The sequence below is a fragment of the Pseudomonas sp. AN-1 genome (assembly GCF_034057115.1).
Classification (GTDB): domain Bacteria; phylum Pseudomonadota; class Gammaproteobacteria; order Pseudomonadales; family Pseudomonadaceae; genus Geopseudomonas.
In genome coordinates this window covers 1305868-1359914 of the sequence record NZ_CP139195.1, presented here as the reverse complement: position 1 = coordinate 1359914, position 54047 = coordinate 1305868, and the positions used below count along the sequence as shown (strand labels likewise).

General features: G+C 67.9%; 56 protein-coding genes, 1 pseudogene and 2 CRISPR repeat arrays (1 of these 59 running past the window's edge). Of the genes and pseudogenes, 11 read left to right on the top strand and 46 right to left on the bottom strand.

From position 1 onward, the window contains the following. Window positions 1–86: 86 nt before the first annotated feature. From SK095_RS06110 to SK095_RS06100, 3 genes are read right to left on the bottom strand one after another with little or no spacing between them, the layout of a single operon-like run. Entirely contained in the window at window positions 87–1088 is a 1002-nt protein-coding gene (locus tag SK095_RS06110; RefSeq protein ID WP_320548258.1) for a tripartite tricarboxylate transporter substrate binding protein, read from the bottom strand. Window positions 1089–1119: 31 nt separating this feature from the next. Further along, a complete protein-coding gene (locus tag SK095_RS06105; RefSeq protein WP_320548257.1) occupies window positions 1120–2634 on the bottom strand; it encodes a tripartite tricarboxylate transporter permease in 1515 nt (504 codons plus the stop codon). A 10-nt stretch (window positions 2635–2644) separates the two neighbouring features. Then, window positions 2645–3118: a tripartite tricarboxylate transporter TctB family protein gene (locus tag SK095_RS06100; RefSeq protein ID WP_320548256.1), complete on the bottom strand. Its 474-nt coding sequence runs from the start codon at window positions 3116–3118 to the stop codon at window positions 2645–2647. A 490-nt stretch (window positions 3119–3608) separates the two neighbouring features. Here SK095_RS06100 and SK095_RS06095 point away from each other — a divergent pair, with 490 nt between their 5' ends. Beyond that, entirely contained in the window at window positions 3609–4385 is a 777-nt protein-coding gene (locus SK095_RS06095) for an IclR family transcriptional regulator (RefSeq protein ID WP_320548255.1), read from the top strand. Window positions 4386–4554: 169 nt separating this feature from the next. Here SK095_RS06095 and SK095_RS06090 read toward each other — a convergent pair whose 3' ends face one another. From SK095_RS06090 to galB, 3 genes are read right to left on the bottom strand one after another with little or no spacing between them, the layout of a single operon-like run. Continuing rightward, window positions 4555–5637: a 4-oxalomesaconate tautomerase gene (locus SK095_RS06090; RefSeq protein WP_320548254.1), complete on the bottom strand. Its 1083-nt coding sequence runs from the start codon at window positions 5635–5637 to the stop codon at window positions 4555–4557. A 2-nt stretch (window positions 5638–5639) separates the two neighbouring features. Further along, window positions 5640–6356 carry a 4-carboxy-4-hydroxy-2-oxoadipate aldolase/oxaloacetate decarboxylase gene (locus SK095_RS06085; RefSeq protein ID WP_320548253.1) on the bottom strand — a complete coding sequence of 239 codons (717 nt, stop codon included), beginning with the start codon at window positions 6354–6356 and terminating at the stop codon, window positions 5640–5642. After that, window positions 6353–7090, bottom strand: coding sequence for a 4-oxalmesaconate hydratase (galB, locus tag SK095_RS06080; protein WP_320548252.1), 738 nt, complete (start codon window positions 7088–7090; stop codon window positions 6353–6355). Before galB ends, SK095_RS06085 begins: the two co-directional genes overlap by 4 nt. Window positions 7091–7253: 163 nt before the next feature. Here galB and SK095_RS06075 point away from each other — a divergent pair, with 163 nt between their 5' ends. Beyond that, the gene (locus tag SK095_RS06075) at window positions 7254–8447 is read left to right on the top strand and encodes a LysR family transcriptional regulator (RefSeq protein WP_320548251.1); all 1194 of its coding nucleotides are present in this window, start codon (window positions 7254–7256) and stop codon (window positions 8445–8447) included. A 43-nt stretch (window positions 8448–8490) separates the two neighbouring features. On the opposite strand, the gene SK095_RS06070 is transcribed toward SK095_RS06075, so the two are convergent. The 5 genes from SK095_RS06070 to SK095_RS06050 all read right to left on the bottom strand — a co-directional run bounded on the left by SK095_RS06070 (window position 8491) and on the right by SK095_RS06050 (window position 14352). Next, a complete protein-coding gene (locus tag SK095_RS06070; protein ID WP_136490557.1) occupies window positions 8491–9813 on the bottom strand; it encodes a TRAP transporter large permease in 1323 nt (440 codons plus the stop codon). Next, on the bottom strand, window positions 9810–10337 hold the full coding sequence (locus SK095_RS06065; protein WP_136490558.1) for a TRAP transporter small permease: 528 nt from the start codon (window positions 10335–10337) through the stop codon (window positions 9810–9812). The genes SK095_RS06070 and SK095_RS06065 overlap by 4 nt, the downstream gene beginning before the upstream one ends. A gap of 48 nt (window positions 10338–10385) precedes the next feature. Continuing rightward, entirely contained in the window at window positions 10386–11441 is a 1056-nt protein-coding gene (locus tag SK095_RS06060; protein ID WP_136490559.1) for a TRAP transporter substrate-binding protein, read from the bottom strand. A 237-nt stretch (window positions 11442–11678) separates the two neighbouring features. Next, the gene (locus tag SK095_RS06055) at window positions 11679–12947 is read right to left on the bottom strand and encodes an OprD family porin (RefSeq protein WP_320548250.1); all 1269 of its coding nucleotides are present in this window, start codon (window positions 12945–12947) and stop codon (window positions 11679–11681) included. A 127-nt stretch (window positions 12948–13074) separates the two neighbouring features. Next, entirely contained in the window at window positions 13075–14352 is a 1278-nt protein-coding gene (locus tag SK095_RS06050; protein ID WP_320548249.1) for a gallate dioxygenase, read from the bottom strand. Window positions 14353–14776: 424 nt separating this feature from the next. Here SK095_RS06050 and SK095_RS21725 point away from each other — a divergent pair. From SK095_RS21725 to SK095_RS06040, 3 genes and pseudogenes are all read left to right on the top strand, one after another. Then, window positions 14777–15130, top strand: a pseudogene (locus SK095_RS21725) (Gfo/Idh/MocA family protein); the annotation flags it as partial. 30 nt (window positions 15131–15160) lie between these two features. Further along, window positions 15161–15835: a Gfo/Idh/MocA family protein gene (locus SK095_RS21720; protein WP_414153884.1), complete on the top strand. Its 675-nt coding sequence runs from the start codon at window positions 15161–15163 to the stop codon at window positions 15833–15835. Between the two features lie 13 nt (window positions 15836–15848). Next, window positions 15849–16664 (top strand): sugar phosphate isomerase/epimerase, encoded by an 816-nt coding sequence (locus tag SK095_RS06040; RefSeq protein ID WP_320548247.1) that lies wholly within the window; start codon window positions 15849–15851, stop codon window positions 16662–16664. Window positions 16665–16727: 63 nt separating this feature from the next. On the opposite strand, the gene SK095_RS06035 is transcribed toward SK095_RS06040, so the two are convergent. The 5 genes from SK095_RS06035 to aroQ form a co-directional block, all read right to left on the bottom strand. Further along, window positions 16728–17747 (bottom strand): TRAP transporter substrate-binding protein, encoded by a 1020-nt coding sequence (locus SK095_RS06035; RefSeq protein WP_320548246.1) that lies wholly within the window; start codon window positions 17745–17747, stop codon window positions 16728–16730. 50 nt (window positions 17748–17797) lie between these two features. Next, window positions 17798–19078 carry a TRAP transporter large permease subunit gene (locus SK095_RS06030; protein ID WP_320548245.1) on the bottom strand — a complete coding sequence of 427 codons (1281 nt, stop codon included), beginning with the start codon at window positions 19076–19078 and terminating at the stop codon, window positions 17798–17800. Beyond that, the gene (locus SK095_RS06025; protein ID WP_320548244.1) at window positions 19078–19638 is read right to left on the bottom strand and encodes a TRAP transporter small permease; all 561 of its coding nucleotides are present in this window, start codon (window positions 19636–19638) and stop codon (window positions 19078–19080) included. The genes SK095_RS06030 and SK095_RS06025 overlap by 1 nt, the downstream gene beginning before the upstream one ends. Before the next feature lie 109 nt (window positions 19639–19747). After that, window positions 19748–20599 carry a shikimate dehydrogenase gene (locus SK095_RS06020; RefSeq protein WP_320548243.1) on the bottom strand — a complete coding sequence of 284 codons (852 nt, stop codon included), beginning with the start codon at window positions 20597–20599 and terminating at the stop codon, window positions 19748–19750. A gap of 7 nt (window positions 20600–20606) precedes the next feature. Then, window positions 20607–21047 carry a type II 3-dehydroquinate dehydratase gene (gene aroQ / locus SK095_RS06015; RefSeq protein ID WP_136490568.1) on the bottom strand — a complete coding sequence of 147 codons (441 nt, stop codon included), beginning with the start codon at window positions 21045–21047 and terminating at the stop codon, window positions 20607–20609. Window positions 21048–21695: 648 nt separating this feature from the next. On the opposite strand from aroQ, the gene SK095_RS06010 reads away from it, so the two are divergent. The 4 genes from SK095_RS06010 (at window position 21696) to SK095_RS05995 (ending at window position 24113) form a co-directional block, all read left to right on the top strand. After that, window positions 21696–22046: a hypothetical protein gene (locus tag SK095_RS06010; RefSeq protein WP_320548242.1), complete on the top strand. Its 351-nt coding sequence runs from the start codon at window positions 21696–21698 to the stop codon at window positions 22044–22046. Further along, on the top strand, window positions 22039–22254 hold the full coding sequence (locus SK095_RS06005) for a hypothetical protein (RefSeq protein WP_320548241.1): 216 nt from the start codon (window positions 22039–22041) through the stop codon (window positions 22252–22254). Before SK095_RS06010 ends, SK095_RS06005 begins: the two co-directional genes overlap by 8 nt. Window positions 22255–22491: 237 nt before the next feature. Further along, on the top strand, window positions 22492–23304 hold the full coding sequence (locus tag SK095_RS06000; protein WP_320548240.1) for an aldehyde dehydrogenase family protein: 813 nt from the start codon (window positions 22492–22494) through the stop codon (window positions 23302–23304). Between the two features lie 161 nt (window positions 23305–23465). Continuing rightward, complete coding sequence (locus tag SK095_RS05995; protein ID WP_320548239.1) at window positions 23466–24113, top strand: AAA family ATPase; 648 nt, start codon at window positions 23466–23468, stop codon at window positions 24111–24113. Window positions 24114–24560: 447 nt separating this feature from the next. On the opposite strand, the gene SK095_RS05990 is transcribed toward SK095_RS05995, so the two are convergent. From SK095_RS05990 to SK095_RS05845, 30 genes are all read right to left on the bottom strand, one after another. Then, entirely contained in the window at window positions 24561–25277 is a 717-nt protein-coding gene (locus SK095_RS05990; RefSeq protein WP_320548238.1) for a GTPase family protein, read from the bottom strand. After that, a complete protein-coding gene (locus SK095_RS05985; protein ID WP_320548237.1) occupies window positions 25277–26155 on the bottom strand; it encodes a GTPase family protein in 879 nt (292 codons plus the stop codon). The genes SK095_RS05990 and SK095_RS05985 overlap by 1 nt, the downstream gene beginning before the upstream one ends. Before the next feature lie 85 nt (window positions 26156–26240). Then, on the bottom strand, window positions 26241–26759 hold the full coding sequence (locus tag SK095_RS05980) for a GreA/GreB family elongation factor (protein WP_320548236.1): 519 nt from the start codon (window positions 26757–26759) through the stop codon (window positions 26241–26243). A gap of 30 nt (window positions 26760–26789) precedes the next feature. After that, the gene (locus SK095_RS05975) at window positions 26790–27521 is read right to left on the bottom strand and encodes a hypothetical protein (RefSeq protein ID WP_320548235.1); all 732 of its coding nucleotides are present in this window, start codon (window positions 27519–27521) and stop codon (window positions 26790–26792) included. A 119-nt stretch (window positions 27522–27640) separates the two neighbouring features. Then, entirely contained in the window at window positions 27641–28894 is a 1254-nt protein-coding gene (csm6, locus tag SK095_RS05970) for a CRISPR-associated ring nuclease Csm6 (protein ID WP_320548234.1), read from the bottom strand. 77 nt (window positions 28895–28971) lie between these two features. Further along, window positions 28972–29604 (bottom strand): DUF4870 domain-containing protein, encoded by a 633-nt coding sequence (locus SK095_RS05965; RefSeq protein ID WP_320548233.1) that lies wholly within the window; start codon window positions 29602–29604, stop codon window positions 28972–28974. A 30-nt stretch (window positions 29605–29634) separates the two neighbouring features. Then, complete coding sequence (locus SK095_RS05960) at window positions 29635–29928, bottom strand: hypothetical protein (RefSeq protein WP_320548232.1); 294 nt, start codon at window positions 29926–29928, stop codon at window positions 29635–29637. Window positions 29929–29944: 16 nt separating this feature from the next. Beyond that, window positions 29945–30283: a DUF805 domain-containing protein gene (locus SK095_RS05955; RefSeq protein WP_320548231.1), complete on the bottom strand. Its 339-nt coding sequence runs from the start codon at window positions 30281–30283 to the stop codon at window positions 29945–29947. A gap of 43 nt (window positions 30284–30326) precedes the next feature. Continuing rightward, a complete protein-coding gene (locus SK095_RS05950; protein WP_320548230.1) occupies window positions 30327–30965 on the bottom strand; it encodes a hypothetical protein in 639 nt (212 codons plus the stop codon). A 100-nt stretch (window positions 30966–31065) separates the two neighbouring features. Continuing rightward, on the bottom strand, window positions 31066–31635 hold the full coding sequence (locus SK095_RS05945) for a lecithin retinol acyltransferase family protein (RefSeq protein ID WP_320548229.1): 570 nt from the start codon (window positions 31633–31635) through the stop codon (window positions 31066–31068). A 56-nt stretch (window positions 31636–31691) separates the two neighbouring features. Beyond that, window positions 31692–31814 carry a hypothetical protein gene (locus SK095_RS05940; protein ID WP_320548228.1) on the bottom strand — a complete coding sequence of 41 codons (123 nt, stop codon included), beginning with the start codon at window positions 31812–31814 and terminating at the stop codon, window positions 31692–31694. A 91-nt stretch (window positions 31815–31905) separates the two neighbouring features. After that, window positions 31906–32130, bottom strand: coding sequence for a hypothetical protein (locus SK095_RS05935; RefSeq protein WP_320548227.1), 225 nt, complete (start codon window positions 32128–32130; stop codon window positions 31906–31908). 169 nt (window positions 32131–32299) lie between these two features. Then, window positions 32300–32965: direct repeats of the CRISPR family, unit length 37 nt; unit sequence GTCTTAATCCCCTACGAAGCGGGGTAGTCCGTCGGAC. Between the two features lie 94 nt (window positions 32966–33059). After that, complete coding sequence (locus SK095_RS05930) at window positions 33060–34349, bottom strand: hypothetical protein (protein WP_320548226.1); 1290 nt, start codon at window positions 34347–34349, stop codon at window positions 33060–33062. A gap of 14 nt (window positions 34350–34363) precedes the next feature. Beyond that, window positions 34364–37075, bottom strand: a complete 2712-nt coding sequence (locus tag SK095_RS05925; protein ID WP_320548225.1) for a hypothetical protein — start codon at window positions 37073–37075, stop codon at window positions 34364–34366. A 697-nt stretch (window positions 37076–37772) separates the two neighbouring features. After that, complete coding sequence (locus SK095_RS05920; RefSeq protein WP_320548224.1) at window positions 37773–38816, bottom strand: PP2C family serine/threonine-protein phosphatase; 1044 nt, start codon at window positions 38814–38816, stop codon at window positions 37773–37775. 35 nt (window positions 38817–38851) lie between these two features. Beyond that, entirely contained in the window at window positions 38852–39841 is a 990-nt protein-coding gene (locus SK095_RS05915; RefSeq protein ID WP_320548223.1) for a hypothetical protein, read from the bottom strand. 56 nt (window positions 39842–39897) lie between these two features. Continuing rightward, window positions 39898–40563, bottom strand: a complete 666-nt coding sequence (locus tag SK095_RS05910) for a vWA domain-containing protein (protein ID WP_320548222.1) — start codon at window positions 40561–40563, stop codon at window positions 39898–39900. Between the two features lie 135 nt (window positions 40564–40698). Continuing rightward, window positions 40699–41856, bottom strand: coding sequence for a TIGR02221 family CRISPR-associated protein (gene csx2, locus SK095_RS05905; protein WP_320548221.1), 1158 nt, complete (start codon window positions 41854–41856; stop codon window positions 40699–40701). A gap of 56 nt (window positions 41857–41912) precedes the next feature. Next, on the bottom strand, window positions 41913–43073 hold the full coding sequence (cmr6, locus tag SK095_RS05900; protein WP_320548220.1) for a type III-B CRISPR module RAMP protein Cmr6: 1161 nt from the start codon (window positions 43071–43073) through the stop codon (window positions 41913–41915). A 2-nt stretch (window positions 43074–43075) separates the two neighbouring features. Then, window positions 43076–43480 carry a type III-B CRISPR module-associated protein Cmr5 gene (cmr5, locus tag SK095_RS05895; RefSeq protein ID WP_320548219.1) on the bottom strand — a complete coding sequence of 135 codons (405 nt, stop codon included), beginning with the start codon at window positions 43478–43480 and terminating at the stop codon, window positions 43076–43078. Window positions 43481–43490: 10 nt separating this feature from the next. Further along, entirely contained in the window at window positions 43491–44378 is an 888-nt protein-coding gene (gene cmr4 / locus SK095_RS05890) for a type III-B CRISPR module RAMP protein Cmr4 (RefSeq protein WP_320548218.1), read from the bottom strand. 3 nt (window positions 44379–44381) lie between these two features. Beyond that, complete coding sequence (locus SK095_RS05885; RefSeq protein WP_320548217.1) at window positions 44382–45560, bottom strand: type III-B CRISPR module-associated Cmr3 family protein; 1179 nt, start codon at window positions 45558–45560, stop codon at window positions 44382–44384. Beyond that, window positions 45557–47497 (bottom strand): type III-B CRISPR-associated protein Cas10/Cmr2, encoded by a 1941-nt coding sequence (cas10, locus tag SK095_RS05880; protein ID WP_320548216.1) that lies wholly within the window; start codon window positions 47495–47497, stop codon window positions 45557–45559. Before cas10 ends, SK095_RS05885 begins: the two co-directional genes overlap by 4 nt. Beyond that, complete coding sequence (gene cmr1 / locus SK095_RS05875) at window positions 47487–48668, bottom strand: type III-B CRISPR module RAMP protein Cmr1 (protein WP_320548215.1); 1182 nt, start codon at window positions 48666–48668, stop codon at window positions 47487–47489. The genes cas10 and cmr1 overlap by 11 nt, the downstream gene beginning before the upstream one ends. After that, window positions 48665–49573, bottom strand: a complete 909-nt coding sequence (gene cas6 / locus SK095_RS05870) for a CRISPR system precrRNA processing endoribonuclease RAMP protein Cas6 (protein ID WP_320548214.1) — start codon at window positions 49571–49573, stop codon at window positions 48665–48667. The genes cmr1 and cas6 overlap by 4 nt, the downstream gene beginning before the upstream one ends. A 127-nt stretch (window positions 49574–49700) precedes the next feature. Next, entirely contained in the window at window positions 49701–50084 is a 384-nt protein-coding gene (locus tag SK095_RS05865) for a hypothetical protein (RefSeq protein WP_320548213.1), read from the bottom strand. Between the two features lie 207 nt (window positions 50085–50291). After that, a CRISPR array of direct repeats spans window positions 50292–50610; the repeat unit is 37 nt; unit sequence GTCTTAATCCCCTACGAGGCGGGGTAGTCCGTCGGAC. Between the two features lie 90 nt (window positions 50611–50700). Further along, on the bottom strand, window positions 50701–51033 hold the full coding sequence (locus SK095_RS05860) for a CRISPR-associated endonuclease Cas2 (RefSeq protein WP_320548212.1): 333 nt from the start codon (window positions 51031–51033) through the stop codon (window positions 50701–50703). 5 nt (window positions 51034–51038) lie between these two features. Continuing rightward, window positions 51039–51980 (bottom strand): CRISPR-associated endonuclease Cas1, encoded by a 942-nt coding sequence (gene cas1 / locus SK095_RS05855; protein ID WP_320548211.1) that lies wholly within the window; start codon window positions 51978–51980, stop codon window positions 51039–51041. Between the two features lie 15 nt (window positions 51981–51995). Further along, window positions 51996–52268 (bottom strand): CRISPR-associated endonuclease Cas2, encoded by a 273-nt coding sequence (locus SK095_RS05850; RefSeq protein ID WP_320548210.1) that lies wholly within the window; start codon window positions 52266–52268, stop codon window positions 51996–51998. An 11-nt stretch (window positions 52269–52279) separates the two neighbouring features. Then, window positions 52280–53404 carry a hypothetical protein gene (locus tag SK095_RS05845; protein ID WP_320548209.1) on the bottom strand — a complete coding sequence of 375 codons (1125 nt, stop codon included), beginning with the start codon at window positions 53402–53404 and terminating at the stop codon, window positions 52280–52282. 147 nt (window positions 53405–53551) lie between these two features. On the opposite strand from SK095_RS05845, the gene SK095_RS05840 reads away from it, so the two are divergent. Further along, the gene (locus SK095_RS05840) at window positions 53552–53800 is read left to right on the top strand and encodes a hypothetical protein (RefSeq protein ID WP_320548208.1); all 249 of its coding nucleotides are present in this window, start codon (window positions 53552–53554) and stop codon (window positions 53798–53800) included. Between the two features lie 65 nt (window positions 53801–53865). Further along, window positions 53866–54047 carry the 5' portion of a CRISPR-associated protein Csx16 gene (gene csx16, locus SK095_RS05835; protein ID WP_320548207.1) on the top strand. Its footprint extends 130 nt past the window's final position, so 182 of the gene's 312 nt are visible here — the first part of the coding sequence; its start codon is at window positions 53866–53868; its stop codon lies beyond the right edge, outside the window.

Genomic DNA, 54047 nt, shown 5'->3' with positions numbered 1-54047 from the left:
AAGAGGCAGAAGCCGCTGGCGACGAAGTGCAGGCCGTGAAAACGACAGGCCCGGCGCAGAGCTGGGCCTGTACGGGAGGGGCGGGATCAGGGCTTGGCGATGCCCAGGCTGTCCGGGGCGACCGCCACCGCCTTGGCCTTGTACATCGACCAGGCGGTGACCGACTGCCAGCGGTTGAGGTATTCGCTGGCCTCCGCGCCGCTGAGGTTCAGCGACTTGGCGCCGTAGTCCTTGAGGAAGGCCTGGAACTCGGGGCTGGCCACCGCCTTGCTGTAGGCGGCAGTCAGCTTCTGCTTGATGTCGTCGGGGGTGTCCTTGTGCACCCAGACACCCCAGAACGGCCCCCACGGCAGGTAGTCGGCGATCCCCGGCAGGGTCTTGCTGATCGGCTCGACGCCCGGCAGCTCCGGGTGCGCCTCGGTGCTGACCACGGCGAGGGCCTTGAGCTTGCCGGTGCGGATCAGCTCCTTGGCGGCGGCCAGGCTCAGCGGCATGAAGTCGATGTGCTTGCCCATCAGCGCGGTGATGCCGGGGCCGTCGCCGCCGAAGGTCACCTCGCGCACCTCGAGCTGGTCCACCGCGCTGATCATCGAGTGCACGGTGTTGGGCAGGGCGCCGGCCCCGGCGCCGCCCATGCGCAGGGTGCCGGGGTTGGCTTTGGCCGCGGCCATCAGGTCGGCCATGTTGTTCCACGGGCTGTCGGCATGGGTGGCGATCACCGCGACGTTCTGGCCGATCAGGTTGATCGGGTAGAGCGCGCTGTAGTCGAACTTGGCCAGGCCCAGCACCGGATACAGCTGCGGGTTCTCCGCGCCGAGCAGCACGGTGTAGCCGTTGGGCTGCTGGCCGAGCACGTAGGTGGTGCCGATCACCGCGGTGCCGCCCGGGCGGTTGTTGAGGATCAGCTTGCCGCCGAGTTCCTTCTCGACGTAGGGCGACAGGCTGCGCATCACGTTGTCGGTGGCGCCACCGGCGCCCCAGGGGATCACCGCCTGGATCGGCCGCTCGGGGTAGTCGGCATGGGCGGCGAGGGCGAAACCGGCGGCGCAGGCGGCGAGGGTCATTCCGGCGAGCATTTTCTTCAGCATGGGAGGTACTCCGCTTGTTGTTGTTTTCGGATCAGGGGGTGACAGGGTTTGAGGTGCACTTCTTCTTCAGCCAGCCCGCAGCCGGGGTCTTGCCGAGGAGGATCAGGGTGATGCCGAGGCTGAGGATCAGCGACACCGGGTTGCTGACCAGTTCGCCGAGCAGCGCGGACGGGTCGTCGCCGACCGAGGCCATCGCCTGGCGATACGAGTTGTCCATCATCGGGCCGAGGATCACGCCGAGGATCACCGGGCCCATCTGGAAGCCGAAGGCCTTGAGGAAGTAGCCGAGCAGGCCGAAGCCGAGCATCCAGTACACCTCGGTCATGCTGCTGTTGATCGAGTAGGTGCCGACCACGCAGAGCACCAGGATCAGCGGGATCAGCAGGGCCTTGGGCAGTTCGACCAGCTTGGCGAACAGCTTGATGCCCATCAGGCCGAACACCAGCAGGAACAGGTTGGCCAGCGCCAGGTTGCCCACGGTGAACCAGAAGATGTGCGGGCTTTCCACCATCAGCATCGGGCCGGGGTTGAGGCCGTGGATCACCAGCGCGCCGATGATCACCGCGGTCACCGCATCGCCCGGGATGCCGAGGGTCAGCATCGGCACGTAGGCGCCGCCGACCGCCGCGCTGTTGGCGGTTTCCGGCGCCACCAGGCCCTCGTAGGCGCCCTGGCCGAACGGCCGGCTGGGCTTCTTTACCGTGCGCTTGGCGTGGTCGTAGGCCATCAGCGCGGCGATGTCGCCGCCTACGCCGGGCAGCGCGCCGACCAGCACGCCGATCACCGCGGTGCGCAGCGACAGCGGCAGGAACTTCAGCACCATCGCCACGGACGGGATGATCTTGTCGACCTGCTGGCGCACCGCTGGCACGTCCAGGGTATGCAGCTGGTAGAAGGCCTCGGCGACGCCGAACAGGCCGATCATCACCACCACGTAGTGGATGCCGCCCATCAGCTCGACCTGGTCGAAGGTGAAGCGGCCCTGGGCGGTCACCGGGTCCATGCCGACCAGGCCGATCACCGTGCCCAGCGCGGCGGCGAACACGCCCTTGGCCAGCGAGCCTTCCGACAGACTGCCGACCAGCAGCAGGCCGAGCGCGGCGATCAGGAAGTAGTCGCGCGGGGCGAACTTCAGCGCCATCTCGCCGATCACCGGCGCCGCGCAGGCCAGCACCACCGTGCCGGCCAGGCCGCCGATCACCGACATCACCGTGCTCAGGCCGATGGCGCGGCCGGCCTCGCCGAGCTTGGCCAGCGGGTAGCCGTCGAAGCCGGTGGCCACCGAGGAGGGTGCGCCGGGAATGTTGAGCAGGATGGCGCTGCGCGAGCCGCCGTACACCCCGCCGATGAAGATGCCGACGATCAGCGCCAGGGCGCTATTGACCTCCCAGGAGAAGGTGAAGGAGACCAGGATCGACACCGCCATGGTCACAGACAGACCGGGGATGGCGCCGATGTAGATGCCGGCGAAGGTGCCCAGCGCGGTGAGCATCAGCAGCTGCGGATCGAGCCAGGCCATCAGCAGGTAGGAGAAGGTTTCGCTCACGGGGGATTCCTCAGGGCAGGTAGACGCTGAAGGCGAGACTGAACAGCAGCCAGATCAGGCCCGTCGACACGCCGCTGGCCAGCAGCGCGGCCAGCGGCCGGCCGCGGCCCAGGTAGAGGGCCGCCAGCAGCAGGAAGACGAAGGTGGCCGGGTAGAAGCTGGCCCACTGGATGCTGGCGAGGTAGGCCACCGCCAGGGCGACGAACACCAGGATGCAGCGCGGGAAGTGCTGGGCGGCGAACTGCCGCGCCGCGTCCAGCCAGCCGCCGGCGCCGCAGGCCGGCTTGCGCAGGGTGTCGAGGCCGATGCAGATGCCGGCCAGCAGCAGCACGGCGCTGACGCCGAGCGGGAAGGCGCCCGGCGAGCTGATGCCGCTGAAGCCGGCGATGCGCCAGGCCTGCACGGCGACGCCGGCGGCCAGGGCGAGCAGCAGGCAGACGAAGACCAGTTCGCCGACCTGGCGTTGTTCGAGCGGTTTTGACATGACGAGTCTCTCCGCCGGAGGCGCGAGCGCGCCTCCGCAGGGTCATGGATGGGGAGCAGGCAGGGCGCCCGGCGGTCAGGCGATCAGGCGCAGCAGCCGGCGCAGACGGCCGGCAACGGCGCTGGGTGAGCGGGAGGGCTGTGCGGGGCGCGTGGTCGGCTGGGCGTCGAAGTGGACCAGCGGGGATAGGCCGGTCCAGCAATCGGTCAGGACAGCGGCGGGGGTGCGAGCTAGCGATGCATCGTGCATGAGGGGGTACCCGTATTCTTGTATTTATCGGTCTGCCGCAGCGCTGGTGTGGCGGTGCAGGTGGTGAGATTATTGGAACCAGGTTTCATAAATGGCAATTCGGCCTGATCGATAATCGAACCAAAATGAACCGGCCGGAACATTTTCCGGGCAAGCCGTCCGCCAGCGCCGGTGGATCGCACGGTTTCCGTCAGGCCCGGGGCTCTTCTAGAATCGCCGCTTCTATCGCAGGGATACCAACATGGCAGGCAGTCAAATCGAACGTGCGCTGAGTCTTCTGGAGAGCCTGACCGCCGATCCGGGCGGGATGCCGCTGCAGACCCTGGCCGACCAGCTGCAGATCCCCAAGAGCGCCGCCCACCGCATGCTCGCCGAGCTGATCCGCCTCGGCTATGTGCGCCAGGACCCGCAGACCAGCCGCTACCAGCTGTCCACCCGGCTGGTGGCGCTGGGTTTCCGCTACCTGGCCAGCAGCGGCGCCGACGTGGTGCAGCCGATCCTTGACCGCCTGGCCGAGGAAACCGGCGAACTGGTACGTCTGGGCGTGATCGACGGCGAGCGCCTGACCTGGATCGCCAAGGCGCAGGGCGCGCGCGGCGGCCTGCGCTACGACCCGGACATGGGCCGCGATGCGCCGCTGTCCTCCACCGCCTCCGGCCACGCCTGGCTGGCCAGCATGAGCGACGCCGAGGCGCTGGCCAGGGTGGCGCAGCAGGCGCCGGTCGACCCCGCCGAGCTCGGCCCCAACGCCCCGCGCAGCGAGGCCGCGCTGCTCGAACGCCTGCAGCTGGCACGCCAGCACGGCTACGCCTGGGTGATGGAAAGCTCGGCGGTGGGCATGGCGGCCATGGCCTCGGTGATCCGTCACCCGCGCGACGGCCATCCCATCGGGGTGCTCAGCCTGGCCGGCCCCAGCGCGCGCCTGAGCGAGGCGCGCATGCACCAGCTGGTGCCGCGCCTGCTGGCGGCCGGCGAGGAACTGTCCCAGGCCAGCCTGGCGTCGGAGCTGTTTTCCTGAGGGCGGGCCAAGGGTGTTGCCGCTCTTGGCGTGGCGCTCTGGATTTTCCGGAAAGTCCGCGATTTACTGGCATCTGGCTGGCCTTTTCCAGTGTTTTTCGCAGTGCCGCTACGGAGTCCGCACTCCGGGCAAGAGGGCATCTCCAGCCAGCTGGCTTCTACGAGGGCTTTCAGGCCGGACCGGCCCACAGCGCCGCCGGCACGCACACCTGGCCATCGAACAGCAACCGCGCGGTGCGCATCAGGCCGCAGCCGGCCAGCTCGCCATCCCGCAGGCGTAGCTCGACGGTGAATTCGCCGCTGGGGTGCTCCACCGACAGGCGCTGCAGTTCGCCGCCGGGAATACGGGCGACGGGCGCGGCCACCGAGCCCTCGACCAGGCAGGCCGTCGCCGCACTGACCGCGCCGAACACGCCGATCGAGGCGTGGCAGCGGTGCGGGATGAAGCTGCGGGTACTGATGGCTCCGCCGGAACGAGCTGGAGCGATCAGGCACATCTTCGGCACGTTGCACAGGCGGACGTCGCCGAGGTTCATGCGCGGACCTGCCTGCAGACGGATCGACTCCAGGCGGGCCTTCAGCTCGCCGTCGGCGTCCAGCGCCTCGCGGCTCTCGTAGCCGCTGCGGCCAAGGTCCTCGGCGCGCAGCAGGACCACCGGCATGCCGTTGTCGATGCAGGTGACCTCAATGCCGTCGAAGCGGTCGCGGGCGTTGCCGGTGGGCAGCAGGGCGCCGCAACTGGAGCCGGCGACGTCCTGGAAGTCGACCACCAGCGGCGCCGCGCTGCCGGGCACACCGTCGATGCGCGCATCGCCTGCGTATTCGACCCGCCCGCCCGGGGTCGGCACCCGGGCGACGGCGATCTGCCCGGTGTTCTCCATGAAGATGCGCACCAGGGTGACCTCGCCGCAAACCGCCACCAGCCCGCGCTCGATGGCGAAGGGGCCGACGCCGGCGAGGATGTTGCCGCAGTTCTGCCCGTAGTCGACCCGCGGCTCGTCCACCAGCACCTGGGCGAACAGGTAGTCGACGTCGGCGTCCGGCCGCATGGAGGTTTGGACGATGGCCACCTTGCTGGTCAGCGGGTCGGCGCCGCCGAGGCCGTCGATCTGCCGTGGGTCCGGCGAGCCCATCACCGCGAGCAGCACGCGATCGCGCTGCTCCGGTTGCGCCGGCAGATCGCTGGCGAGGAAGTAGGCGCCCTTGGAGGTGCCGCCGCGCATCAACAGGCAGGGAATGCGGGTCTGGGTCATGCTCAGCCCTCCAGCTCTTCCAGGCTGTCGACGTAACGCAGGCCCTTCTCGGCCAGGCGCGGACGCATGGCGTAGATGTCCAGGCCCAGCTCGCCGCTGGCCAGACGCAGGCGCTTGTGCTCCTCCAGATCGGCGCGCTTGCGGGTGGCTTCCAGCACCGCAGGCAGCTCGTCGCGGCGCACGATCACCACGCCGTCGTCGTCGGCCAGCACCACGTCGCCCGGGTTGACCAACTGTCCGGCGCAGACCAGCGGCAGGTTCACCGAGCCGAGGGTCTCCTTGATGGTGCCCTGGGCGTTGATGTGCCGCGACCAGACGGCAAAGCCCATCTCGCGCAGCGTCTGGCTGTCGCGCACGCCGGCGTCGATCACCAGGGCGCGCACGCCGCGGGCCTGCAGCGAGGTCGCCAGCAGGTCGCCGAAGAAGCCGTCACTGCACGGCGAACTGGGTGCCACCACCAGGATGTCGCCGGGGCGGCACTGCTCGACGGCGACGTGGAACATCCAGTTGTCGCCGGGGGCGACCAGCACGGTCACCGCCGAGCCGGCGATGCTCACGCCCTGCTGGATGGGGCGCAGGGCGCTGTCGAGCAGGCCCTTGCGGCCCTGGGCCTCGTGCACGGTGGCCACGCCGTAGCGCCCCAGCTCGTCGATCACGCCGCTGTCGGCGCGCTCGATGTTGCGCACCACGATGCCTGTCTTGCCGATCAGGCCGCTCATGCCAGGTTCTCCGTGACGCGCGGGAAGACGCTCTGGAAGCCCTCGGCGTAGACGATGTTGCGCGCGCTGGTGATGCCGACGTTGCGCTTGGCCTGCACGCCGCGCTGCAGGGCGACACGGGTGTAGTACTCCCACAGGTGTTCCTGGCCGGCCATGCACTGGATGGCGGCGTATTTCCTGTCCCACACCTCGGTGATGTCGAGGAAGGTGTCCGGGCGCCACTCGCACTGCTCGGGCTGGTGCGGTTCGAAGGCATACACCGGCGGCGCGCCGACGATCTTCTCGCCGGGCTTGTAGCCCTCGGCCTGGGCAACGATGCGCGCCTCCTGGGTCAGGTTCATCGCCAGCGGGTGGTCGTAGTTGTAGGGGTCCTTCGGCGAGTGGCTGAGGACGAACTCCGGTTGCACGCGGCGGAACACGTCGGCCAGGCGCAGCAGGGTGTCCGTGTCGGCGCGCATCGGGTAGTCGCCGATGTCGAAGAACTCGACGCTGGCACCGAGGATCTCGGCGGCGGCCAGGGCTTCCTCGCGGCGTGCGGCCTTGACCCTGTCCTCGGTCATCGCGCCCTTGCGCCACAGCTTGGCCGACTCGCCGCGCTCGCCGAACGACAGGCAGACGATGTGCACGGCATAGCCCTGCGCGGCATGCAGGGCGATGGCGCCGCCGGCGCGCCAGACGAAATCGGCGGAGTGGGCGCTGACCACCAGTGCGCTCTTCTGGAATGTCTCGTTCATTGCGGGTTGCTCCTCCTGTGTTATGGCCGGGAAAGCATGTCACCCGGTCTTTCCCCGCAAGTAATGCTTTAAACCGCCCTTGCTATGCGTTTTGTTTATTGCCGATATCGGAGATGGGCGGGCATAGTTGCGCCATTTCCGAGATGGGCGAGGCCTCGAGCGCATGAGTGAAAACGAACTTCCCAATCTGATGCAGGTGCGGGCCTTCGTGCGGGTGGCCGAGCAGGGCAGCGTGTCGAAGGCCGCTTCGGTGCTGTACCGGGCGCAGTCGGTGGTCACCCGGGCCATCGCCGATCTGGAAACCGGGCTCGGCGTCACGCTGTTCGAGCGCCACACCAACGGCATGCGCCTGACCGACTTCGGCGAACGGCTGCTGCCGCGGGCGCGCCGCGTGCTGGCCGAACTGGAAAGCGTGCCGCGCCTGCTCGGCAATGCCACGGAGCCGCTGTACCTGTTCCAGGCCCGGCGCCTGCAGGTGTTCGTCAAGCTCTGCGAGACCCGCCACATGCAGACGGTGGCCAGCCTGTTCGGCCTCACCCAGCCGGCGGTCAGCGCCGCCCTCAAGGTGCTGGAAAGCGGCACCGGCCAGGCGCTGTTCGAGCGCACGCCGCGCGGCCTGCAGCCGACCCGGGCGAGCCACGAGATCCTCTTTCCCGTGCGCCGGGCGCTCAACGAGCTGCGCCACCTCGAGGCCGACGTCGCCGCCATGCGCGGCCGCCTGGAGGGCGTGGTGCGGGTGGGCGCGCTGCCGCTGGGGCGCACCCGGATCCTGCCTGAGGCCATCGTGCGGCTGACCGCCGTGCATCCGGAGGTGCAGGTGGCCACCGACGAGAGCCCGTTCGACCTGCTGGCCACCGAACTGCGCAGCGGCGACGTGGATTTCATCTTCGGCGCCCTGCGCGCGGCGGAGTACGCCAGCGACCTGGTCGGCGAGGCCCTGCTCAGCGAGGAGATGGTGGTGCTGGTGCGCAGCGGCCACCCGCTGCTGGCCGGGGACCTCGGCCCCGAGGCGCTGCAGCACGCCCGCTGGGTCCTGCCTCGTGCCGGCTCGCCGGCCCGCCAGTTGCTGGAGGGGAGTTTCGCCGAGCTGGGCATGCCGCCGCCGCGGCCGGTGGTGGAAAGCGGCGACCTGGCGATCATCCGTGGCCTGCTGCTGCGCTCGGAACTGCTGGCGGCGGTGTCGGCGCACCAGCTGGAGCGGGAGATCCGCTCCGGCGAGCTGTGCGTCCTGCCCTGGCCGCTCAGGCACACGGCCCGGGTGATCGGCCTGATCCAGCGGGCTGGCTGCCTGCATACGGCGGCAGCCCAGGCGCTGATGGACGCCATCCGCGCGGTGATCCGCGAGCAGGAAGCATGACGGCGCCCGCGGGCGCCGTCACACAAGGGGCGAGCGTGGCCGCTCAGTTCAGCCAGCGCACCAGGCAGAGGGTGATGGAGGGGAACAGCACCAGCACCACCACGCGCACGATGTCGGAGGCCAGGAAGGGCACGATGCCGCGGAACGCCTCGCGCAGGCTGACGTCCTTGCTCATGCCGCTGATCACGTAGACGTTCATGCCCACCGGCGGGGTGATCATGCCGATCTCCACCACCATCAGCACCAGGATGCCGAACCAGATGGCCTTCTCGGTCTGGTCCAGGCCGTAGAAGTCCAGGCCCATGACCATCGGAAAGAAGATCGGGATGGTCAGCAGGATCATCGACATGGTGTCCATCACGCAGCCGAGGATCAGGTACAGCAGCAGGATGCCGGCCAGCACCACGAAGGGCGGCAGGCCGCTGTTGCCGATCAGGTCGGCGAGCGCCACGGGCAGCTGCGACAGGGCCAGGAACGAGTTCATCACGTCGGCGCCGAGCAGGATCATGAAGATCATCGCGGTGGTCACCGCAGTGCCGTAGAGCACCTCCTTGAACTCGGCCAGGCGCAGCTTGCCCAGCACCACGGCGAAGAAGCCGGTGCCCAGGGTACCGATCGCCGCGGCCTCGGTGGGGGTGAACCAGCCGCCATAGATGCCGCCGAGCACCAGCACGAAGATCAGGAAGATCGGCCAGACGCCCTGTTGCGCCGCCAGCCGCTCGGCCCAGCGTTGGCGCGGCTGCGCCGGCCCGGCCTCGGGATTGAGGCGCACGAAGATGGAGATGGCGATCATGTAGCCGACCGCGGCCAGCACGCCGGGCACGAAGGCGGCCATGAACAGGGCGGAGATGTTCTGCTGCGAGAGGATCGCGTAGATCACCAGCACCACCGACGGCGGGATGAGGATGCCCAGGGTGCCGCCGGCGGCCAGACAGCCGACCGCCAGCGAGCCGGAGTAGTTGTAGCGCTTGAGCTCGGGCAGGGCGACCTGGCCCATGGTCGCCGCGGTGGCGATGGACGAGCCGCACACTGCGCCGAAGGCCGCGCAGGAACCGACCGCCGACATGGCCAGGCCGCCGCGCCAGTGGCCGATCATCGCCGCCGCGGCGCGGAACAGGCCCTTGGCCAGGCCGCCGCGCGAGGCGAACTGGCCCATCAGCAGGAACAGCGGGATCACCGACAGGTCGTAGACCGTGTAGCGCGCGTAGGCCACTGATTTCAGGTAGCTGAGCAGCGGGTCCCAGCCGCCGATGGTCACGTAGCCGGCGATGCCGGTGAGCAGCATGGCGATGGCGATCGGAATGCGCACCACCAGCAGCACCAGCAGGATGGCGAGAAAGAGTCCGCCGATTTCGACAGTGCTCATGGGTTTTCCCCCTTGCCGGTCAGGTCGTTCCAGGCGGTGTACAGCGACACCAGAGCGAGCAGCGCGAAGCCGGGCGCGAAGGCGCTCATCGACCACCACAGGGGCAGCCCCATGATGATCGACTCTTCGCCGCTGCCGTAGGCGTCAAGGACGCCGAGCGCCGAGCGCCAGGCGAGCAGGGCGGCGGCCACCGCCATCAGCAGGCCGCCGAGGGCGTCCAGCCGGCTGCGCACGCGCTGCGGCGCATGCAGGGTGAACACATCGACGATCACGTTGCCGCGGCGCAGTTGGCACAGCGGCAGGAAGAACACGATGGCGATGCCGCAGCCCATTTGCACCAGCTCCACGTCGCCGAGCAGCGGCTCGTCGAACAGCACGCGCATGGCGATGCTGTACGACGCCATCAGGGTGATGGCCACCAGCAGCAGGCCGCCGATGCCGGCCAGCAGGCGCGACAGGGCATCCAGCTGGCGGCCGAGGGAAGACTCAGGCAGCGCGGCTGCCTGGACAACAAGTTCACTCATGGGAATCTCCGAGGCAGGGGCGCCGGCGTTGCCGGCGCCGCGCAGGGGTCAGCGGGCCAGTTGCGCGCTGTAGCGGTCGATCAGCTGGCGGGCGTCGTCGAGCATGGCGGCGCCATTGGCATAGCCCTTGTCCTCGACCTCGTCTATCCAGTCCTGATTGAGACGTTCGCCGACCTTCATCCACTCGCGCTGTTCGTCCTCGGGCAGCGCGGCGATCTGGTTGCCGCGGCTCTGCGCCAGCTGGTGACCGGTCTCGACCACCTGGGTGTCCCACAGGTGACCGGCCTGGCGCGACAGGGCGAGGCCGCTGTTGTCGTCGATGATCTTCTTCAGGTCGGCCGGCAGGCTGTCGTACTTGGCCGGGTTCATGGCGAGAACGATGGCCGTCTGCATGAGGATCGGCTGGTTGGGTGCCATCTCGGTGTGGTACTTCACCAGCTCGTGCAGCTTGAGTGCCGGCACCACGTCCCAGGGCACGATGGCGCCGTCGACCACGCCCTTGGACAGCGCCTCGGGGATCTGCGGCACCGGCATGGCCACCGGGGTGCCGCCCAGCAGGGAGATCAGCTTGGTGGAGGTGCGGTTGGCGGAGCGGATCTTCATGCCGCGGAAGTCGGCCATGCTCTTGATCGGCTTCTTCGAGGTGTGCACCAGGGCGCCGTCGGTCACATGGGTGGCGAGCAGGTGCATGCCGGCGAACTCCTTCTGCCCGTGCTTCTGCACGAAGTCCCACATCGCCTGGCTGCTGGCCTCGGCGGAGCGGCTCATGAACGGCTGCTCGAACACCGAGATCAGCGGGAAGCGCCCGCTGGTGTAGCCGGGCAGGGTCCAGACGATGTCGGCGACGCCGTCGCGGACCTGGTCGACCAGCTGCGGCGGGGTGCCGCCCAGCTGCATCGAGGGGAAGAACTGGAACTGGATGCGTCCCTTCGACTCCTCGGTTATCTTCCGGGTCCAGGGCTCGAGGAAGTCGGCATGGGTCACCGAGTGGGTCGGCAGGAAGTGATGGACCTTGAGGGTCACCACGGGATCGTCGGCCAGGGCGGTCAGGCTGAACGAGCCGGCGGCCAGCAGGGTGAGCAGGGCCTTGACGGGTTTGAGCATGGTCATTTCCTTTGTTGTTGTTCTGGGGGCTTTCGCGGTTGCGGGAATGCTGTCACGCAAGGCGCCGGAGCGAACAATGCGTAAGCCTTTCCAGATCATGCGTTCTGCTTATGAGCCTGGAAAGAAGAGCCCTGGAAGTCCGTCCGCAGACGGGCGCAGGGAATGTTGGTGCCTGGCCTCATCGATGACAATTCGGCATGACCGCTGATCGAACACAAATGAAGCCGCACAACATTTTCAGAGCAGGTTGAGCGGGTAGTTGACGATCAGGCGGTTCTCGTCGAAGTCGGTGCCGTTGCTGGCCCAGCTCTTGCGGATGCTGGCGTTGCGCCACTTGAGATTGAGGCTCTTCAGCGGGCCGGACTGCACCACGTAGGCCAGCTCGGTCTCGCGTACCCATTCCTTGCCGTCGCTGACGCCGGCGACCTCGGCGTCCTCGCCGCTGATGTAGCGGGTCATGAAGGTCAGCCCCGGAATGCCCCAGCCGGCCAGGTTGTAGTCGTAGCGCAGCTGCCAGGAGCGCTCGTTGGCGTTCTCGAAGCTGGAGTTGAAGCTGTCGTTGGCCACGGTGCCGCCGCTGGTGCCGTTGACGCGCATCCAGCCGTCATCGCCGCTGACTTTCTGCAGGCCGACGTAGAAACCGTGGTTGCCGGTCTTGGCGGAGAACAGTCCCGAGACGGTCTGGTTGTCCAGCTCGCCAGCCAGCTCGCCAGCCAGCTCATCGCCATGCTCGGCACCGATGAAGTAGCCGAGGTTGGCGCCCAGCGTCCAGGCGCCGACCGGTTGGGCATGTACCAGGTTGTAGTACTGCTGCTGGTAGATGTCCTCCAGTTCGGCGTACCAGGCGCCGACCATCGTGCGCTTGTCGTTGAAGCTGTACTCGCCGCCGGCGAAGTTGAAGCGGTCGGAGGTGAACGCCGGTCTTCCGAAGATCGACAGGTCTTCCATGCTGGCGTCGTTGCGCGGGCTGTTCTGGCGGAACTGGCCGCCGTAGAGGGTCAGCCCGGCGATTTCCTTCGAGGTGAGCTGCGCGCCCTGGAAGGTCTGCGGCAGCGAGCGGCCGTCGTCGGCGCGCAGGATCGGCAGCACCGGCATCCACTCGCCGACCTTCAGCTCGGTGGCCGAGATCCTGGCCTTGCCGGCCACGGCCAGGCGGCCGAAGTCGTCGGCCGGGCGGCCGTCGTCGTGCACCGGCAGCAGCTGGGTGCCGGCGGTGCCCTTGCCGCCGTCGAGCTTGACCGAGTACAGGCCGAGCGCATCGACGCCAAAGCCGACAGTGCCCTCGCTGAAGCCGGAGCGCGCATCGAGAATGAAGCTCTGCGTCCATTCCTCGGCGCGGCTCTGCGCACTGCTGGCGGAGTGGCGGAAGTCGCGTCCCAGGTAGAAGTTGCGCAGGTTCAGGGTGGCGGTGGCGTCTTCGGCGAAACCGGCGGCCTGGGCGCCCAAGGGCAGGGCGACGGCAACGGCGACGGCACAGGACAGGGGACGGAAGCGTTTGGCTTGCATTGTTGTTGTTCTCCATTTTTTGGGGAAAAGCGTCCCCCGCCCGACGATGGCCGGGGTTCAGACAGGGGGTAGGTGACGAACGATCAGGGCCTGCCAGCAGGACAGGCCCGTGCCCCGCGGGGCGAACTCAGCGCGAGGACTTGCCCGACACCGGTTTGCCGGCCACGGAATAAACGACCTGCTGATTGCGGGTCTTCATGAACTCTTCGAGGCTCTGGCCGCGCATGGCCGCGTAGATGTCCAGGTTGGAGACGCCAAGCACCGCGCCGAGCTTCTCCAGCATGAAGAAGATCACCCCGTAGTGGAGCAGGCCGCGCCAGTCGCGGCGGCGCAGCAGCTCGCGCTCCTCGTCGCTGAGCCCGGCCTCTTCGAACAGCGCCTCGGGGTTCTCGAGGAAGCGCAGGCGCCAGGCCGGCTCGATCATCCGGTGCAGGAACTTGTTGAGGCGGTAGCCCCTGGCGCTGCGCTCCAGGGTGAAGGGGTAGGTGCCTTCCAGCTTGTCGGCGCCGGCCAGCTGGCGGTTCATGTGCTCGCGGTGGCGGGCCTGCACGTCGGCGGGCACCGCCTGGTCCTGGTTTTCCAGCAGCAGGGTGCAGATGCCGGTCATCGACGGCAGGTAGTAGTCGTGGTGCAGCTTCTTCACGCTGCTGGACAGCGCGCCGCGCATGATCAGCCACATGATCACCTCGGCGCCCTCCATGCCGCCCAGGGTGGCGTACTCGGCCAGGGTCAGCTCGGTGAGGCGCAGCGGGTCGTTGACCAGCAGGTCGACGAACTGGGCATCCCATTCCGGGTTGTTGAAGCCGCAGCGCTCGCCGTGCACCTGGTGGGACAGACCGCCGGTGGCGACGATGGCCACCTTGAGGTCCTCGGGGTAGCTCTCGATAGCGCGGCGCAGCGCCTGCCCGAGCTTGTAGCAGCGCGCGGCGCTCGGCACCGGGAACTGCAGCACACCCACCTGCAGTGGCACGATCTCCAGCGGCCAGCCCGACTCATGCGGCAGCAGCGCCGACATCGGCGAGAAGAAGCCATGGTCCAGCGGCTTGTCGCGGAAGAAGCTCATGTCGAACTCGTCGGCCACCAGGCTGGCGCCGATGTGCCGCGCCAGCGCGGCATGCCCGCCGATCGGCGGAAGGTCGCGCGGGTTGCCGCCCTCGTCGGCGACCTCGTAGCGCTCGTCCACACCGAGGGAGAAGGCGCCGTAGTGGTCGAAGAAGAACGAGGTCACGTGGTCGTTGAAGACGTAGAACAGCACGTCGGGTTTTTGCTCCTCGAGCCAGGCGCGGACCGGCTCGAAGCTCTGGAAGATCGGCGCCCAGGCGGCCTCGCCCTGCTTGTCGTGGTCGACGGCGAAGCCGATGGTTGGGGTGTGGGAGACGGCGAGACCGCCGATGATGCGTGCCATGTCGATTGTCCTTGTTGTCGGTGAGGATCAGTGGGCCTGGGCGGCTCGACCGGTGCGGGCGTGGCATGGCCGCTGGCCCGGCTCCCAGACGCGCAATGCGGTCGGTCAGGATGCGACTCTACTTTCTCGGCCTCGTATCAGGCTGCTGGGAAATCCTTAATCGGGTATCGCTTTTTCTTATCGACAACCCAGTCTTTCGTCGATGTCGGATAAAACCGGCTGCCTAGCTGCATCAGCAAGGCAGGATTCGCCTTCAGCAAGGGGCGATCGGTGTCTGTGTTGTCCGTTAATCGCACAGGTATGGTCTGACGTATCTTGCTTGAAAGTGGAACAAGGTTCTAAATTTATGGCAGCGCACCGCAAGACAGCAGCTATCCGGCACTGCTGACCCGGCCGCCCGCCACAACAACAAGAGGAACCTGCCTTGACCGAGCCACTGCGTATCGCCCTGATCGGCGCCGGTGTCATGGGACGCCAGCACCACCAACACCTCAAGGACCTGCCCGAGGCGCGGCTGTGCGCCGTGGCCGATCCCGCCCCGCAGGCCGCGGCCTTCGCCGCCGAATGCGCCGTGCCGTACTTCGCCGAGCACCGGCGCATGCTCGAAGAGGTCCGACCGCAGGCGGTGATCGTCGCCAATCCCAACACCCTGCATGTCAGCACCGCGCTGGACTGCATCGCCGCCGGGGTTCCGGTGCTGCTGGAGAAGCCGGTCGGCGTGCACCTCGACGAGGTGCGCGAGCTGATCGCCGCCTCGCGGAACGCCGGTGTGCCGGTGCTGGTCGGTCACCACCGCCGGCACAACCCGCTGATCGTCCGTACCCGCGAGCTGGTGGAGGAGGGCAGCCTCGGCCGGCTGACCACGGTCACCGCGCTCTGGCAACTGCAGAAGCCGGACAGCTACTTCGACATCCCCTGGCGCCGCGAGCCGGGCGCCGGGATGCTGCTGACCAACCTGATCCACGACCTCGACCTGCTGCGCCACCTGTGCGGCGAGGTCGCCGAGGTGCAGGCGCTCACCGGCAACGGCGTGCGCGGCTTCGCCAACGAGGACAGCGCCGCGGTGCTGCTGCGCTTCGCCAACGGCGCGCTCGGCACCTTGACCGGCTCCGACGCAGTGGCCGCGCCCTGGAGCTGGGAGCTGGATTCCGGCGAGAACCCGGTCTATCCGCGCCAGGACGACCAGTCCTGCTACCTGCTGGCCGGCACCCGCGGCGCGCTGAGCATCCCGCAGCTGGCCCGCTGGCACTACGCCGAACCCGGCGCCGGCTGGCACCAGCCGCTGCTGTGCAGCCAGGAGAGCTGCGTGCCCGGCGAGGCGCTGGCGCTGCAGTTGCGCCACTTCGTCCGCGTCGCCCGCGGCGAGGTCGCGCCGCTGGTCAGCGCCGCTGACGCCGGCAACACCCTGGCGCTGCTCGAAGCCATCCAGCGCGCCGCCGCGAGCGGCCGCACCTGTGCTCCCGAACTCCTTTCCATCCAATAAGAAGAGAACCGCCATGAGCGAACGCAACCTGTCCCTCGCCGCCCTGACCGTACTCGAGCTGTCCCCGCCGGACATGGTCGAGGTGGCCGCCCGCGCCGGCTACAGCCACGTCGGCCTGCGCCTGGTGCCGGCCACCGCCGAGGAGCATCACTTCCCGCTGGTGGCCGACGCCGGCCTGCGCCGGCAGACCCAGACGCGCCTGCGCGACAGCGGCGTCGAGGTGTTCGACATCGAGATCCTGCGCCTCAAGCCGGAGACCGCGGTGGCCGACTTCGAGCCGATCCTCGCCGCCGGCGCCGAGCTGGGCGCCAGTGCGGTGCTGGTGGCCGGCAACGACCCCGACGAGGCACGGCTGGCCGACAACTTCGCCGCCTTCTGCGAGCTGGCGGGCGGCTTCGGCCTCTATCCGCACCTGGAGTTCATGCCCTGGACCGACGCCAGGGACCTGCTGCAGGCCATGCGCATCGTCGACAACGCCGGACAGGCCAACGGCTGCGTGCTGGTCGACGCCTTCCACTTCAACCGGTCCGCCTCGCGCCTGGAGGACCTGGCGCGTCTCGATCCGGCGCGCATGCGCTACGCCCAGCTGTGCGACGTGGCCGGCCCGGTGCCGGCGGACATGGACGAGATCCTCCGCCAGGCGCGCAACGAGCGGCGCTTCCCCGGCGACGGCGATTGCGACCTGCTCGGCCTGTTGCGTGCGCTACCGGCCGACCTGCCGCTGAGCCTGGAGATTCCCACCCGCCAGCTCTACGAGCAGGGCGTCGGCGCCCTGGAACGGGCGCAGATCGCCATCGACAAGGCGCGCACCCTGCTGGCGCGGATCTGAACGAACAACGCCCCCTGCCGGCGGACGGCAGGGGGCGTTGTCAGGAAGGGGACTGCCGTGAACTCACTGGCCGGCGCGCACCTTGTCGATGGATTCGTACATGGCCTTGACCAGCGCCGGGTCGAGATCCTTGGCGAACTGCTCGACCACCGGCTTGACCTTCTCGCGGAAGCGGTCGATCTCGGCCGGGGCGATCTCGTTGGCGGCGATGCCTCCCTGCTTGAGCTTGTCCAGCGCCGCGCTCTGCGCCTTCTCGGTAATCTCGCGTTGGTAGGTCTGCGCTTCGCTGGCCGCTTCGCGGATCAGCGCCTGCTCGTCGTTGCTCAGCTTCTGCCAGGTCTTCTGGCCGATGACGAACGACTGCGGGTTGTAGATGTGGTTGGTGGAGGACAGGTACTTCTGCACCTCGTGGAACTTGCTGCCGAGGATCACGGTGTAGGGGTTCTCCTGGCCGTCCACGGTGCGCTGCTCCAGCCCGGTGTAGACCTCGGGGAAGGGCATCGGCACCGGGTTGGCGCCGAGCGCCTTGAAGGTTTCCAGGTAGATCGGCGACTGGATCACGCGGATCTTCAGGCCCTGCATGTCTTCCGGTTTGGTCACCGGGTGCTTGCTGTTGGTCAGGTTGCGGAAGCCCAGGTCCCAGTAGCCGAGGCCGATCAGGCCCTTGCTCTCCAAGCGCGAGTGCAGCTGCTGGCCGACCTCGCCGTCGATCACCGCATGGGCCTCGGCGGTGTTGTTGAACAGGTAGGGGAAGTCGAGCATGGCGAATTCCGGTACCTGAGCGGCGAGGATGCCGGAGTTGAGCACGGTCAGGTCGAGGGTGCCGCCCTGCAGCGCGGACACGGTCTGCAGGTCGCCGCCCAGGGTGCCGCCGGCGAACAGGCGCACCTTGATCTTGCCGCCGGACTTCTCGCTGACCAGCTCGGCGAACTTCTGCGCGCCCTGGCCCTGCGGGTGATCCTTGACGTTCTGGAAGGCGAAACGCAGGGTGCGCTCCTTGATCTCGGCGGCGCTGGCGGCGCCGGCGAACAGCACGCCGGCGGCGCAGGCGGTGGCGAGCAGGGTTTTCAGCAGTTTGGTCATGTCTGTGGCCTTTCTCTTGTTGTTGGTTGGGGTCGACAGGGTTTTCGGGGTCAGCCGGCGAGGTACTTCATCGGCACGGTGACCAGCTCGGGGAACAGCACCAGCAGGAACAGCACGATCAGTTGCGCGATCAGGAAGGGGCCGACGCCGCGGACGATCTCTTCCATCTTCAGCTTGGAGACGCCGCACACCACGTTGAGCACGGTGCCCACCGGCGGGGTGATCAGGCCGATCGAGGTGTTGATGATGAACAGCACGCCGAAGTACACCGGGTCGATGCCGGCCTGGGTGACGGCGGGCATCAGCACCGGGGTGAGGATCAGGATCGCCGGGGTCATGTCCATCACCATGCCCACCATGACGATCAGCAGCATGATCACCAGCAGCAGGGCGGTCGGGTTGTCCATGAACGGCTCGAGCAGGCCGGCCAGCTGGCCCGGCAGGTCGGCGATGTTGACCAGCCAGGAGGAGACCATCGCGGCGGCGACCAGGAACATCACCACCGAGGTGGTGCGCGCGGCGGAGATGACCACCTCGTAGAGGTCGCCGAGCTTCAGCTCGCGGTAGATCACCACGGAGACGAACAGCGAGTAGACGGCGGCGACCACCGCGGCTTCGGTCGGGGTGAAGATGCCGAACTTGAGGCCGAAGATGATGATCACCGGCAGGCCCATGGCCCAGCTGCCGTCGAGCAGGGCGCGCAGCACTTCCTGGCGCGAGCGCTTGGGCGGCATCTCGACGTTCTCGCTGCGCGAGACGAACCACCAGACCACCGCCAGCGCGGCGCCGAGCATGATCCCCGGCACGATGCCGGCCATGAACAGCTTGGAGATCGATACCCCGGAGGCGACGCCGAAGACGATGAAGCCGATGCTCGGCGGGATGATCGGCGCGATGATGCCGCCGGCGGCGATCAGGCCGGCCGAACGCGAGCGGCTGTGGCCGGCGCGCACCATCATCGGCACCAGCAGGGCGGCCAGCGCCGCGGCGTCGGCGACCGCCGAGCCGGACAGCGAGGCGAGCAGGCAGGAGGCGATGATCGCCACGTAGCCGAGGCCGCCACGCTTGTGGCCGACCAGGGCCATGGCGATGTTGACGATGCGCCGCGACAGGCCGCCCGCATTCATGATCTCGCCAGCCAGCATGAAGAAGGGCACGGCCATCAGCGGGAAGCTGTCGGCGCCGTTGAGCAGGTTCTGGGCGATGATCTGCGCGTCGAACAGGTCGAGGTGCAGCATCAGCGCGACGGCGACCAGCAGCAGGGCGAAGGCGATCGGGATGCCCAGCGCCATGCTGCCGAGCAGGGTACCGAGGAAGATGGTCAGGGTCATCAGGCGTTCCTCCCGGCAGCGGCTTGCTGGTGATGCAGGTGCTCGATTTCGTCGGCGGCCTCGCCGTCCTTGAGGGTCACCAGCTCGTCGGGATTCAGGCGGCCGGTGATGGCGAGGAACAGTTCATGGAGCAGGATCAGCCCGGCGCTGACGCCGAACACCACGCCGACGCCGTAGAACCAGGCCATCGACAGGCCGGAGGCGGGGGCGACTACGTCGAGGTTGATCTGCGCCTGCTGCCAGCTGCCGCTGAGGATCAGCCAGGTGACGAACAGCATGAGCAGGTGGCCGACCACCAGGCAGAAGCGCTTGCCGAGCGGCGGCAGGCGCTTCACCAGGCTGTCGAGGCCGAGGTGGGCACGTTCGCGGAGGGCGACCAGCGCGCCGAGGAACACCATCCAGACGAAGAACCAGCGCGACAGCTCTTCCGAGACGCTGATTCCGGAGTTGAAGGCATAACGCAGGACCACGTTGCCGAAGACCAGCACCACCATGCCGAGCATGCACAGCACGATGAGCAGCTTGAGCAGGCGGAAGTAAAGGTCGGCTATTTTTTTCATGATTGACCTCGTTGGGTTGTCCCGGGGCTGGCCGGCGCATGGCACTCCCTGCCGGTGCGATCAAGCTCCCGGTGTGTGTGGCCGCCGGGGCGGCCACCTATGGCGTGTTTCAGCTCATGCTGGCGAAGTGGGCCAGCATGCGCTCGGCATCGGCCGCGCGGCCGGTGAAAAGCTCGAACGCCTTGACCGCCTGGAACACCGCCATCTTGCTGCCGTCGAGGGTCTGGCAGCCGAGGGCACGGGCGGCGCGCAGCAGCTCGGTTTCCAGCGGGAAGTAGATGATCTCCGCCACCCACAGGTCGGCGTGCAGCAGCTCGGCCGGCAGTGGCAGGCCAGGCAGCTTGGCCATGCCCACCGGAGTGGTGTTGACCAGGCCCTGGGCCTCGGCCATGGCGGACGGCAGGTCGCCGCCGGCCTGGGCGCGGTCGGCGCCGAAGCTGGCGTTGAGGCTGGCGGCCAGCTCGGCGGCGCGCGACGGCTCGACGTCGAAGATGGTCAGCTGGCGCACGCCTTCCTGCAGCAGGGCATGCGCCACTGCGGCACCTGCGCCGCCGGCACCCATCTGCACCACGTGCTCGCGCGCCACGCCCGGCAGGCCGCGACGGAAGCCTTCGGCGAAGCCCAGGCAGTCGGTGTTGTGGCCGACGCGCTTGCCGTCCACGAACACCACGGTGTTCACCGCGCCGATGCCGCGCGCTTCCGGCGACAGCTCGTCGAGCAGAGGGATGATCGCCTGCTTGCACGGGAAGGTGATGTTCAGGCCGGTGAAGCCCAGGCGCTGGGCGGCGTCGAGCAGCTCGGGCAGGGCGGCGCTGGTGACGCCGAGCTGGTCGAGGTCGATCAGCCGGTACAGGTAGCGGATGCCCTGGGCGTCGCCCTCGTGCTCGTGCAGGGCGGGGGTGCGCGAGGCCTGGATGCCGGCGCCGATCAGGCCGGCGAGGATGCTGGAGGTCTGGGTCATGATGGTCTCAACCGTTGAGCAGGTGGACGAAGTGGGTCAGGCCCATGCGGTAGCCGTGGCTGCCGAAGCCGCACAGCACGCCGACGGCGACGCCGGAAACGAAGGAGTGGTGACGGAACTCCTCGCGCTTGTGCACGTTGGAGAGGTGCACCTCGATCACCGGCAGCTCGGCGGCGACCAGCGCGTCGCGGATGGCCACCGAGGTGTGCGTCCAGGCGCCCGGATTGATCAGGATGCCGGCGCAGCGGCCGCGCGCCTGGTGGATCCAGTCGATCAGTTGGCCTTCGTGGTTGGTCTGGCGGAACTCGACTTCCAGGCCATGCTCGGCGGCGGTGCGCTGGCAGAGGGCTTCGACGTCGGCGAGGGTTTCATGGCCGTAGGTGGCAGGTTCGCGGGTGCCCAGCATGTTCAGGTTGGGACCGTTGAGGACGAGGATCAGGTGCGACATGCGCGCGCTCTCCGTTGTTGTTCTTGTCGCCGGTGGTGTGCCGGTAGTGACCAGAAAAATGTACTAACTAGTTAATTCAGTCAATAGCGCACGATCAGGCGGCTCGCCCTGCGAACGTGCTACGGCGTTCCTCCGAGCGATCAGACTGCGGGGCGTAAAACCTCTCTAGAGCAATACTTTCAGGGCTTGTGCCGGGTGGCGCAGAGGCTTTCGGAGTGGGGGATTGACCAGGCGATTGTGCTGAGTGGCTGGGTATAAAGCGTTCGTTAATCGGCTAGTTGCACGATTGCCGTCCGAGCGACTGTCAGCGAGGACGATGGTCGCAGTGGGGAGGAGTCAGGGCAGGAACGTAGGACAGGTTCGGCGGGCGCCTACTCTCTGGGAGATTTCGCTGCCGAGCCGAGCTATCAGGTCAGCTTTTCACAGCACTACCGGCAGCTGTTGCTGGCTTGTTTCTGATGGTCGCTATCACTGCATTACCCCTACGGCGCTGGAAATGGCGGACGTTGCCTACGATGTGCTGCTGGAGGTGGGCATCCGGGTATCGCCCTTGCCGGTTTGGCTGGATGAGTGGATGCACCCGGATACGCACTGCAATCTGGCGCTGCTGCGCAACATCGCAGGGCATTCCTATCCTGGAGGTGAACGATGCACTGGAAACTGACATCCCGTGACTCCGGCGACGGCAGCGGCGATGTGATCCTGGAGCTGCCCGACGACCTGCTCCAGGCCGCCGGCCTGACCGTGGGTGACACCCTGGAGCTGTTCTCTGATCCGAATGACAGCACGGCGATCCGGCTGACGAAGGTCGTGCACTGCGACGTGTGCGATGCCAGTACTGCCGAGACCGGCCACGGCGTCTTGCAGGCCCAGTGGCGCGACGGCGAGGCCGAGGGTATGCGCCTGTGCAAGTCTTGCTTCAGCTTCGCGATGTCGACGTTCAAGCGCGAGCGCGAGGCTTCCCGCATGTTCGATGACGAGCCAGATGCTGATGAGTAAGGCCGTGATCTTCGATGCGTTCGGAATGCTCCTGAAAATCCAGGCGGGCCAGCACCCGTACCGGCGTCAGAGCAAACTCGGAATTGCACAGGGGCGCCGGCCGCAGGCAGACGATATCCGGCGCATCCTGACCAACCCGTGGGGGATTCGCGAGGCAGCCCAAGCGTTCGGTATAGCTATTCCAGATGCGATCTTGCTTGCGTGCTGACGGCCGAGGTAGAGAGCATTGAGCCCTACCCGGATGCCCTGAGCGCCGTCAAACTATTCCAAGAGGAAGGGGTGGCCGTATGTTCTAAAGGTCTGTCCAGTCGAGCATCGGCGCAACGCTGAAGCGGCGGGACGGCTCAGTCCGGGCGACTGCAGGGGGCGAGCAGGAGATCTACGACTACACCCGAGCCTTCTGCGACGCCACCGACCTGGCCGTAATGCTGTTCCCCATCCCGCTGTGGGGCTTCGAGCGCGTGCATCCGCAGGGCATGTCGCCGGCGCTGATCCGCTACCTGCTCGACGACTGCCCGAACATCGTCGCCATCAAGGCCGAGCAGGGTTTCCCGCACGTGGCTGGCCTGATCGAGACCTACCACCGCTTCGGCAGCGAAACCATCATCAGTTGCCCGATCGAGAGCGACGTGATCCCGCTGATGAAGTTCATGGACCTGCAGTTCTCGGGTACCAGCTACACGCAGTGGATGGGCGACTACTTCCCGAAGGTCTTCCAGCTGGCGAAGAACGGCCAGTGGCAGGAGGCCATGGACCTGTACTGGCAGGTGCAGCCGGCGCGCTGCTGGCCGAGCTGCCGGTGTGCAAGAAGGCCGAGACCGAGTTCGCCATCGAGGCCGCCGACCGAGCCCTCCGCGCCTGGAGCCAGACCACCGCCAAGCACCGCTCCGAGGTGGTCAACCGCTGGTACCAACTGGTGGTGGAGCACAAGGAAGACCTAGCCACCCTGATCACCCTGGAGGAGGGCAAGCCGCTGAGCGAAGCCCGTGGCGAGATCGACTACGCCGCCTCCTTCCTGCAGTGGTTCGCCGAGGAAGCCAAGCGTGTGCGCGGCGACGTGATCCCGGCGACCAAGCCCAGCCAGCGCATCCTTGCCGGCGGCCGCCGCCACGCCCTGGGCGGCGCTTTCTTCGAGCCGACCGTGGTCGCCGACTGGCTGCCCACGGCGACAAGCCCGGCGTGGAGGAACCCCGCCGGATCGTCGAGCAGGTGCTCAGGCTGCACGAAGAAGGCCTGCAGCCAACGCTGCGGCGTATAGAACAGCTCGGCGGCGGCAGTGAAGTGGGGCGGGCGATCTGGGAACGCTATCCGGGCTGGTGAGATGCATCGGCCTGCGGGTCCGGGGCAGCAAGCTTGCCAATCGGTTGCCATGCTGGCACGGCCAGCAAGATGTGCACATGCAGCCATTCGGAGAGAGCAGTGCCTGTGTACATCGCCATCGAAGGCCCCAAGGGGGTTGGCAAGAGCACTCTGGTGGAGCGGTTGCGCGCCTATGGCGTATCCGTGGCCCTGCTGTGCCCGACCCGGCCGATTCCGCTGCCGCATCCCCTGGAGGAGCTGGCCGCCAACAGCGACGACGATGCCCTGCGCGAGCAGCTGTATGCGGCGCGCTCCAACCACCATGCCGCCCATGTGGAGCGGCAGGTGGACCTGATTCTGGGGGATCGCAGCATCCTGACCAGCTACGCCACCCGCTGGGAGCGCGCGCCGGCCGGGGAGAAGCGCCAGTGGATCGAGCGGGTGAATATCCTGGAGCACCTGATCGGCCTGCCGGATCACGTGATCCAGCTGCAGGTGCCGCAGGCACAGTTGCTGGCGCGCCTGCAGGCGCGCTGCGAGCGCAGCTACGGCCGGCACGACGAGACGCCGGAGCGCATCCGCGCCATGCAGGCGGCCTACCGGGAGCTGCGCGAGCGGGGGAACGAACTGGGGCTGGGCAGGATCGTCTGGCGCGACGTCGACGCCAGCGCCACAGCCGAGCGCGTGCTGGCGCGGGTGGTGGTGAGGATTCTGGAGATTCTGGCCCGGGCAAGGCTGCTGCGTCCTGCACAGCGCCGGGTGGGGTGAGCGGTCGGTAAAGCAAAACGCCGAGTGGGCTGGCCTGCTCGGCGTTTTTGGCGTTGTGGCGTTGGGCTGGTGCAGTCCTTCGGGCCGACGACTTCGGCGACTGCGTCGAGGGCCAGTTGTCTTAAACCCCCTGCAAGGCGGGGTAGTCCGTCGGACACCACCTGTACCACCACTAAACAGCACTGAGATAGTCTTAATCCCCTACAAGGCGGGGTAGTCCGTCGGACTCTACCGGCAAAAAAATCCCTTGTAAATCAGGATGTTGCACAGGGCAAAATGCTGATCGTTTTTTGATCAAAAAGTTGATGAAAATTTGATCAATCATCCGCCTCGATCCGGGCTGGCAAAGGGCTACAGGGACAGGGTGGAAGCATAACGCCCTGCCTGGAACGGCGCGACCGCTTGCCGCCTGATCGCGACAGCCGGGCTGCGGGCATGGTGTGAGGGTCAGAAGGCCACCCCGGGGCTGCAGGCCAGCAGGCGGGCGATTTCCTGGCTGAGCGCATCGAGGTTCCAGCCGGTCGCCGCGCTGCAGGGCACGATGCGCGGCATCTCGGGAAACAGCCGGCGCAGGTCGGCCGCCTTGCGCTCGATGTTCTGCAGCTGCTCGTGGCTCGGCATGACGCTGGCGCGGCGCTGCAGCGGCTCGATCTTGTCGCAGCCGTTGAGCGCGAGGATGACCTTGCGCTGCTGGCTGGCGCAGTCGAACAGCCGGGCGAAGGCCTGCTGGTCGATGCTGTAGTCGCGGCAGTCGGCGCGCAGGGTGTACACCACCACATCGGCCTTGGCGAGTATCTGCCGGTACAGCGCCAGGTACTCGGCATCGCGCTGCTGCGACTCGCCCAGCCCCGGCAGGTCGGCCAGCGACAGGAAGTTGCCGGGGCGGATGGCGTATTCCACGCTCTGCGCCACCCGCGTGCAGGCCTCCACGTCGCTGGTCGCCATCGCCGGCAGGCCGCTCAGGGCGTTGACCAGCGAGGACTTGCCGTAGCCGCTCTTGCCGAGGAACACCACCTGCAGGTCGTGGGAGTGGCTGGCGCCGTCGTTGCGCCGCCAGTACCGCCAGTCCTGGGCGGCGATCCGCGCATGCTGCAGGCGGGCGAAGGCCGGCTGGCGGCGCACGAGTTCGCCGAGGGTGCCTTCATGGCGGACATGCACCTGCATCAGAACCAGCTCCCGATCCAGTCGAACACGCGGACGATGGCCTTGGCGACGAACTTCACCGGCGCCGGCAGCGGCAGGGCGTCGATCACCGTGCCGAGGGTTTCGGCCACACCGCTGCGCGCCTGTTCGCGGGCGGCCTGCGAGCGGTACTCCTCCTGCACCTCGCGCAGCACGCTGACGCGCTTCTCCGCCGGCAGCTCATGGATCACCCGGTCCACCAGCTCGACCAGGCCGTAGCGCTCGTTGGCCGACACGGCGAGCACCTGGTTCAGCGGCAGGCCGAAGAAGCCGGCCACCGAACGGCGCTTGTCCTCGATGTTGGCGGCCTGGCGCGGGCCGGGCTGGCGAGCCTGCTCGTCCCACTCGCGGAACGGCTCGACCTTGTCCACCTGGTTGAGGACGATGAAGAACGGCTTGCCGGCCTCCAGGTAGGGCTTGACCAGGCGCTTGTAGAAGTCCTCGTCGGAAGCCAGCGCGCGGTCGTCGGCCTTGATCACCCAGAGCACCAGGTCGAGCCTGGGCAGCCAGTCGCGGTACAGGGCGTCGTACTCGGCATCGCGCCGGTCGCTCTCGCCGACGCCGGGCACGTCGAGCAGCTTCATGCCCTTCTGGCCGACGTTCAGCGCGACTTCCTGAACCGTGCGGGTGCAGGCACCGACATCGCTGATCGGACAGATGTCGCGGCCGAACACGGCATTGCACAGGCTGGACTTGCCGGCGCCGGTCTTGCCGAACACCCCGACCAGCGGCTCGTAGCCGCGGATGCGTTCGAGCCGGTCGGTGATGGTACGGCGGTGTTCCGCGGGCAGCTGCAGGCCCTGGCGGGCGAGCGCGTCGAACAGCTGCTCGGACTGCTGCGGGGACGGGGTGTGGGTCATGCTGACTCTCCTCGGGGTGGTGTCTGAACGTGATTGCAGGATGCCGCAGGGGTGCCGGCCGGTGCCGCCGGCAAGCTTGTCGTGCTCACGGCGCGTCCGGGTGGCGGGGGTGCAGGGCGACGATTTCCAGGTCGACCAGCGCCTCGCCCAGCTGCACTTCCTCGGCGTACTCGCCGACCTTGAGGCCGAACAGGGCGGCGCCCAGCGGCGCGTCATAGGCCACGCAGGCGCGCTGCGGGTCGCTGTCGCCGTGGCCGCCGATCTCCCAGGTTTCCTCAGCGGCAGGGCCGTCGTCGCCCCAGCGCACGAAGGTCACCAGGCTGCCGACGGCGACCTCGGCGGTCGGCCGCTGGCCTTCGACGATCTCGACGACCCGGCCCAGGGCGAGCATGTCGTTGAGCTTCTTGATCTCGCGGTTGCAGTTGGCCTCCATCTGCTGGGCGCGGTTGAACTCCGGGTTGTCGTGCCAGCCGTCGCCGGACAGCTCGAAGGCCACCTGGCGCTGGGCGCGGATGTCCTCGTACTCGTCGAGCTTGCGCACCAGGCGCTGCTGCAGACGGGCGAAGCCGGCCGGGGTGAGGGTGACGGACAGAACATCGCTCATGCGGGTACTCCTGTGGGGATGGTGGGATGGTCAGGCGGCGAGGGCCGGGAACAGGCCGGCCAGGGCGGTGAAGTGGCCGATGCCGGCGCGCAGCTCGGCCACGCTGAGGCGGCGCGCGGCCACTTCCGGCAGCAGGCCTTCGCGGCCGGCGATCAGCCGGGTGTGGCCGGCAACCGCCGGGCCGGAGCACATCAGGGTGGCGACCAGCTGGCGGCCGTGGCTGCAGATGCGGTGCAGGGTGGCCGGCGGCAGCGCGTAGTGGCTGCCGGCGCTGCGGCTGTTGCGCTCGACCAGCCGCAGCGGGGCGCTGTGCAGCGGGATGGCGCGTGCCGGCTGGCCGTCGACGGCGGCCTGGTAGCGGTACTCGCCGGCCTGAAGGTCGAACTGCTCGTCGTTGGCGGCGTCGGCCCAGATCTCGCTGTGCAGCGAGCCGGCGAGGATGGTCGAGGCGATGCTCCAGCGGTGGTCGTGGATGTTCTCCTCGCAGCTGGCGCCGGGCAGCCACAGGTGCAGGCGCAGCTTGAAGCCGCGGTCGAGCAGCACGACCTTGAGGAAGCCGTTGCCGTGGCGGTAGGAGCGCGCGGCGACCTGGGCGGCGAAGACGTCGTCGGTCAGCAGGGCCTCGCAGAGCGCCGCCTGCCAGTCCGCCGTTGCGGTGTCGGCCAGCAGCGCGGCCAGCGCCTCATCGGCACTGCCGCTGTGCTGCAGGTGGGCAGCGATCTGTACGGAGAGGGACTGCAGGACGGCGGGGGTGTGGGGCATTGCGGCAACCTTCGTGGCTTCGGGGTGAGGCCATGATGAAGGTGCGCAGGAGGGGTTCCGGTTTTGGCAAGCTTATGAGGGGCGGCCCGGCGTGTGCCGGGCCGCACGGTGGGGGAGTGTCAGGAGATCGCGTCGCGCTCGCGGATTTCGACCAGCGTGATGCTGCCGACCGGCAGCGGAATGCCATAGCCACCGCCCTTGGCCTTGCCGGTCTGGTCGAGCCGCTCGCCGGCATCGTCCCAGATGAGTTCTGGGGTCAGCCAGTTGCTGACGCGCTCGGTGAGTTTTTCCTTGAACAGCTTGCTCAGCTCGCTCTTGCGCTGGTCGAACCAGGTGTAGGTGAGCGGAGATAGCAGCGCGTTGAGCGTACTGTCCTTGAAAAGGCCGCGCAGCGATTGGATGCTGGTTTCGAGCGAGGCGCTGGCCGGCTGCTCGTGCAGGGCCAGCAGTTCGCGGAGCACCAGGTCACGCAGGACCTCGCCGGCGGCGCGCGCATATTCGCCGGAAGGGCGATACAAGGTGCTTTTGCCCTCCAGGGTGGCGCGCGCCATGACGGCGTAGAACGCGAGCGCCAGAAGTCCGGGCTTGAAGGTGAATGACAGCGAGCCTGGCATATCGCTGACGATGATCGTCTGTTCGGGCAGATCGATGCGCAGGCACAGCTCCTCGGGCAGCTCGCCCAGGTTGATGAGTCGCACCAGCTCGCGGAAGTGCACGGCGCCTCCGCTCTGCGGCAGCAGCTCCGGCAGGTCATGGCGATGGCGCACGAACGGGATCGGCGCCAGCGTGACCTCGGCATCGCCCGGCATCAGTGGCATGCCATCGGCAGTGAACAGCGGCTTGCCATCGTAGCCGTGCAACTGGCCTTGCTTCAGGCTCGGATACCAGAAGTCGCGCAAGCTCTCGTAACCCTTGCTGATCAGCACATGACTCAGGCTGTCCTGCCGGCGCCCGAACAGGCTCATGGCATAGCCCAGATAGAAGGTCATGGTCTTGCGCCCGCCGGCCAGCGAGGCATGCACCGTCTGCTGATCATCGGCAGTCAGGTCGCGGACCCGGGTCATGATGAAGTTGGCCAGCGCCTCGTGGTCTTCGAGGCTGCGCGCATCGTCCACGTCCTGGCCTTTGGCGCCCGGCACCACTTCGATATGGCCGGTGTCGAAGGCGGGTTGCGGCCTGGCGATCTCATCGCACAGGCGAGCCAGGTGGCCCTCATCCAGCAGCCCCTTCTCGGCGCGGGCCTTGCCCACGGTGGTGGTGACCAGGCGGATCTCGTCCGGCCAGGTCAGGCCCTCCTTATGGATGGCATACAGGGTTTCGGTGACCACCTGAGGCGATTCGCCGGTGGTGGCGAGGAGGATGTGCTTTCCCATGAGATTCCTTTCGATTCCTTGTGGATGATGGCGGGCAGATCAACCGGCCCGCCGCGACGGAGTGAATGCTGCGCTGCTCATGTCCGGGCGCGCCAGGTGCGGTGGACCTCCCGGAGATTGAAGCCGAGGCCGGCCAGCCAGACCGGGATGGTCAGCGCGGCCAGCAGCGGGTGCAGCTGCGGCAGCTGGAAAGTGACCAGCAGGGCGACGGTCCAGATGGCCTGGAACTCCAGGGCGCGCCGGGCTTCGGTGCGGATCGCCTCTGCGCCTTTCCGGACCCGCAGCCAGTTCGCCAGGGTCAGCAGTGCGCCGCTGACCGGGACCAGCCAGGTGGTGAGGCCGAGTGCATGGGCCAGCACGCCCTGCCTGCCGGCGCCGCTGGAGGCCGGCAGCGCGACATTCTGGTCGTCTCTAACCAGCAGCGGACTCGGGCTGGCTTGCTGAGCCGGGCGGGAACGCAACAGGCGAAAGAGCAGGACGATGATCGCCGCGCCAGCGAGCATCAGCAGCAGGTTGGTCAGCAGGTGCTGGCCGAAGCGGTAGGTGCTCAGCCACTTCGCCGACTCGAAGAACGCCACCGCGGCCTCGACGACCAGGCTGCCGGCGAGCGACAGGATCAGCAGGCGGTTCCAGCGCTGCGCCGGACCGCAGAGCAGGCCGATGAGCAGGGCGGCGATCAGTGCAAGAGGGAGTCCCGGGTTGTTCAGCATCTTTCCTTCCTTGTAGGGCGAAATCGGGTGTCAGTGTGTCAAGGCGGTGCGGTACAGCTCGGTCCAGGCCTGCCACTGGCTGCCTGCGAAGCTGCCGGCGAAGGCGCAGTAGCCGAGGCCGAAGGTGTCTGCCAGTGCCGTGGCCCCGCAGCGCATCAGCCAGCGTTGCAGTGCTGCCGCGCTGGTCATGCCGAGCATCAGCCAGAGCAGGAGTCCCGGCGGGTCGATGCCGTCGCGCCGCAGGGCGATGGCGCTGAGCAGGAACATTTGCAGGGCGAACCAGCCGAGCAGCAGGCGGGCTGGCGCCGGTCCGGGTCTGATCAAGGGTGCCTCCTCCTGCTCAGACCCGGCAAGGGCCATGGTCGTTGGTGGCCGGATAGCTGGGCTGGCACATGTAGATGAGCAGCCAGAACAGGCCGATGACATTGACGTAGGGAAGGAACAGCATGATCAGCCACTTGCGCGAGATTTCCGCATCGTTGAGGCGCTGGCACATGGCGAATCCGGTGAGGACGAGAAACACCAGGAAGGCCGCCGCGTTGAGGACGGGAATGCCGTGCACCAGGTAGGTGAGCATGGCGTTGACCAGGGTGAAGGTCCAGAACTCATGGCGGCTCATGCGCTGGTTGTAGTAGCCGGCTTGCCGCAGCTGGTCGAAGTAGGTGGTCGTCGGTGGCATGTGCTGTTCTCCCCGGGAGGCTGGTGGTGTCGAGGCGGGCGATTCAGCGGCCCAGCAGGCGACGCAGGGCGGCGGGGCCGCGGCAGAGCCAGGCGGCAATCGGGCGCAGCGGGTTGGCCATGAGGATGCGCTCGTGTTCGGCATCGACATGCCGGGCCCATTGCAGCGCCTCCTCGACGCGCCGCGCCGAGGTCTGCAGCTCCTCCGGGCTGGCGACCGGTGCCCGCTGCTGCGCGTAGACCATGACGCCCTCCATGTGGATCAGCCCGTTCGACAGGGCGATGCAGCGCAGGCGGACCACGCCGTTGGCGCCCTGCGAGCTGGCGAAGTCCATCAGCATCTGCCGCGCCTGGTCGCGCAGCGGCGCCCTGGCCCAGCAGGGCGCGCTGTAGGCATGGAGGATCTCGGCGTCGCGCAGATGCTCCTGCTCGGTCATCCGGAAGCGCTCCGGGTCGACCCACATCTCGCTGCAGTCGGCGATCACGCTGATGTTCCTCGCCGCCGGCCCGCGTGCTGTGGCGACAGCCTCGAAGCCCACACGGAGCTGGCCGGCGGGTTCGATGCCGTCCTGGATGTCGCCGGTGCGGAAGTAGTACTTCTGCCCGTCGTCGCCCTTGATGAAGCCATAGCCCTTGCCGGGGACATGGATCGCGATCATCCCTTCGCGGTATGCGGTGCTCATCGGTTGCCTCGGACTCCGTTGCTGTCGTGGGGCTAGTGTGGGGGCAAGGCAGGCCGCCTTCGGGGTCGGCAAGCTTGTCGACAACCGGTGTGGGCGGATTTCACGCCTCGATGCGTTCGCGCAGCGCCCAGTAGCCGGCACCGGCGACAGCCAGGATGGCGGTACCGCCGGCCACCCAGGGATTGCCGAGGGCGACCCGGCCCGCGCTTTCGGCTAGCCTGCCCGCCGCCTGCAGCAGACCGCGCCCGGCCGCGCTGCGCGCCAGGGCCAGACCGGCACCGGTGGCACCCACCCGCGCTACCGTTTTGGCCGCGTTGCGTACCTGCTCGCTGGTTTCCTCTCCGGTGCAGCACCAGGTGGCGAAGTGCTCGCAGTTGCGCAGCCACAGGCTGTAGTCGTCCTCGCCCAGGCGGCTGCGGGCGCGCGCCATCACCTGCTCGGCGCTGTAGCGACGGCCGGGGTGCTGGCGCACCTGCACGGGCTGGCCGGCGGCGAACTCCATCAGGGTGATCCGCTCCACCTTGCGGCTGCCGCCACCGCTGAAGCCGTTGGCATAGCCGGCGTAGTGGATCACCTCGTCATGGCCCATGTAGATGCCGTGGTGGGTGTAGTGGCGGCCGGTTTCGCCGATCAGCGACCGGTGGACGAAGAGGTGATCGCCCTTGCGCATCTGCGTGCTCTCCTTGCTGCGAATGGTGATGGGGGAGGAATGGTCGGCGTGCGCTCTCAGGGCGCCCTGCGTGCCCGCTCGCGGTCCAGTTCCCGCTCGAGGTTCTTGCCCTCGGCGGCCTTGGTGGCGATGACGCCGCCAATCACCATGCCCAGGACGAGGAAGGCGAGCTCTTTCATGGCGTGTACTCCGGTGGTCTGTGGGCTGGGGCAAGTATGGCGGTGGCGCCGGATCGGGCCGACGTTCGCAAGCTTGTGTCGGCGCGGGGCCTCAGCCGTAGTGGCCCTCGAACCAGCCCTCGTCGGGGCCGCCCAGCAGTTCTTCCCACGCCTCGTGGTCGAGGCCGTCGAGCCAGTCGCTGTCCTGGCTTTCCGGCGCTGCGCCGTCGCTGGATTCGGCGCGCACGGGGGCGCTGCACTGGCGCAGGCGCTCTTCCCAGAGACGCTGCGCCTCGGCCCGGCCGAGGTGGTTGAGTCCTGCGCAGAGTTGGTTCATCGGCGTGCTCCTGTCGTCGTGGGGAATGGCGACAGTGTGCCGTCGTGGCGGGGGTGGCAGTCGGGAGGCAAGCTTGTGAGGGGCGATGCGGGGGGAGGGTGGCCCGCTCCGGGGTGGGCTGCTCACAGGGTGGTGCGGGGGAAAGGCGGCGTGAGGCGGAAACGCAAATGCATTTACTCCCTGCGAAGCGGGGCAGTCCGTCGGACTCAACACCCAGAACGCGGCAGTTCGCAGTCGCTTGTCTTAATCCCCTACGAAGCGGGGTAGTCCGCCGGACCGTCAATCCTGCGGTAGTGGGTGCCGGCGGCAAGTCTTAATCCCCTACGAAGCGGGGTAGTCCGTCGGACGGAACCTTGTAGGGGACACGCTGACTGAGGGGGTCTTAATCCCCTACGAAGCGGGGTAGTCCGTCGGACCAACGATGTAGCCGGCATGGTCAGCGAAGGTGTCTTAATCCCCTACGAAGCGGGGTAGTCCGTCGGACGCCAGGGCCGCAACAGCACCATGAACCGCCTCACGTCTTAATCCCCTACGAAGCGGGGTAGTCCGTCGGACGGCCGGGCAGGCCGTGGATCGCCTCGCCCTTGAGGTCTTAATCCCCTACGAAGCGGGGTAGTCCGTCGGACAGTGTGAGTAGGTCGTGGAGAACCGACTGCCGTGTCTTAATCCCCTACGAAGCGGGGTAGTCCGTCGGACCCGATCCTTCGGCCATCCAAGCGTTGGTCTCGAGTCTTAATCCCCTACGAAGCGGGGTAGTCCGTCGGACCATTGCCGCGTCTTCATCGCCGAGGTGACTGCGTCTTAATCCCCTACGAAGCGGGGTAGTCCGTCGGACTCTAGCGATCCAAAAATCCCTTGTAAATCAGTATTTTGACCATGGCAAAACGCTGATCGTTTTTTGATCGAAAAGTTGATGAAAATTTGATCAATCACTGTCCGCCCCGGCCGGCGACAAAATCCAGCAGCTCGGCCTTGCCGGTGCAGAGGATCACGCTGTTGGCCTTGCAGCGCAACTGGAAGCTTTCCCAGCGTCCTTCGCCGCGCAGGCGGCGCTGCAGCAGCGGGCCGAGCAGCAGGCTCTTGCGGGTGCGTCCGAAGCGGTCGCCGAGGCTGGACACCTGCTGCTCCAGTTCGGCCGGCGAGCCGCCCGGCGGCAGGCCTGCCTTGGCTTCGACCAGCGAAGTGATGCTGCGGTAGTGCACCAGCAGGTCGGCCTCGCGCTGGCTGCTGCTGTTGCCGGGCACGAGGCCGCTCTTCAGGTTGAGGGCGATGGCCTCGTGGGGAGTCCCCGCCTCGCGCAGCCAGCGGTAGGCCAACTGCTCCAGCCAGGTGCCGCTGATCCAGGCACGCAGATCCTTGGCCAGCTTGTGGGCGCCATTGCCCGGCAGGGTCAGGGTTTCGCCATCCCAGTGCAGGCAGTCCGGGGCCAGGGCGCGAAAGCGCTCCAGCCAGGCGAGCAGCCCGTCCGGGCAGCTCCGGCCGGCGAGAAACTCGCGCCACGGCAGGGTCAGCAGGTTGCAGACATAGGCCGGCTCCTTGCTCTCCTCGCTCCACAGCCACTCCAGGCGCTCGAACAGCAGGAGCAGGTCCGCATCCTCCCCGGCCAGCGCTTGCCAGAGCGTCTCGGCCAGTTGCAGGCTGGCCTCGGGATGCCGGCTGGCGATGCGGCTGGGCTTGCCGATGTGCACGTCGTTGCCGTGCAGCAGCGCCACCTCCAGCGGCGACACATCCGGCACCGGCAGCCGGGGCAGGGCATGGAAGTCCAGTCCCGGCCGTTCCCCGGCGGATTCCGCGCGCAGCACCTGCAGCTCGCGGCGGCCCTGGGCGCGGTAGTCCACGCTCTGCCAGCGGCAGCCATGCAGCAGCGCCACCGCCATCGCCTTGGTTCCGCCGGTGAGGTTCAGCCGCGCCTCCTTGCTCTCCCGTGCGAGCCCGTGCAGGCGCGGCAGCAGGACGTCCCGCACCCACTGCTGGCCTTGCAGCAGGTCGTCGCCGTCCAGCGGCTGGCCGGTTTCGCTCTGGTGCAGCATGTGCACGCGGATGCCGGCCAGGTTGCTCTCCAGGCGTTGGCGCAGGCGCTGCGCCCCGGCGATGAAGCCATCGCTCACCACCAGCAGTGCGTCGCTAGGGCGGCGCAGCAGGCAGGCCTCCAGCTCCGGCAGGTTGTAGCTGGAGACCAGGCAGACATAGGCCATCGGCTGCAGGGCGGGGCTGTCCATGGCGGGCTCCCGGCTCAGTGGAAGTTGAAGGGCAGGCACTGGCGCAGCGCCGCGAGGATGGCGTCACGCGCCAGCGGTCCGGCGCTGGCGAACTGCGCCAGGGCCGCATGCGGTGCGTGCAGCAGGCGCTGACGCAGCTGCTCGCGGGCCTGCGCCGAGCTGTGCTCGACCTGCTCCAGGCCGAGCGCGCCGGCCAGGGCGCGCAGCACTTCGGCCATCCAGTGCAGGGTGGCGCCGTTGTCTGCGTCGGCGCAGGCGTCGATGGCCGCCTGCAGGCGCTCGCCGGCCTGGCGTGCCTGTCCGGCGTCGTGCAGCAGCCAGGCGCGGTAGGCTTCGATCAGCGGCCAGGGATGATCGTCGCCGCTCTGCCATTGCTTCTGCTGCTGCAGGTAGCTGGCCCGCGCCGCACCGGCGGCGTCGGGGAAGGTGACCAGTGCGCGCAGCCACAGGTGATGGGGGTAGCGGAGCCCCTGGCCGGAGCAGGCGAGGCTGCGGCTGATCTCCGCGGCATCGTGCTTGCCGAGCTGGGCGCCGAGGTGCCGGCACAGCGCGTCGAGCAGCTGCTGCGGGTCGTGGTCGGGCGCATCCATGCCGGCGGTCAGCCGGTAGCTGGTGGTCTGGGCCATCTCGCGGGCTGCCTGCGCCGGGTCGGACAGCCGGGCGAAACAGGCCAGCGCACGCTCGAAGTGCTCGATGGCCGGCCCGGGCTCCGCGCTGAAGGCACAGAGCTGGCCGAGCGTCGAATGCAGCTTGGCATGGTTGAGCAGACCCGGCACGGCGACCGGCTGCGCGAGCCACTCCTCGATGGCCGCACGCAGGGCGTCGAACTCGAAGTTGTTGGCGGTGCTGACGGCCAGGCGCAGGATGGCTTCGCAGGCTTCGGCCGGCGCCTCGTCGCGCAGCTGGCCGGCCAGTTGCAGGCAGGTCAGGATGCGCTGCCGGTTGACCAGCCCGCGATGGTTCTCGGCGGCCAGACGCGCGGTTTCCAGCTGCAGGCGCTGGGCCGCCGGCAGGGTCAGGCCGGCCGGGCTGCAGTGCTCCAGCCAGGCCAGTGCGTGCCCCAGGCTGTCGAGGTGGTACTGCTTGAGGCGCTGGCGCTGGCGCACCTCGTCCAGATAGCCCTGCCAGATGCCCGGGTGCTCGTGCACGCGCTCGCCGAGGCGGGCGAGGAAGTGGCCGAGCAGGCCGCCGGCCGGTTCGCTGGCGGCAGCCGAGCACAGCTCGTACCAGTCGGCAGGTGCCAGCGGGCGGGTGCTGCTGAGCGCCAGGTACAGGCGCTCCAGGGCGTGATCGCCGGGGCGCAGCAGGCAGCGCCCGGCCAGTGCCGACTTCTTCAGGCGGTCGCGGCTTTCCGCCGCCTGGCTGCCCCAGGTGAAGGCCAGCGCGTCGACGTAGCCGTTGAGCGGGTGCTGCTTGTCCATGAAGCTCAGCGACAGGTGCAGGCCGGCGTGGCGCTGCGGCTCCAGGCGGCGCAGCTCGCCTTCCAGGGTCTCGGCCAGGGCGCGCAGGCTGTCGCGGAGCTGATAGCCGACGTTCTGCTCGATCCGTACATCCACCCGGCACGGCTGGCCGGCCTCGATCGGCAGCTGCAGCAGCACCCAGCGCACCAGCTGCTGGACATGGCCGATCCAGTGGCTGGTGTGCACGGCCGGGTCCTGCACGGTGAAGCCGAAGATGCCGATGGGCGCGTGCAGCAGCCGCTGCAGGGCCTCGTCGACCTGACGGGCCGGTGCGCTGGTGGCATGGAAGCCCCTGGCCAGCGGCGGCAGGCTGACGCCCTCGGGCAGCGCCAGCGCGACCAGGCGGCCGAGCTTGCTGTCGGTGCTGTTGAGGGCATCGGCCTGCTCGTCGAACAGCACGCCGGTTTCGTCGATGCATACCTGCCAGGCGCTGGCCGGGGGCAGGTGGCGCAGGCTGTTGGGGTGATGGCCGTCGACCAGCTCGACCGGCTGCAGGGACGAGACATAGGCGCGCTGGCCGGCGTGGCGCTGCTGCAGGCCCTGGCGGCGCTCGCGCCACTTCTTCAGGGTCACCTGCAGGTGGCCGCGTACCCGCTCATGGTTGCCGGCGCAGGCCTGCTCGATCCAGGCCTCCACCTCGGCATCGCCGGCGCGATCCAGCTGGCGCAGCAGCGCGCCGGCCAGTTCGCAGGCCAGCTCGCCATTGCGGCGGGCCTTGGCGACGATGTCCGGCAGGCCGGGGTTGCGCGCGGCACGGCTCCAGGCTTCCTCCTCGATCTCGTCGAGCTGGCGGCGGTTTTCCGGCTTGTCGCTACCCCAGGAGGCGTACAGGAAGCTCTTGCCGATCAGGTCCTTGTCCGGCCAGTCGCACAGGATGCCGGAGGCGCGCTCGACCGGACGGGCTGCCGGCGCCGGGCTGGCGCTCGCTCCGGGCTGTTCGCTGGCGGCGGGAGTGGGCTCTGCGGATGGGATCGGTGCCGCGCTGGCGTCCGGCTGATCCGCCTGGGCGAGATCCTGCCACTGTGCGTCGGCATGGCAGAAGTACCACGGCCGGGCCTGCGGAAAGGCCCGCGCCGCCAGCAGCCAGACCTGCGGCGGCGTGAGGTCGCTGCCCAGCAGGCAGTCGACCCCCGACAACCGGTCCAGCGCGGCGGCGATGCGGACAGGGTCGTGCCAGTCGGACTCGCCGAGATCGAGCGGCTGCGCTGCGGCGATGTCGTCGGGCAGGCGGTCAGGGCAGGCGGGCAGCAACAGGCTGATGGGCATGTGAGTTCCTTTCTTCATCCGGGTCGAGGCGGCCAGCGCACAGGCTGCCGTTGGCCGGCGCTACTTTACCGGGGCCGCCGGGGAAAATCCCGCGTGGCTATGGTGGAGCCGGGCGCCGCTGGCAGAGCGCAGTCTGGCAGGGCGGGAGAAGAAGGTGGGGGAGGCAAGTTTGCCTTGCCTTCTTAGGTAGGCGAACGGAGGTGAGGTAGTCCGTCGGACCTATGACCAATACCTTACTGGCGACATCTGGGGGTCTTAATCCCCTACGAGGCGGGGTAGTCCGTCGGACAAAGCAAATATTCGACATGGGCAGCAAAGTGCGCGTCTTAATCCCCTACGAGGCGGGGTAGTCCGTCGGACCTACAGGAGTTGTCGAACGGACTATTGAGCAATGTCTTAATCCCCTACGAGGCGGGGTAGTCCGTCGGACAACAGCTTCGCTCTGTGAGCTGAGACTCGTAGCGTCTTAATCCCCTACGAGGCGGGGTAGTCCGTCGGACTCTAGCGGCAAAAAAATCCCTTGTAAATCAGAACCTTGCACAGGGCAAAAGGGTGATCGTTTTTTGAACAGAAAGTTGATGAAAATTTGATCAATTCCTGCGTTCCCGAGCGGGGCAAGCGCCGGTGATGCGGCCCTTGCCGGTGCAGAGTGTCATCCTGCGCGCCTGGCTGCGCAAGCCCTTGCCGTCGCCCGGCCTCACCCGGCGGGCTGCGGCTCGCTCGCCATCGCGATCTCGCTGGCCAGCAGGGCGATGCTGCAGTCGTCGCCACTGGTGCCGCTGCAGAACGCCTCGCTGTAGAAGCTGCGGGTCAGGTCGCGGCGCGGCAGCTTGCCCTGGCGCAGGGCCTCCAGCCAGTGCCCGAGCTGCCTGGCGACGCGGCTGCCATCCTGGGCGATCAGCTTCTCGGCCGCGCCGTCGCTCATGGCGGCCAGGCCGGTGATGTCCCGAAGCTCGAGCAGGCCGCTCTGCACGTCGGCAGGGCTGAGCCGGTCGTCGATGAACTGGGTGGTGTTGGCGAACTCGCCCTTGCCCGGCGCGCCCAGGGTGTGCAGCTCGGCCTGCAGGCTGCCATCGGCCTGCCGGCTGCGCCGCTCGAACACCAGCGCGCCGTCGCCGATCTTCAGCCACAGCGCCCGTGCCGTGCCGGCGACGATCAGCAGCAGGGTGCAGCGGAAGTCCCGCGCCGGGCGGCGGTGCTGCTCGGCCAGGTCGTCGAGTACGCCCCTGGCATGCTTGACCAGCAGCAGGGAGAAGTTGCGCGCCTGCAGGTCGTGGCTGTCCGGCTCCTGCGCGGTGACCGGCCCATCGAGCAGGCCGGCGACCTGTTTGTCGAGGGTGTGCAGGAGGCGAGCCGTGGCGCCGACCACGGCCTGGGCGCCGACTTCGGACAGGGCGGCGCTGCCGGCGCCATCGGCGACCAGCAGGGTGGGGCGCGGCTGGCAGCGGCCGAGTGCGGCATCCTGGCAAGGCAGCGGTGGGTTGGCGTTGCGGTGCGACAGGCCGACGACGGCTTCGTGCACGGACTGCCAGCTGCGCTGGTCGTTCAGCAGCAGGGCCGGCGGGAGCGGCGCAGGGGGTGCCTCAGGCTCCGCCTGCTGCAGGACGGTGGCCGGCGCCTGGGTGGCGGGGTCCGCCTGTTCTGTGCTGTCTGCCGGCGGTGTCGGCATTGCAACGGTCCGGGCGTTCATTTTCTGAGCCTTGCGCCGGCCGCGCAGGCGTTGGGGGAGTTGGTCGGTCATGGCAGGCTTCCTCGGGGTGACTGATCGGATGCTGTTCAGGCGTGGCTGCGGCTGCCGCGGTAGGCCTGGGGTTTCGGCTGGGGCGGCTTGATGTCGGTGGCATGCCAGCCCTTGTCCATCTCCCGCTGGTAGAGGCTCAGGGCCTCGTGCCACTCGGCCGGAGTGGGGCGGCGCTCCGGGTGATCCGCGCCTTCGCTGAAGGTCTGGATGAACAGCGTCTTGAGCCGGTGCGGCATGTGGCTCCAGATGTTGTACCAGTGCCCCCTGGGGATGCCCCGGTTGCCGATGCCGTAGGCGAAGTCGCCGCGGCAGAGGTTCTGCACCGGGTCATCGCCACCGACGATGTCGTAGGGGTGACGGCCCAGCATCAGCACCTTGAACAGGATGATGGCCAGGGAGAACGCCTCGCTCTGCGGGGTGCGGACCAGTTGCTCGAAGGGCTGGTTCTGCTGCTCCTTGGCGGTCATGTCGGCGCTGCCGACCGGGCAGGGGTAGTGCCTGCCGGCGATGCGGATCTGGTAGCTGTCGCAGTCGATGAAGCTGACGGCGTCGCTGTCGGGGTCGCAGAGGAAGTTGTTGAGGTTGTAGTCGCCGACCATGACCTGCTGGGCATGCAGGGCCTGCACCTGGCTGGTCAGGGCGCACAGGTAGCCGACCAGGCGGCGGCGGTCCAGGCCGGGGAAGTGCTTCTGGTAGAGCAGGGCATGGGCCAGCTTGAACATCGGCACGCCCTTGCCGCGGTACATGCAGTAGCCCACCCAGTTGCGCTGCTCGTCGAAGGCATGGATCAGCGGCCAGGCGAGGTTCCGGTCCTGGCGCAGGGCGGCAAGGCTGCGCATGGCCTCGATCTTGGCCTGCAGGGCCGCACCGCGCCTGGCCAGATGGGCCGGGTGGTAGCGCTTGAGGAGAACCTCCGGGCGATCGCGCAGCGGGTAGATCTCACCTTCGCCGCCCTGGGCCAGCTTGTCGCCGAGGATCTGGGGCTGGTGGTTCAGGTCGTAGACGGTCGAGTGGGCATGGCTCACGGCAACGGTTCCTCGTGGCGGGGCGGACGGATGGACTGGGAGAGCGGCGTGGCCGCTCAGATGCTGGCCCAGCCGTCGATGGCCGGCAGCACGACGCCTGCCGTGGTGGATGCCGAGGCCGAGACGCGGCTCATGCTGGCCGACAGCCACTGGAAGAACGCGGCGAAGTTCAGGCCCTCGAGCCTGAGCGCCGGGCGGTTGCTGAACTGGCCGAGGACCTGCATGTCGGCATCGTTGACGCCGACCATCAGCGACACCAGCTTGCGCTGTTCGGCCATGCTGCGCGCCCGTTGTGCGGCGGCCTGCCAGTCGTCGGTCGGGACGCCGTCGCTGATCACCACCAGCCAGGGCTGGTAGTAGGCCACGCCGTTCTGGCGGTACTCGGCCTTGCGCTGTTCGAGCATGTCCAGCCCGCGCGTCACGGCCTCGCCCAGCGGCGTCAGGCCACTGGCCGAGAAGGGCGCGCAGCTCTCCAGGTGCATGGCGGTGGTGAAGGGCAGGGCCTGCTGGACACGGCTGCCGGCGGTGAGCACGGCCAGCTCGACGGAGCAGGCGGCCACTTCATCGGCATTGAGCTCGGCGATGAACTGCTGCAGGCCGCTGTTGAGCTGGGCGATGGGGGCGCCGGACATGGAGGCCGAGGTGTCGAGCACGACCAGGCAGGGGCAGCGCGGCGACGGGTTGTCGATCAGGTCGGTGGCGTGAATCAGCGGGTAGTGCATCCCGGTATCTCCTTCGTGGCCTGGGGCAATGTGCTGTCGGTGGCCAGTATGGGGTGAAGGAGTGGGAGTGCTTCTGCAGGCAAGCTTGTCAGGTTGTAGAGCGGAAAGCCCCACCCCGAAGGGCGGGGGAGAGTGTCACTGTTCCGTGGCCTTGCTGAGTTGCTCCAGCCGGCTTTTCAGCCGTTCTTCGCTCTGCAGGTGCTGGGCGGTGTAATTGCCCATCGGGCGGATGCCGTGGCACAGGCTGTTGCGCAGGTATTCCAATTCCTTGCTGTCCTCGCCGCGCTCCAGCTCATAGGCGCGCTTGCGGTCGGTGAAGTCGTTGCTGTCCCAACCGCGCAGCAGAGTGGCCCGGGTGATGTTGGATTCGTACAGATAGGTGGCTGCCCGCAGGTAGTCGCCCCGCTCGAGGTAGGCATTGCCGAGCGCCCGCTCCCAGTCGCTGCGGTTGCCCTTGCGGAACCAGCTGATGCGGCGGGCTAGGGTGTCGCGGAACAGCCGGCCCAGCGCGCCGCCATGATTCTTCACCGACTCGATCACGCTGCCCAGCTTCTGCTGGGCCTGCACCGGGTTGCCGGTGCGTTCGTAGAAGGAGGCCTGTCTCAGCAGGGCGGCCTGCCGGCTGTCCATGCCATCGGCCTCCAGCAGCGGGGCGAACACCCCGTAATCGCCATCCTTCTCGTAGGTGGCCAGCGACTCCACCCAGTCGAGCATGTGCAGCAGGCTGCCCAGCCTGAGCACCGGGGTTTCGCCGGCCGCGCTCATCTCCAGTGCGCCGTAATACAGCTCCTCGACCTGGACCTGACGCACACGGGCCAGGTAGCGGGCGGCGACCAGCGCCAGCATGGGCAGGTGGCGGAAGCCGTGGGTGACGTCGATCACCACCGACTCCCGTTCGGCAATCACGCTGGCCAGCGCCTGCAGGATGGCCACCTGTTCGTCCGCGTTGCGGGCATAGGGGATCAGCAGGCAGGTCACCGGCCGGCCGAGCTGCCGGCTGAGGTGGGGCTCGCAGCTGGTGAGCAGCGCCTGGGTGACGGACTCCTGTTCGACCGCCTCCATCAGTTGCAGCACCGTTTCGTCGGCGGCGGCCTGATGCTGCAGCAGGACATCCCATATGCTGCCGGCCGTACCGGCCACCACCAGCCGCTGCGGCTGGATCTGCCGGGCCAGCGCCAGGCCGAAGAAGGGTTCTTCGCGCACGCTGCCATCGTCGAAGCGGTAGCGTGCCGTCTTATAACCGGTTTCCGGGTCGTGCTTGCCCTTGCCGAGCAGGCTGATGAGGGTGGTCATGGGGGCTCCGTGTAGGCGGCTCCGGTCATGGGGCCATGACCGGAGGTTGGTGGGCATCAGGAGAGCAGCGTGGCCAGCAGGGCCTTGAATTCCTTGTCCTTCTTGCTGCTGACCATGAACTTCCTGTCCCTGGCGCCCTTGATCAGGGCATGCAGCCCGGCTTTTTCTGCCGGGCCGCCTTCGGCTGCTACCTGTTCGATGCCGACCTTGATGCGCTCCCAGAGCTCCGCGCTGCGGGCGTCCGAGGCTGGCATCTTGTCCGGCAGGCTTTCCAGGTAGCTTTCCAGCTCCAGTTTGCAGCGCTGCGCCGGCGAGGCGCTGGCCAGCGCCTGCTGGTGCTGGCGCTCGGCCCTCCGTTCGGCCTGTTTCAGGCGCTGGCTGTCCAGTTGTCGGGCGACTTGCTGCTGCAGGTTCGCCTCGAATTCGAACAGCCCGTAGCCGATGGCCGTCTTGGCGCCGGCCCCGACCTTCGACAGACCGTATTCCAGTGCTTCCCATACGTCATCCAGGGCGATGGCCTCGGCGCCCGGACGCGGCAGGATGGTGAACTGCAGTTGCAGGTTGCTGGCGACCAGCCAGGTGACCGGGACCGGGGAGTGCCAGTCGCCGGGCATGGTGTCGGCCTTCAGCGGATCCTTGCCGCCTTTTTCGTACCACTTGCCCATGTGCGGGGTCAGCACTTCGGCCTTCAGGTCGCAGGGAGCCACCGGCAGGGCATCGAGGAAGATCAGCGCGCCGGCCTGCTCGGCGACGTCGCCCTTGGCCTCGGTGCCGAACCACAGCTTGAGCAGCCGCTTGCGCGCCTCGTCGCTGTCGTCCAGGGCGGTTTCGATCACCGTGCGCACCAGCCCCTTGACCGCGCTGCCGGGCAGGTAGGGCATGCCGAGGGTCGGGTGCCAGGTGAAGCCGTTTTCCAGCGGGTGGGCGTTGCCGGTGCCGGTCACGAAGCGCCCGGCACAGTGGAAGATGCGCGCATCGCCAGCGAAGCTGCGGGCCATGTCGAGGGTGCGCACGGCCTTGTCGAGCAGGCGGCTCTTGAACTGTTCGCCGTAGTTGTGACGGGTACAGGTCTTCAGCCACTCGCCGCGGGCAACCTCGTCGACGCCATCGAAGTCGTCGGGATAGGCGGAGAAATAGCGCTCGAACCACAGCCCCATATGGCTGCTGTGGTCAGGCTTGGCCGGTGCGAGCAGGCCTTGATAGAGCGGCAGCACCATGCTCAGTCCTCCTTGTGCAGCAGGGCGGTGGCGAACTTCTTCAGCCACTCCAGCAGGGCCAGCGCCTCGTTCTGCGCGGCCATGTAGCAGCGGTAGTCGCTGCCGGTGATGGCCTTGAGCAGATCGTGCTCGGTGCCGTCGAAGACCCGTCCGGCCTTGTCCTGGCACAGCCACTTGCCGAGCAACTGGTAGATCAGTTCATGGCTGCTGTCGCTGCCCTTCATGCGGTAGAAGGCCAGCGCCTGGCCCAGGCCGTTCATGTGGATCAGCGCCGGGATCTGGATGATGTAGCGGCGCAGTTCGGTCTGGCGGGTCTTGTCCTGCTTCAGCAGGAAGCCTTCGATGGTCTGCAGCGCGAAAGCGGCGCGCTGCTGATCCATGGTCTGAACGTTGCGGGTGTTGTTCATGGTGCGCTCCTCAGACCTGGCCGCAGTTGAGACTGGCGCGGCACCAGCCCATGCCGGTGGTTTCGTTGCCGCCCAGCTGCAGCCAGCTGCGCTGTTCGAGCAGCGCAGAGAACAGGTCGAGCATCGCACCCGGTGCGCGCTCGCTGCCCTTGCGGCGGCTGGCGGTGGCGGTCAGCGCGACATACAGCAGGCTTTCCGGCGGCAGGGTTTCCTCGTACCAGAGCGCACCGTCCTTGACGGTCTTGCTGGCGGCATCGAGGGCGATATGCGCGTTGACGGCGGTGGCGTTGCTGGCCAGGAAGCTGAAGATGTCGTCGGGGACGATGACCAGGCGCTCCTGCAGTTCGCGGGCATCCGGGGTGCCATCGCACAGGCCGGCCAGTACCCCGGCCAGGTGTTCGATCAGTTCGCTGGCGCTGGCCTGCAGGCGGAACTCCTCGAGGAACAGGTTGCCAGCCGTGCCGGCCAGTGCTTCGGTGCCCGCGAGTGCAGGCAGCTGCAGTGCCTGCAGCTCGATGCCCAGGCGTTCCGCGTCGCGCTGGAAACGCTTGAGGATGGCCGGGCAGGTCACCCACTTGAAGCAGGATTGCAGCGAGCGCACCGGCAGCAGCAGCAGGCGGGCATCGCCGACCAGCAGGGCGCCGGCGTGGCTGCTGTCGCGCTCGCCGGCCGCGGCGGCATGTTCCGGGCCGAACAGCTCGGTCAGGTCGTCCTTGTTCATGCGGTCGTGGAAGGCGCGGGCGCGCAGCGCGCCCTTGACGGCGGAGCCGTACACGCAGGGCCAGTTGGTATGCACCTCGCGCTGGATCGGCAGGTCGATACCTGCCACCGACTGGCCGGTGCCGGCGTGCAGCGGGGTTTCGGTGGAGAGCATCAGCAGGGCGGATCGAGTGGTCATGATTCAGTTCCCGGAAGTGGAGAGGTTCGGCAGACGGCCAAGCAGCAGTTGGCCACGGCCCAGAGCAGCGTCCGGGCCACAGATCAGGTTGTGCAGGGCGAGCAGGCTGGCGGGATTGCCGTCCAGCGCCTCGACGAACAGGGCGCTGCCGGCCGGCAGCAGGCTCTGCACCGGACGCGACTGGTGGTTGGCCATGTCCCAGCCGCCTTCACGCAGCGGGCGACCACAGGCCACCGAGAGGATGCGTACCCCGATGCAGGCGATTTCGCCCTCCCAGACATCGATGCCGTTGCGCTGGGAGGCCTGGAAGCCGGCTGGAATGCCGGCCGGCATGCCGGCGGCGCAGGGCATGGGCGTCAGGGTGTAGAGCAGCAGCGGGCTGCTATCCGGCAGGCCGGGCGGCGTGAGGTCCGTATCGGCCTGGCTGCGCTGCAGGCTCAGGCAGGCCTGGCGGCCTTCGCCGCCGAGGCGGATGACCTGGCGCTCCGGCAGGTTCAGTGGCTCCAGGGCCGCATCCGCCAGCCCGTCGAGCTGCAGCTCGACGGCGACATCGTCCAGCAGGCGCAGGTGGCGGGTCTGGTAGAGCAGGCCATGGGATACGGCGCTGCGCGCGTTGTCGCGGCCGATGCCCAGGCGGGGCTCTTCGTGGAACAGGGCGCTGGCCGGGACGATCTGTTCCGGCGTCGGCGCCCGACCGGCGAGCACGGCCTGCCAGCCGGCAGCGGTCAGCCAGCACTGACCGAGTGGCTTGGCGCCGGCCAGGTTGTCCAGGCCGGCGACGCGCTCGGGAAATGCCGGCAGATGCAGCCGGCCCAGATCGCAGTGCACCGGATCGCCCAGGCCGAGGCTGAAGCAGATGCTGTCCTTGATCATCAGGGTGGCCGGCGCCGGATACAGGCGCTGTTCGCCCTTGACCAGCCAGGGACCGCGGCAGCGCAGGTTGCCGAGGTTGTCGGCATGGCCGATCAGAGCCTGCAGCTCGGCAAGCTGGGCGAACTGCCGCCAATTGGTACCGTGCCGGGCATGCCAGGCATCGCCAATGGCCGTGCGGACGGCGCCGAGCAGGGTGCGCAGCGGTGGCGGGAACACGCTGCCCAGCTCGCTGCTGCCGATGCTGCCCTGCGGGCGGGACTCGCGGAAGAACCAGGTATCGAAGGGGGTGAAGCGGCAGATCAGCGTCATTGGGAGTCCCTCTCCATGCCCTTGTCGGCGAGGAAGCGCACCAGCAGGGCGGCATCCGGGTTGAGGCCATGCGTGGTGAATTTGGCGTGGATGCCGGCGGTTTCCAGCTGGCGCTGCCAGCGGAAACTCTGCTCCAGCAATTGCACCAGCGAGATTTCGGGCAACTGCTTGCCGCGGGAGCCGAACGAGTGCTGGTATTCGGCCTGCAGCACTTTCAGGAGGGCTTCGGGCTTCATGTCCGGGAAGCCCTCGATCACCTGCTTGGCGCGGAAGAAGAACTTGCTGGAGAAGTGCGCTTCCTCGCCCTGCTGGTTGGCGAACTGCTCGGCCAGCTGGCAGATGCGAACCTGGCCGTCGGCATCCAGCGCCTTGTCCCAGGGCATGCTCCACTGTGCGGCGAGGCCCGAGGGCTTCCAGACGCGCACGGCCACGGCATCGCGGCCGGTTTCGTCCTTGGCCACCTCGTCGAGCAACTGGTGGGCATCCTGCAGCACGCGGGTCAGCGGCGTGCGGATATGCACGAACTCGATGGCGCCCGACAGGGTGGAGGGCACCCGGCCGCCGGTATGCTCCCGGAAGCAGCGCTTGTAGAAGGCCTGCAGCGCGGCGGCGGCCGGCAGGGCATCTTCCAGCGGCAGCAGGGCCAGCACGTCGTCACCGCCGGCATACACCAGGAAGCCGTTGTGTTCGCGTACCAGCTCGCCGGCCTGTGCGGTGAAGGCATTGAGCGCCTGGCTGATCGGCTCCTGCTTGCTGGTGTCGCCCATATGGCTGCCGAGCTGGTCGCCGTCCATCAGCAGGATGGCGTAGAAGGGCGAAGGCAGCGTGGCCATGCCAGCATCCTGGCGCAGCCGGTTCAGGGCCTTCAGAACCTTGCCGGCCTGTGCCTGGTCGTCGAACAGGTTGGGATTCTGCAGGGCCGAGGGGAAGTACAGTTGGCCATCCAGCCCGGCCCACAGGCGCCGGAAGCCGGCTTCTTCGCGCTGACGGCGGCGTGCGGCATCGCTGACGCAGTGGATGTCGATCTCGAAAGCCTCATCCTGCACGTGGGCGGCTTCCGAGTAGCTGGACAGTTTGCGCGCCTCGGCAGCGAACTGCTCGAAGGCCGCCAGCGGCGCCTTGTCGATGGCCTCGGCGACCCAGTGGGCGGCGGCGAGGAAGGACACCGAGGGCACCGCGCTGGGCAGTCGCCAGCCGTGGATCGTCATGTCGCTGCCGGGCAGGGTGACATGCACCTGCTCGAAGTAGCGCGAGAAGCGGCGCTTGATGAAGGCCAGCGCACAGAGCTGCTCGCCCGTGCGCAGGTCGGTCTGGATGCCCGGCTTGCCGCTGGCGGCGAGCGTTTCCCAGAAGCGGTTGACCGCCTTCATGTCGGCGGCCAGCACGCCGGACAGCTCCTGCCAGCCGTCCATCATCATGCACTTGTGGCCCGGCTCGTCCGGGGCCACCGGGTTGCGCCAGTTCTTGCGCCGGTCGAGCAGGTTGCCGCCCTCGCTGGCGGAGAGTACCCAGCTGATCTCCCAGAAGTTGGCGACCTGGCGCTGCCAGATGGTGCGGGTCTGCTCACCGGCCAGGCCGTCCAGGTCATTGCGCCATACACAGTCGGCCAGCGCCTGCCAGGCAGCGCGCACACTCTCGGTGACGCGCTGTGGCTCGAAGTCCTCCGGCACTTCGGCGGTCATCGCCTTGAAGCGGTTGGGCACGCTGCCCTGCAGCGGCGGCTGGCCGCTTTTCTTGCCGTGCAGCCAGTCCAGATAGTTGCCGTCCGGCACCGGGAAGCTGATCTTGCCGCCCTGCTGCTGGATGCAGGCCATGGCCACGCTGGACAGCCAGGACAGGATGAAGGAGCCGGCCCAGAAATCGCGGGTCCGCCGCGCCTGCGCCACGAAACCCTGCACCGGGCCGAGGGTGAACTGGAAGATCTGCTTATTTTCCATGGCGCAGCACCTTGTGATTCTTGAATCCATCGAGATAGCGGTGGATGACGTCGTAGTCCACGGCGGGGTCGGTGAGGGTATTGCTGCGGCGATTACCCCTCAGCTCGACTTCGGTATTTTTCGGCAGGAAGCGGCCGGGCAGCAGAGTCTGTACTGCCATGCACTGTCCGTCAGGAAACTCGTGGATGTGAATCAGCAGCGGGGAGGCACGACGGCTTCTGTTGCTGTCTTTCGGGGCGATCCCCAGGGAAGCCCTGCTGGACGAAAAGTAGTAGTTGTGCGGCAGGCCGAACACTCCGCGCTTGGGCAGTTCGGCAATCCGTTCGCCATTGGCGGCCTTCAGGGCGTTGTCGTGGTCGGGGACGAAGTTGCGGCGGGCCTCCTGTCGTCCCACCATGCCGTTCCGGCCATAGCTGCGATACAGCTGCATTTCATTGCCGATTTCCGCGAGGAGTGCCATCGCGTTGCTGCCGGAGCTCAGGCAGTCGATACGCGACTGGTTGGAAAGTGCTGACAAAGGTGTGTTGCCCGGGGCACTGAAATCCAGTCCGGCGATGAACTGCTCGACTTGCTCAAGGCTGCTGAAGCGATAGGGGGCTTCCGCCTTTTGGCCAATATGCTGGATCGCCAGCGAACCGAGTCCCTTGCGGGCACGGCTACCCAGGCCGCCGAACAGGCCCAGTGCAATCAAGGCTTCCTTGACTGAGTCAATGTCTGCCGCAGCGGTGCCGGGCTTGAAGCGTGCAGCGACTTGCAGGCTGCCACCTGACAGGTGGGGGCGGAGCAGCCCTTGGTTGAAGTGATAAAGCCCCTGGCCCAGCAGATAACCCAGCGAGGCAAGCCCCGGACCGGCAGGCTGCTGCCGACATCCCTCCAGCTTGCTACTCAACTGCACCCGACTCTGCACCGAATCCTTGCCATCGCTGGCCCTGCCGAAAATTTCGCCTTCGCGACGATGCAGGGCCTTCAGCGCCTCGGCCTCGTTGCCATTGGCAGCCTTGAGCACGCGCCCCCAGTTCAGTGCCCGCCACCAGAAGCGCAGGGCGCCCTTGAGCGGGGCATTGCGGAACTGCTGCGCATCGATGCCTTCCGCGGGGAAGGCGCCGCCGAGGAACATCGGCGTGGTGATCTTGTATTCGGCGGTGACTTCCACCGGCTGGATGAACTTCATGGCATGGGCTTCCCGTCATTGACAGTGGATTCGTGGGCGGCCATCAGCCGATACCCCCCCAGCCCTAGCGCGGTCTTTCCGCCGATGTGCAGCCACTGGCCAAGGGCCAGGGCATCGCGCAGGGATTGAGGGAGCGGGCCGCCGAGTTGGATTTCGCCGCTCAGGCCGTACAGCGGCATGCGCTGCTGCTGGCGGTTGGAGTGGCGGGCGTAGTGGTGTTCGTGCAGCCGGGCCGCGAAGCGCAGGGATGAGCCGAGCGCCAGCCACTCATCGAGCGCGGGCAGTGGCGTGGCGGGCACGCCATACAGCCGGTGGGTCAGCTCGAGGCGCCGGTGCAGGGCGACCAGCAGGTCGTCGATGCCAAGCTCGTGCGGGCGCAGCGGCTGGCTGTGTGGCTGGCCGGGCAGCTTGCGTTTGAACAGCAGCGGGCTGGTCAGTTGCAGGTGTACGGTCGTGCTGCCGGGTGCACAGGGCAGGCAGTGTTCATGGCCGAGCGCCTGCAGCCGGGCCGGCACCTGCGCCTTGCCCAGTCCCTGGCTGGCGGCCTGTTGCCAGGCCTGCCAGATCAGTGCGCGCTGCTCCAGCGTCGGGCCGAGCAGGGTAAAGGCGAAGTCCAGTTGCTGCCGGTTGTCGGCAGCAGCGGGCGGCGGGGTGATGACATAGGCCGGCGGGCAGTCGCGGTAGCGCAGCGGCCAGTCGCTCGGCGGCAGTGGCTCGAAGATCTGCCGGCACAGGCAGTCGGGCCGGTGTGCCGGCGCAGGGCAGCGACAGGCCAGCGCCTTGAGTGCATGCCCGAAGGCGCCGCGCAGCATGGAGCCACAGTGCTCGAGGGGTTGGAGCGGGCGTGCGAGCTGCAGGCGCAGCGACCAGCGTTCGATGGGGACTGGCAGGGCAACGGGTGGCATGACACATCCTGTGAACCGTATGACTTCCACCCGGTAGAGCGTCCGGGCGAGCGATGGCCCGGGTGCAACCTGTGAAAACCGCCACAGATTGCCGCAAGCCCGGGGTGTCAGGCAAGCCGCCACCGGATCAGGCCGCCAGTGCCGGATGCTGGCGCTGCGCCAGGTTCTCGGCCATCGCCCAGCCGGCCGCCTCGACCAGCCCCGCGCTGAGGGCCGGTGCGACGATTTGGCCGAGGAAGGGCACCAGCTTGGACAGCTCCTTGGTCAGCGTCCTGATCGGCTGCTTGAGCATGCTGTTCTTGATCGCGGCGAAGGCCAGGGCGCGGGCTGCCTCTTCGCTCAGGTTGCCGCCGAACACGGCGGCCAGGCCGACGCTCATGGCGGTCATCGCCACCATGTCCGCAGCCACGCCGGTGCCCGGCACCGGCACGAGGTTGCCCGCTCCGGCCGAGACGGCGGCGGTATAGATGATGGCGTGGCACTTGTTGCGTTGCGCGTTGGTCATGCTCATGGCGGCGTCTCCCGGTGTGGTGTGTGGGAGTGAGCATGCCAGCAGCTTGCTGAGGCGGGGGGTAGGCAAGCTTGTGACGGGGTGGGGCAGGGTAGTCCGGCGGACCGACTACGACGCCCTGACGCAGCGGTGCAGGGAGGTCTTAATCCCCTACGAGGCGGGTAGTCGTCGGACTGTCGCGCAAATTCAGCGCGAAATGCAGCACAAGTCTTAATCCCCTACGAGGCGGGGTAGTCCGTCGGACAGCAGAGGAAAGTGGCAAAGCTAACGGGGCTTGGTCTTAATCCCCTACGAGGCGGGGTAGTCCGTCGGACCCGACGCACTGTTCTCACTGCGGCATCTTGATCGGTCTTAATCCCCTACGAGGCGGGGTAGTCCGTCGGACTGCCCAGTCGTGCATGCGGTTGGCCTTGATGCCGTCTTAATCCCCTACGAGGCGGGGTAGTCCGTCGGACCGAAGTACGGCGATGCAGCCCTGTTCGCCTCGGGGTCTTAATCCCCTACGAGGCGGGGTAGTCCGTCGGACTCTAGCGGCAAAAAAATCCCTTGTAAATCAGAACCTTGCACAGGGCAAAAGGCTGATCGTTTTTTGATCAAAAAGTTGATGAAAATTTGATCAATCATGCGGCATCCAGATGCGGCTTTCCCGGTGCTCCACCAGCGGCGGCAGGCTGAAATCATACAGCCCCTGCGGCAGACAGGCAGTCCCCCAGCGATGCATCGGACGGTCGGTACGCAGCGGGTAGATCAGCAGATCGTCCTCGCTGGCGCGAATCTCCCTGGCCAGCGCCGCACGCAGCTGTTCGAGCGCCTGGAGGCTGCCCTGGAAGGCGAACAGCGACTCCAGCAGTGCGGTGGCCTGGCTGCGCAGCAGGCGGTGGACCCGTTGCAGGCGGCGCGGATGGCAGATGTCGTAGCTGATCAGGTACCAGTTGCGCGCATTGTGCATGGCGATCACTCCTGAGGCTGCAGGGCAGGAAAGTTGCTGGCCTGGCTGTCGACATGCCTGGCCAGCAGCGCGGCATAGCGACCCAGGCGACGGCTCCAGGCGGGCAGTTGGGCATGCCAGAGGCCGTAGTAGAGTTCGCGCCCGACCTTGCCCAGCAGGCAGCCGCCGTCCCGCTGGGCGAAGTGCCGGCGATCCAGCTCGCCCTCGACGAACAGCCGCACCACCCAGGCCTCGACCAGCGGGCGCAGCGGCTCCATCAGGTCGCAGGCCAGCGACATGCGCCCCGCCGCCAGCTGGTGATAGAAGCCCAGCCACGGGTCCAGGCCATGCTGCAGGCACTGGCGCACGGCTTCCTCGTGGATCAGGGTGAAGGTCAGCGACAGCAGTGCGTTGACCGGGTCCGGCGGCGGCCGGCGCTGCCGAGATGTGAAGCCCAGTTCCGCGGGCAGGCACTGCCGCCAGTGCTCGAACAGGCGGCGCTGGGCGACCCCTTCATGGCCGCGCAGGGCCTCGGCGTCCGCGCATGCCTGGACGGCACGGCTCTGGCGGATCAGCTCCTCGCGCACGGCCTGGCTGTCTGCACCCTCCAGCAGGCGACGGGCGACGGCCAGCTTGTGGCGTACCAGGCGCTGCGCCACCGGCAGGGCCAGCTCGGGCTCGCTGGTCAGCCGATACTGGCCCACCCTGCGCTGGGCCTGGCGCAGGTGGTTGGCATGCACGGCGAAGCTGTGCGCGCTGTGCCGTGCGTTGATGACGATGAAGTCGACGCCCAGGCGCTGGCAGTGACCGATCAGCCGGGTGGCCACGTTGACGCTGTGCATGCAGAGGATGCGCTGCAGGCGGGGCAGCGGCACGCTGCGCGGCGGGTGGTCCGGCTGGCGGATCAGCAGGCAGTCGCCTTCGTAGTCGAGGCTGACGTTGCGCTGGTCGATGATCAGGGTGCTCATGCGGATGGCCTCGCGTCAGTTGACCAGGAACAGGCTCTGCCCGCCGTGCGCCCAGCGCTGGCCGAGCGCACTGCTGTGGGCGGGGTGAATCCAGGCGAAGATCAGTCCGTCTTCCTCGGGCTCCAGGCGTTCGGTCAGTGTCGTGAACAGGGCTGCGGTTTCCCGCGGCGTCAGCTCGCAGTCGAAGAAGGACTTCTGGTAGCAGGCGGTGAGCGCGCGCAGGGTCTTCAGCGCCTGGCGCCGGCGGGCGTTCCGGTGGATGTCGTAGCCGATCAGTACGCGGGACATGGCGGATCTCCTCAGTTGGCTCGCGGCCAGCCATCGCGGATCTGCCGCAGCAGTTCGCTATGGCCGGCCAGTCGCAGCAGGTCGTTGAAGTCGGTCGGCTGGTGCTCGGCATGCCCGGCGGCAAACACTGGCAGCAGCACCCGGTCGCCCGGCCGGCAGGCTTGTTGTGCGTGCAGCAGGCCGGTGTTGCGCCGCGCCCAGGCATCGTGGTCGGCGAAGAACACGCAGGGGCGCTGGATCATCTGCCGCACGTTGGCCAGGTTGCCGGCATCCAGGGCGATGGCCAGCGGCCCGGGCCAGCCCAGCGCCACGCTGAGCGCTGTGAACACGCCCTCGCAGATCGCCACCGGCCAGCTTTCATGCCCCGCCGTGGCGTGGATGCAGGCGAAGGAGCCGCGCTTCATGCCTGCCTGGCGGATCACCAGTTCCTGGGTGCGTCCGCTGGCATCCAGCGGTGCGGCGTGCAGGAGCTGGAAGCCGGTGTGGCCGTGCTGGTGATTCAGCAGGCGCACCATCAATCCTTCGCCATATCGTCCATGGAAACTGCGCAGGCTGAGGCGCCCGAGCAGCTCGGGCGAGGCGTGACCGCACAGGCGCCTGGCCAGCAGGGGGTGGTCTGGTGACGGGACTTCGGTCGCGTGCCATTGCCGGCAGTGGCGCTGAAATCTCTCGAGGCGCCAGCGTGCCTCCTGCAGCTCGCGCTGACGATCCTCCTCGCTGCGTGAGGGGGAGAGCGCGATGGCGTGGCTGGTCGTGAACGGCCTGCCGGAGGTGAAGCGCAGCCAGGCCCAGCGATAGCCATGAAAGATCTGATGGACGCCGCCGTGACGGAAGCTCATGAACACCAGGCAGGGCCAGGTATCGCCGTAGCGGTTGGTGTTCAGGTGCCAGACGAAGGCGTTGCGCCCGCGGTCGCGCGGGGCGAGCACCGGAACCCGGTTGCCCTTGAGCAGGCTGCCGCAGGCGGGCAACTGCTGGCGCAGCGTATTCCAGTCGATGCCGGATTCGCCGGCCATATGGGCAATCTCGTCTCCGGCCTGGATGAGCAGGTGTCGCCAGTCGTTCAGCTGCGTCTGGCGGATCCAGGTGGCAAAGCCGTGCGCGTTGTTGCCGGCAGGGTGGGTGGCTCCGGGCATGCTGCAGCTCCGCGATCTCGATGGAGCCACTGTGGGCTGTTCGCTGTGCAAGGCAGGGGCTCGCAAGCTTGCCTGGCCGGGAAGCAGCCCCAGGCCGCGGCAACATGTGCCTCACACCGGCTTGTCACGCAGACGAGGAGAGCGCGCATGAGCGATTGGGAGGACTTCTGTGAAGGCATGGGCATCGATGCCCATGATCCGGAACAGTTCGAGGAACTGCTGGCTTCCTGGTCCCGGGAGTATCAGCAGGAGGTCGCAATGGCGATGGGGAGGGTGCCGCAGCCCAGGTCGACAGGCCTGGCCAACCCGAACTGCAGTCGTTGCGGCGGGAGGGGTTACATCGGGCGCTATCGCCACGTCGAACACGGACGTTGCTTCAAGTGCTTTCCCGGCTAGCTGTGCCTGGCTGGGGAGGTGAGGGATCGGGCCGGGGATGCGGCAAGTCGTCGAGGGAGGGAGACATGAGCAAGTGCTGGTTTGTCAGTCGCCATGCCGGTGCACGGGAATGGCTGGAACGCCAGGGGTGGACAGTGGATCGGCAGGTCGCGCATCTCGACCCCGAGCAGGTGGGAGCGGGGGATGTGGTCTACGGCACCCTGCCGGTCCACCTGGCGGCCGAACTCTGCGCCCGTGGCGCGCAGTA

What these genes read in the sequence shown, in the direction of transcription:
- SK095_RS06055 (WP_320548250.1), bottom strand. Translation starts at nt 12,947, where the DNA reads ATGCAAGCCAAACGCTTCCGTCCCCTGTCCTGTGCCGTCGCCGTTGCC.
- SK095_RS05930 (WP_320548226.1), bottom strand. Translation starts at nt 34,349, where the DNA reads ATGGACAGCCCCGCCCTGCAGCCGATGGCCTATGTCTGCCTGGTCTCC.
- SK095_RS06110 (WP_320548258.1), bottom strand. Translation starts at nt 1,088, where the DNA reads ATGCTGAAGAAAATGCTCGCCGGAATGACCCTCGCCGCCTGCGCCGCC.
- SK095_RS05955 (WP_320548231.1), bottom strand. Translation starts at nt 30,283, where the DNA reads ATGCCACCGACGACCACCTACTTCGACCAGCTGCGGCAAGCCGGCTAC.
- SK095_RS06035 (WP_320548246.1), bottom strand. Translation starts at nt 17,747, where the DNA reads ATGACCAAACTGCTGAAAACCCTGCTCGCCACCGCCTGCGCCGCCGGC.
- SK095_RS05860 (WP_320548212.1), bottom strand. Translation starts at nt 51,033, where the DNA reads ATGCACAATGCGCGCAACTGGTACCTGATCAGCTACGACATCTGCCAT.
- SK095_RS06090 (WP_320548254.1), bottom strand. Translation starts at nt 5,637, where the DNA reads ATGACCCAGACCCGCATTCCCTGCCTGTTGATGCGCGGCGGCACCTCC.
- cas6 (WP_320548214.1), bottom strand. Translation starts at nt 49,573, where the DNA reads ATGCCACCCGTTGCCCTGCCAGTCCCCATCGAACGCTGGTCGCTGCGC.
- SK095_RS06025 (WP_320548244.1), bottom strand. Translation starts at nt 19,638, where the DNA reads ATGAAAAAAATAGCCGACCTTTACTTCCGCCTGCTCAAGCTGCTCATC.
- SK095_RS05935 (WP_320548227.1), bottom strand. Translation starts at nt 32,130, where the DNA reads ATGAACCAACTCTGCGCAGGACTCAACCACCTCGGCCGGGCCGAGGCG.
- SK095_RS05990 (WP_320548238.1), bottom strand. Translation starts at nt 25,277, where the DNA reads ATGCAGGTGCATGTCCGCCATGAAGGCACCCTCGGCGAACTCGTGCGC.
- SK095_RS05920 (WP_320548224.1), bottom strand. Translation starts at nt 38,816, where the DNA reads ATGACCGACCAACTCCCCCAACGCCTGCGCGGCCGGCGCAAGGCTCAG.
- cas1 (WP_320548211.1), bottom strand. Translation starts at nt 51,980, where the DNA reads ATGAGCACCCTGATCATCGACCAGCGCAACGTCAGCCTCGACTACGAA.
- SK095_RS05840 (WP_320548208.1), top strand. Translation starts at nt 53,552, where the DNA reads ATGAGCGATTGGGAGGACTTCTGTGAAGGCATGGGCATCGATGCCCAT.
- SK095_RS06070 (WP_136490557.1), bottom strand. Translation starts at nt 9,813, where the DNA reads ATGAGCACTGTCGAAATCGGCGGACTCTTTCTCGCCATCCTGCTGGTG.
- SK095_RS05980 (WP_320548236.1), bottom strand. Translation starts at nt 26,759, where the DNA reads ATGAGCGATGTTCTGTCCGTCACCCTCACCCCGGCCGGCTTCGCCCGT.
- csm6 (WP_320548234.1), bottom strand. Translation starts at nt 28,894, where the DNA reads ATGGGAAAGCACATCCTCCTCGCCACCACCGGCGAATCGCCTCAGGTG.
- SK095_RS05850 (WP_320548210.1), bottom strand. Translation starts at nt 52,268, where the DNA reads ATGTCCCGCGTACTGATCGGCTACGACATCCACCGGAACGCCCGCCGG.
- SK095_RS05975 (WP_320548235.1), bottom strand. Translation starts at nt 27,521, where the DNA reads ATGCCCCACACCCCCGCCGTCCTGCAGTCCCTCTCCGTACAGATCGCT.
- SK095_RS06050 (WP_320548249.1), bottom strand. Translation starts at nt 14,352, where the DNA reads ATGGCACGCATCATCGGCGGTCTCGCCGTCTCCCACACCCCAACCATC.
- cmr6 (WP_320548220.1), bottom strand. Translation starts at nt 43,073, where the DNA reads ATGGTGCTGCCGCTCTATCAAGGCCTGCTCGCACCGGCCAAGCCTGAC.
- SK095_RS05925 (WP_320548225.1), bottom strand. Translation starts at nt 37,075, where the DNA reads ATGCCCATCAGCCTGTTGCTGCCCGCCTGCCCTGACCGCCTGCCCGAC.
- cmr5 (WP_320548219.1), bottom strand. Translation starts at nt 43,480, where the DNA reads ATGAACAACACCCGCAACGTTCAGACCATGGATCAGCAGCGCGCCGCT.
- SK095_RS06030 (WP_320548245.1), bottom strand. Translation starts at nt 19,078, where the DNA reads ATGACCCTGACCATCTTCCTCGGTACCCTGCTCGGCAGCATGGCGCTG.
- SK095_RS05945 (WP_320548229.1), bottom strand. Translation starts at nt 31,635, where the DNA reads ATGCGCAAGGGCGATCACCTCTTCGTCCACCGGTCGCTGATCGGCGAA.
- csx2 (WP_320548221.1), bottom strand. Translation starts at nt 41,856, where the DNA reads ATGACCACCCTCATCAGCCTGCTCGGCAAGGGCAAGCACGACCCGGAA.
- aroQ (WP_136490568.1), bottom strand. Translation starts at nt 21,047, where the DNA reads ATGTCGCACCTGATCCTCGTCCTCAACGGTCCCAACCTGAACATGCTG.
- SK095_RS06095 (WP_320548255.1), top strand. Translation starts at nt 3,609, where the DNA reads ATGGCAGGCAGTCAAATCGAACGTGCGCTGAGTCTTCTGGAGAGCCTG.
- SK095_RS06065 (WP_136490558.1), bottom strand. Translation starts at nt 10,337, where the DNA reads ATGAGTGAACTTGTTGTCCAGGCAGCCGCGCTGCCTGAGTCTTCCCTC.
- SK095_RS05940 (WP_320548228.1), bottom strand. Translation starts at nt 31,814, where the DNA reads ATGAAAGAGCTCGCCTTCCTCGTCCTGGGCATGGTGATTGGCGGCGTC.
- SK095_RS06100 (WP_320548256.1), bottom strand. Translation starts at nt 3,118, where the DNA reads ATGTCAAAACCGCTCGAACAACGCCAGGTCGGCGAACTGGTCTTCGTC.
- SK095_RS05910 (WP_320548222.1), bottom strand. Translation starts at nt 40,563, where the DNA reads ATGCACTACCCGCTGATTCACGCCACCGACCTGATCGACAACCCGTCG.
- SK095_RS06075 (WP_320548251.1), top strand. Translation starts at nt 7,254, where the DNA reads ATGAGTGAAAACGAACTTCCCAATCTGATGCAGGTGCGGGCCTTCGTG.
- SK095_RS05950 (WP_320548230.1), bottom strand. Translation starts at nt 30,965, where the DNA reads ATGAGCACCGCATACCGCGAAGGGATGATCGCGATCCATGTCCCCGGC.
- SK095_RS05885 (WP_320548217.1), bottom strand. Translation starts at nt 45,560, where the DNA reads ATGACGCTGATCTGCCGCTTCACCCCCTTCGATACCTGGTTCTTCCGC.
- SK095_RS06040 (WP_320548247.1), top strand. Translation starts at nt 15,849, where the DNA reads ATGAGCGAACGCAACCTGTCCCTCGCCGCCCTGACCGTACTCGAGCTG.
- SK095_RS05985 (WP_320548237.1), bottom strand. Translation starts at nt 26,155, where the DNA reads ATGACCCACACCCCGTCCCCGCAGCAGTCCGAGCAGCTGTTCGACGCG.
- SK095_RS05965 (WP_320548233.1), bottom strand. Translation starts at nt 29,604, where the DNA reads ATGCTGAACAACCCGGGACTCCCTCTTGCACTGATCGCCGCCCTGCTC.
- cmr4 (WP_320548218.1), bottom strand. Translation starts at nt 44,378, where the DNA reads ATGACCACTCGATCCGCCCTGCTGATGCTCTCCACCGAAACCCCGCTG.
- SK095_RS05845 (WP_320548209.1), bottom strand. Translation starts at nt 53,404, where the DNA reads ATGCCCGGAGCCACCCACCCTGCCGGCAACAACGCGCACGGCTTTGCC.
- SK095_RS06060 (WP_136490559.1), bottom strand. Translation starts at nt 11,441, where the DNA reads ATGCTCAAACCCGTCAAGGCCCTGCTCACCCTGCTGGCCGCCGGCTCG.
- SK095_RS05865 (WP_320548213.1), bottom strand. Translation starts at nt 50,084, where the DNA reads ATGAGCATGACCAACGCGCAACGCAACAAGTGCCACGCCATCATCTAT.
- cmr1 (WP_320548215.1), bottom strand. Translation starts at nt 48,668, where the DNA reads ATGAAGTTCATCCAGCCGGTGGAAGTCACCGCCGAATACAAGATCACC.
- cas10 (WP_320548216.1), bottom strand. Translation starts at nt 47,497, where the DNA reads ATGGAAAATAAGCAGATCTTCCAGTTCACCCTCGGCCCGGTGCAGGGT.
- SK095_RS06085 (WP_320548253.1), bottom strand. Translation starts at nt 6,356, where the DNA reads ATGAGCGGCCTGATCGGCAAGACAGGCATCGTGGTGCGCAACATCGAG.
- SK095_RS06010 (WP_320548242.1), top strand. Translation starts at nt 21,696, where the DNA reads ATGCACTGGAAACTGACATCCCGTGACTCCGGCGACGGCAGCGGCGAT.
- galB (WP_320548252.1), bottom strand. Translation starts at nt 7,090, where the DNA reads ATGAACGAGACATTCCAGAAGAGCGCACTGGTGGTCAGCGCCCACTCC.
- SK095_RS06005 (WP_320548241.1), top strand. Translation starts at nt 22,039, where the DNA reads ATGAGTAAGGCCGTGATCTTCGATGCGTTCGGAATGCTCCTGAAAATC.
- SK095_RS06020 (WP_320548243.1), bottom strand. Translation starts at nt 20,599, where the DNA reads ATGACCCAGACCTCCAGCATCCTCGCCGGCCTGATCGGCGCCGGCATC.